The 49,354-nt window shown below is 66.9% G+C and carries 48 protein-coding genes; 20 read left to right on the top strand and 28 right to left on the bottom strand.

The features are described from left to right. The 4 genes from ACQKLX_RS25175 to flaF all read left to right on the top strand — a co-directional run. Positions 1-775, top strand: a 775-nt coding sequence (locus ACQKLX_RS25175) for a flagellin (protein ID WP_427364300.1), incomplete at its 5' end; no start/stop codon positions are given. Positions 776-961: 186 nt separating this feature from the next. After that, positions 962-2,302: a flagellin N-terminal helical domain-containing protein gene (locus ACQKLX_RS25170; RefSeq protein WP_427364299.1), complete on the top strand. Its 1,341-nt coding sequence runs from the start codon at positions 962-964 to the stop codon at positions 2,300-2,302. A 31-nt stretch (positions 2,303-2,333) separates the two neighbouring features. After that, positions 2,334-2,726, top strand: coding sequence for a flagellar biosynthesis repressor FlbT (flbT, locus tag ACQKLX_RS25165; RefSeq protein WP_427364298.1), 393 nt, complete (start codon positions 2,334-2,336; stop codon positions 2,724-2,726). Then, entirely contained in the window at positions 2,710-3,081 is a 372-nt protein-coding gene (flaF, locus tag ACQKLX_RS25160) for a flagellar biosynthesis regulator FlaF (RefSeq protein ID WP_427364297.1), read from the top strand. Before flbT ends, flaF begins: the two co-directional genes overlap by 17 nt. Positions 3,082-3,170: 89 nt before the next feature. Here flaF and ACQKLX_RS25155 read toward each other — a convergent pair whose 3' ends face one another. The 7 genes from ACQKLX_RS25155 to ACQKLX_RS25125 all read right to left on the bottom strand — a co-directional run bounded on the left by ACQKLX_RS25155 (position 3,171) and on the right by ACQKLX_RS25125 (position 12,020). Beyond that, positions 3,171-4,685 carry a flagellar biosynthesis protein FlgL gene (locus tag ACQKLX_RS25155; RefSeq protein ID WP_427364296.1) on the bottom strand — a complete coding sequence of 505 codons (1,515 nt, stop codon included), beginning with the start codon at positions 4,683-4,685 and terminating at the stop codon, positions 3,171-3,173. Between the two features lie 11 nt (positions 4,686-4,696). Beyond that, the gene (flgK, locus tag ACQKLX_RS25150; RefSeq protein ID WP_427364295.1) at positions 4,697-6,565 is read right to left on the bottom strand and encodes a flagellar hook-associated protein FlgK; all 1,869 of its coding nucleotides are present in this window, start codon (positions 6,563-6,565) and stop codon (positions 4,697-4,699) included. A 78-nt stretch (positions 6,566-6,643) separates the two neighbouring features. Further along, positions 6,644-8,056, bottom strand: a complete 1,413-nt coding sequence (locus ACQKLX_RS25145; RefSeq protein WP_427364294.1) for a flagellar hook protein FlgE — start codon at positions 8,054-8,056, stop codon at positions 6,644-6,646. 188 nt (positions 8,057-8,244) lie between these two features. Beyond that, positions 8,245-9,246 carry a YcjF family protein gene (locus tag ACQKLX_RS25140; RefSeq protein WP_427364293.1) on the bottom strand — a complete coding sequence of 334 codons (1,002 nt, stop codon included), beginning with the start codon at positions 9,244-9,246 and terminating at the stop codon, positions 8,245-8,247. A gap of 13 nt (positions 9,247-9,259) precedes the next feature. Continuing rightward, positions 9,260-10,708, bottom strand: coding sequence for a YcjX family GTP-binding protein (locus ACQKLX_RS25135; RefSeq protein WP_427364292.1), 1,449 nt, complete (start codon positions 10,706-10,708; stop codon positions 9,260-9,262). 13 nt (positions 10,709-10,721) lie between these two features. Then, complete coding sequence (locus ACQKLX_RS25130; protein ID WP_427364291.1) at positions 10,722-11,249, bottom strand: SixA phosphatase family protein; 528 nt, start codon at positions 11,247-11,249, stop codon at positions 10,722-10,724. A 9-nt stretch (positions 11,250-11,258) separates the two neighbouring features. Then, positions 11,259-12,020 carry a TetR/AcrR family transcriptional regulator gene (locus ACQKLX_RS25125; protein WP_427364290.1) on the bottom strand — a complete coding sequence of 254 codons (762 nt, stop codon included), beginning with the start codon at positions 12,018-12,020 and terminating at the stop codon, positions 11,259-11,261. Positions 12,021-12,064: 44 nt separating this feature from the next. Between ACQKLX_RS25125 and ACQKLX_RS25120 the strand changes: the two genes are divergently transcribed. Then, positions 12,065-13,327, top strand: a complete 1,263-nt coding sequence (locus ACQKLX_RS25120) for an ABA4-like family protein (RefSeq protein WP_427364289.1) — start codon at positions 12,065-12,067, stop codon at positions 13,325-13,327. A 147-nt stretch (positions 13,328-13,474) separates the two neighbouring features. On the opposite strand, the gene ACQKLX_RS25115 is transcribed toward ACQKLX_RS25120, so the two are convergent. After that, entirely contained in the window at positions 13,475-14,320 is an 846-nt protein-coding gene (locus ACQKLX_RS25115) for an AAA family ATPase (RefSeq protein ID WP_427364288.1), read from the bottom strand. A 181-nt stretch (positions 14,321-14,501) separates the two neighbouring features. Here ACQKLX_RS25115 and ACQKLX_RS25110 point away from each other — a divergent pair, with 181 nt between their 5' ends. After that, a complete protein-coding gene (locus ACQKLX_RS25110) occupies positions 14,502-16,289 on the top strand; it encodes a cation:proton antiporter domain-containing protein (RefSeq protein ID WP_427364287.1) in 1,788 nt (595 codons plus the stop codon). Between the two features lie 22 nt (positions 16,290-16,311). On the opposite strand, the gene ACQKLX_RS25105 is transcribed toward ACQKLX_RS25110, so the two are convergent. Further along, on the bottom strand, positions 16,312-17,412 hold the full coding sequence (locus ACQKLX_RS25105; RefSeq protein WP_427364286.1) for a glycosyltransferase family 4 protein: 1,101 nt from the start codon (positions 17,410-17,412) through the stop codon (positions 16,312-16,314). Continuing rightward, positions 17,412-18,236, bottom strand: a complete 825-nt coding sequence (locus tag ACQKLX_RS25100; RefSeq protein WP_427364285.1) for a UDP-2,3-diacylglucosamine diphosphatase — start codon at positions 18,234-18,236, stop codon at positions 17,412-17,414. The genes ACQKLX_RS25105 and ACQKLX_RS25100 overlap by 1 nt, the downstream gene beginning before the upstream one ends. 125 nt (positions 18,237-18,361) lie before the next feature. On the opposite strand from ACQKLX_RS25100, the gene ACQKLX_RS25095 reads away from it, so the two are divergent. From ACQKLX_RS25095 to ACQKLX_RS25080, 4 genes are all read left to right on the top strand, one after another. After that, entirely contained in the window at positions 18,362-19,141 is a 780-nt protein-coding gene (locus ACQKLX_RS25095; protein ID WP_427364284.1) for an SDR family oxidoreductase, read from the top strand. 66 nt (positions 19,142-19,207) lie between these two features. Continuing rightward, on the top strand, positions 19,208-19,660 hold the full coding sequence (locus tag ACQKLX_RS25090) for a GNAT family N-acetyltransferase (RefSeq protein WP_427364283.1): 453 nt from the start codon (positions 19,208-19,210) through the stop codon (positions 19,658-19,660). 133 nt (positions 19,661-19,793) lie between these two features. Next, positions 19,794-20,723, top strand: coding sequence for a DMT family transporter (locus tag ACQKLX_RS25085; protein ID WP_427364282.1), 930 nt, complete (start codon positions 19,794-19,796; stop codon positions 20,721-20,723). A 104-nt stretch (positions 20,724-20,827) separates the two neighbouring features. Further along, positions 20,828-21,448 (top strand): helix-turn-helix domain-containing protein, encoded by a 621-nt coding sequence (locus ACQKLX_RS25080; RefSeq protein ID WP_427364281.1) that lies wholly within the window; start codon positions 20,828-20,830, stop codon positions 21,446-21,448. 39 nt (positions 21,449-21,487) lie between these two features. On the opposite strand, the gene ACQKLX_RS25075 is transcribed toward ACQKLX_RS25080, so the two are convergent. The 9 genes from ACQKLX_RS25075 to lysM form a co-directional block, all read right to left on the bottom strand. Then, complete coding sequence (locus ACQKLX_RS25075) at positions 21,488-22,423, bottom strand: c-type cytochrome (protein ID WP_427364280.1); 936 nt, start codon at positions 22,421-22,423, stop codon at positions 21,488-21,490. A gap of 155 nt (positions 22,424-22,578) precedes the next feature. Beyond that, positions 22,579-23,010 carry a c-type cytochrome gene (locus ACQKLX_RS25070; protein WP_427364279.1) on the bottom strand — a complete coding sequence of 144 codons (432 nt, stop codon included), beginning with the start codon at positions 23,008-23,010 and terminating at the stop codon, positions 22,579-22,581. Between the two features lie 133 nt (positions 23,011-23,143). Then, positions 23,144-25,453 carry a xanthine dehydrogenase family protein molybdopterin-binding subunit gene (locus ACQKLX_RS25065; RefSeq protein WP_427364278.1) on the bottom strand — a complete coding sequence of 770 codons (2,310 nt, stop codon included), beginning with the start codon at positions 25,451-25,453 and terminating at the stop codon, positions 23,144-23,146. A gap of 119 nt (positions 25,454-25,572) precedes the next feature. Then, positions 25,573-26,529 (bottom strand): YiiG family protein, encoded by a 957-nt coding sequence (locus ACQKLX_RS25060; protein ID WP_427364277.1) that lies wholly within the window; start codon positions 26,527-26,529, stop codon positions 25,573-25,575. 232 nt (positions 26,530-26,761) lie between these two features. Then, on the bottom strand, positions 26,762-27,076 hold the full coding sequence (locus ACQKLX_RS25055) for a rhodanese-like domain-containing protein (protein WP_427364276.1): 315 nt from the start codon (positions 27,074-27,076) through the stop codon (positions 26,762-26,764). Positions 27,077-27,092: 16 nt separating this feature from the next. Continuing rightward, positions 27,093-28,412, bottom strand: a complete 1,320-nt coding sequence (locus ACQKLX_RS25050) for a TRAP transporter large permease (protein ID WP_427364275.1) — start codon at positions 28,410-28,412, stop codon at positions 27,093-27,095. Next, complete coding sequence (locus tag ACQKLX_RS25045; RefSeq protein WP_427364274.1) at positions 28,409-28,915, bottom strand: TRAP transporter small permease; 507 nt, start codon at positions 28,913-28,915, stop codon at positions 28,409-28,411. The genes ACQKLX_RS25050 and ACQKLX_RS25045 overlap by 4 nt, the downstream gene beginning before the upstream one ends. A 2-nt stretch (positions 28,916-28,917) precedes the next feature. Further along, the gene (locus ACQKLX_RS25040) at positions 28,918-29,970 is read right to left on the bottom strand and encodes a TRAP transporter substrate-binding protein (protein WP_427364273.1); all 1,053 of its coding nucleotides are present in this window, start codon (positions 29,968-29,970) and stop codon (positions 28,918-28,920) included. A gap of 330 nt (positions 29,971-30,300) precedes the next feature. Then, entirely contained in the window at positions 30,301-30,744 is a 444-nt protein-coding gene (gene lysM, locus ACQKLX_RS25035) for a peptidoglycan-binding protein LysM (protein WP_427364272.1), read from the bottom strand. Positions 30,745-31,026: 282 nt separating this feature from the next. Here lysM and ACQKLX_RS25030 point away from each other — a divergent pair, with 282 nt between their 5' ends. Continuing rightward, positions 31,027-31,461: a GlcG/HbpS family heme-binding protein gene (locus ACQKLX_RS25030; protein WP_427364271.1), complete on the top strand. Its 435-nt coding sequence runs from the start codon at positions 31,027-31,029 to the stop codon at positions 31,459-31,461. Between the two features lie 128 nt (positions 31,462-31,589). Beyond that, the gene (locus ACQKLX_RS25025) at positions 31,590-32,660 is read left to right on the top strand and encodes an NAD(P)/FAD-dependent oxidoreductase (RefSeq protein WP_427364270.1); all 1,071 of its coding nucleotides are present in this window, start codon (positions 31,590-31,592) and stop codon (positions 32,658-32,660) included. 123 nt (positions 32,661-32,783) lie between these two features. Here ACQKLX_RS25025 and ACQKLX_RS25020 read toward each other — a convergent pair whose 3' ends face one another. Both ACQKLX_RS25020 and ACQKLX_RS25015 read right to left on the bottom strand, forming a co-directional pair. Continuing rightward, positions 32,784-35,258 carry a hypothetical protein gene (locus ACQKLX_RS25020; protein ID WP_427364269.1) on the bottom strand — a complete coding sequence of 825 codons (2,475 nt, stop codon included), beginning with the start codon at positions 35,256-35,258 and terminating at the stop codon, positions 32,784-32,786. Positions 35,259-35,426: 168 nt separating this feature from the next. After that, positions 35,427-36,659: a urate hydroxylase PuuD gene (locus tag ACQKLX_RS25015; RefSeq protein WP_427364351.1), complete on the bottom strand. Its 1,233-nt coding sequence runs from the start codon at positions 36,657-36,659 to the stop codon at positions 35,427-35,429. Positions 36,660-36,826: 167 nt separating this feature from the next. On the opposite strand from ACQKLX_RS25015, the gene uraH reads away from it, so the two are divergent. Both uraH and puuE read left to right on the top strand, forming a co-directional pair. After that, positions 36,827-37,180, top strand: coding sequence for a hydroxyisourate hydrolase (gene uraH / locus ACQKLX_RS25010; protein ID WP_427364268.1), 354 nt, complete (start codon positions 36,827-36,829; stop codon positions 37,178-37,180). Positions 37,181-37,334: 154 nt separating this feature from the next. Further along, positions 37,335-38,756, top strand: a complete 1,422-nt coding sequence (gene puuE, locus ACQKLX_RS25005; protein WP_427364267.1) for an allantoinase PuuE — start codon at positions 37,335-37,337, stop codon at positions 38,754-38,756. On the opposite strand, the gene ACQKLX_RS25000 is transcribed toward puuE, so the two are convergent. Further along, positions 38,753-39,151 carry a VOC family protein gene (locus ACQKLX_RS25000; protein ID WP_427364266.1) on the bottom strand — a complete coding sequence of 133 codons (399 nt, stop codon included), beginning with the start codon at positions 39,149-39,151 and terminating at the stop codon, positions 38,753-38,755. The two genes, puuE and ACQKLX_RS25000, sit on opposite strands and share 4 nt — an antisense overlap. A 16-nt stretch (positions 39,152-39,167) precedes the next feature. Next, entirely contained in the window at positions 39,168-39,929 is a 762-nt protein-coding gene (locus tag ACQKLX_RS24995; protein ID WP_427364265.1) for an SDR family NAD(P)-dependent oxidoreductase, read from the bottom strand. Between the two features lie 126 nt (positions 39,930-40,055). On the opposite strand from ACQKLX_RS24995, the gene ACQKLX_RS24990 reads away from it, so the two are divergent. Beyond that, complete coding sequence (locus ACQKLX_RS24990) at positions 40,056-40,238, top strand: hypothetical protein (protein ID WP_091843359.1); 183 nt, start codon at positions 40,056-40,058, stop codon at positions 40,236-40,238. Positions 40,239-40,351: 113 nt separating this feature from the next. On the opposite strand, the gene ACQKLX_RS24985 is transcribed toward ACQKLX_RS24990, so the two are convergent. Next, positions 40,352-41,797: an SNF2-related protein gene (locus ACQKLX_RS24985; protein ID WP_427364264.1), complete on the bottom strand. Its 1,446-nt coding sequence runs from the start codon at positions 41,795-41,797 to the stop codon at positions 40,352-40,354. After that, complete coding sequence (locus ACQKLX_RS24980; protein ID WP_427364263.1) at positions 41,794-42,744, bottom strand: LysR family transcriptional regulator; 951 nt, start codon at positions 42,742-42,744, stop codon at positions 41,794-41,796. Before ACQKLX_RS24980 ends, ACQKLX_RS24985 begins: the two co-directional genes overlap by 4 nt. 158 nt (positions 42,745-42,902) lie before the next feature. Here ACQKLX_RS24980 and ACQKLX_RS24975 point away from each other — a divergent pair, with 158 nt between their 5' ends. From ACQKLX_RS24975 to ACQKLX_RS24960, 4 genes are all read left to right on the top strand, one after another. After that, a complete protein-coding gene (locus ACQKLX_RS24975; RefSeq protein WP_427364262.1) occupies positions 42,903-44,429 on the top strand; it encodes an ABC transporter substrate-binding protein in 1,527 nt (508 codons plus the stop codon). 142 nt (positions 44,430-44,571) lie between these two features. Continuing rightward, positions 44,572-45,489, top strand: a complete 918-nt coding sequence (locus tag ACQKLX_RS24970) for an ABC transporter permease (RefSeq protein ID WP_427364261.1) — start codon at positions 44,572-44,574, stop codon at positions 45,487-45,489. Between the two features lies 1 nt (position 45,490). Beyond that, positions 45,491-46,387 (top strand): ABC transporter permease, encoded by an 897-nt coding sequence (locus tag ACQKLX_RS24965; RefSeq protein WP_427364260.1) that lies wholly within the window; start codon positions 45,491-45,493, stop codon positions 46,385-46,387. A 21-nt stretch (positions 46,388-46,408) separates the two neighbouring features. Then, entirely contained in the window at positions 46,409-47,800 is a 1,392-nt protein-coding gene (locus tag ACQKLX_RS24960) for a M20 family metallopeptidase (RefSeq protein ID WP_427364259.1), read from the top strand. On the opposite strand, the gene ACQKLX_RS24955 is transcribed toward ACQKLX_RS24960, so the two are convergent. Both ACQKLX_RS24955 and ACQKLX_RS24950 read right to left on the bottom strand, forming a co-directional pair. Continuing rightward, the gene (locus ACQKLX_RS24955) at positions 47,761-48,090 is read right to left on the bottom strand and encodes a hypothetical protein (protein ID WP_427364258.1); all 330 of its coding nucleotides are present in this window, start codon (positions 48,088-48,090) and stop codon (positions 47,761-47,763) included. The genes ACQKLX_RS24960 and ACQKLX_RS24955 overlap by 40 nt on opposite strands. A gap of 11 nt (positions 48,091-48,101) precedes the next feature. Beyond that, a complete protein-coding gene (locus tag ACQKLX_RS24950) occupies positions 48,102-48,365 on the bottom strand; it encodes a hypothetical protein (RefSeq protein ID WP_427364257.1) in 264 nt (87 codons plus the stop codon). A 118-nt stretch (positions 48,366-48,483) separates the two neighbouring features. Between ACQKLX_RS24950 and ACQKLX_RS24945 the strand changes: the two genes are divergently transcribed. Beyond that, positions 48,484-49,113 carry a hypothetical protein gene (locus ACQKLX_RS24945; protein WP_427364256.1) on the top strand — a complete coding sequence of 210 codons (630 nt, stop codon included), beginning with the start codon at positions 48,484-48,486 and terminating at the stop codon, positions 49,111-49,113. A gap of 10 nt (positions 49,114-49,123) precedes the next feature. Here ACQKLX_RS24945 and ACQKLX_RS24940 read toward each other — a convergent pair. Further along, the coding region (locus tag ACQKLX_RS24940; protein ID WP_427364255.1) for a DNA translocase FtsK at positions 49,124-49,354 on the bottom strand (231 nt) is incomplete at its 5' end.

The following is a 49,354-nucleotide window of genomic DNA, read 5'->3' as shown; positions in this document are numbered from 1 at the left end:
GGTCAACGAGATCAACAAGTCGGGCATCGCCACCGCCTTCGTCGACGAGAAGGGCCAGCTCAACGTCAAGGGCACGGGCTCGGAGGATCTCGAATTCGGTATCGGCGCCAACACCAGCGGCGCGCCCACCGGCGCCAACAGCGCCATCGTGGACGCCCAGACCGGTCTGGCCAACGCTTCCTTCGGCTTCCTCGCCGCCGACGCGGTCGCGGCGACCGCGATCAAGGGACCGACCGTCACCTCGGCGGTTCGCTCGAACCTGATCGACCAGTACAACGATCTGCGCGCCAAGATCGACGATCTTGCCAAGGACGCCGGCTTCAACGGCATCAACCTGCTCGCAGGTGACCGTCTCTCTGTCGTCTTCAACGAGAAGACCGGCAAGAACCAGACCAAGCTCGACGTTCAGGGCACGCAGCTGACCTCCGACAACCTCGGCATCACCAAGGCTGGCAACACCCAGCTCGCCGGCAGCACCAACTTCCAGAACGACTCCGATCTGGAAGCGGCGACCAAGTCGCTGACCGGCGCGCTGACCTCGCTGAAGTCGCTCTCCTCGACCTTCGGCGCCAACCTCTCGGTCGTCCAGACCCGCCAGGACTTCACCAAGGACATGGCGAACGTCCTGACCACCGGCGCCGACAGCCTCGTCAACGCCGACCTGAACCAGGAGGCCGCCTCCCTGCTCGCGCTGCAGACCCGTCAGCAGCTCTCGCAGCAGGCGCTCTCCCTCGCCAACCAGGCCGACCAGGGCGTCCTGCGTCTCCTCGGCTGATCTTCGGTCCGCAGGAGCGGATCACCCCGCAGAACGCGGGACGAAGCAAAAGAGCGGCGGAGCTTCGGCTCCGCCGCTTTCGTTTGCGCGAAGCGGTGTGATTAACCGTTTATTAGCCTTAACAAAGGATTGTCGGTCCCAAGCAAGCTGACTTAGCGCCGAATCGCGCTGTCTGAGGGACCTGAAATGGCCAACACCATCCTGTCGAACGGCGTCCGCAACAACCTGCTGACCCTCCAGCAGACCACGGCCCAGCAGGGTGTGATCCAGAACCGCCTGGCCACCGGCCGCAAGGTCAACAGCGCGATCGACAATCCGGTGAACTACTTCACCTCCGTGTCGCTGAACGATCGCTCCAGCCAGCTCACCAATCTGCTCGACGGCATCTCGAACGGCATCCAGACCATTCAGGCCGCCTCCAAGGGCATCGACGGCATCACCAAGCTGGTCCAGTCTCTGCAGTCGACCGTGAAGCAGGCCCAGGCCGACGCGGCCCAGAACCGTCCGACCAAGGCAGGCGGTGCCCTGGCGAACGCCACCGAGACCGCGGTGACCAGCAAGAGCCTGAAGGATGTCGCGCTCGACAAGCTGATCGGGGCGCCCGGCGCGGCTGCTCCGGCTGCGGCGACCGCCACCTCGCCTGGTCATCTCGGCATCAACACGACCACGAACACCAACGCGGCCTTCTCGATCACCGTCGGCTCGGACACTTATGAGGCGAGCTTCGCGCTGACGGCGACGACCACGGTTCGCGACATCGTCAACGAGATCAACAAGTCGGGCCTCGTGACGGCGTTCGTCGACGAGAAGGGTCAGCTCAACGTCAAGGGCAAGGGCTCGGAGACCGTCGAGTTCGGCTTCGGCGTCGGCAACGCCGGCCCCGCCGCCATCACTGCGGCGCAGGTCGCCGGCACCAACAGCAACGCCGCGATCAACTTTGCCGCCGGCGACGCTGATGTGGCCACCTCGACCATCACCTCGTCGAACATCACTTCGGCGGTGCGCTCGAATCTGATCGACCAGTTCAACGACCTGCGCGACAAGATCGACGATCTCGCCAAGGATTCGAGCTATAACGGCATCAACCTGCTCTCGGGCGACCGCCTCTCGATCGTCTTCAACGAGAAGACCGGCCGCAACCAGACCAAGCTCGACATCCAGGGCTCCAACCTTACTTCCGACAATCTGGGCATCCCGCGCGCGATCAACACGCAGCTCGCCGGCTTCATCAACTTCCAGAACGATATGGATCTCGAGAAGGCGACGGCCGCGCTGACGAGCTCGCTGAGCTCGCTGAAGTCGCTGGCCTCCACACTCGGCTCGAACCTCTCGGTCGCCCAGGCCCGCCAGGACTTCACCAAGGAACTCTCCAACGTCTTGATCACCGGCGCGGGCAACCTCGTCCTCGCCGATCCGAACGAGGAAGGCGCCAGCCTGCTGGCGCTCAACACCCGCCAGCAGCTCTCGCAGACCGCCCTCTCGCTCGCCAACCAGGCCGACCAGGGCGTCCTGCGCCTGTTCGGCTGACCCTTTCCTCCAGCCAGAAGGCGGGACAGACATGGCCCTCAAGGTCGAGCTCAAGCCGAACGAGCGCATCATCATCGGCTCGGTCGTCATCCGCAACGACGAGCAGCGCACGCGCTTCTTCATCGAGGGCGAGGCGCCGATCCTGCGCGAGAAGGACATCCTCACCGGCGCGACCGCCGACACGCCGGCCAAGAAGATCTACCTTGCGCTCCAGCTGATGTATCTGGCCGGCGATCCGACGGAGCAGCACGAAGTCTACTTCCAGCTCGTGCGCGATTTCCTGCAGGCGGCGCCGAGCGCTCTGCCGCATATGTCCGAAATCAATAACTGCATCTTAAGCGGTGAGCTCTACAAAGCGCTCAAGGCTGCCAAGAAGCTGATCTCTTACGAGGCGGAACTGCTCGAGCATGCAAAGCGGGTTTAATGCCTACGCCGCGGCGTCGAAGACGGCTCAGAACGTCCAGTCGCCGCGTGAACTCGAAGCCGGCCTGCTGCTCAAGGCGGGCGCCCGTCTGCAGATGATCGTCGATGACTGGGCCAGCCGTTCCGGCGATCTCGACGCAGCCCTGGCCTATAATCGCAAGCTCTGGACCCTTCTGGTGTCGGCGGTGGTAGCCGAGGACAATCCGCTGCCGGTCGAGATCAAGCGCAACATCCTCGGCCTCGCCAACTTCATCTTCAACCGGACCTTCCAGATCGCCGCCGCGCCTGAGCCGGCCGCGATCGGCATCCTCGTCAACATCAATCGCGACATCGCCGCCGGCCTGCGCGGCCGCTGAACGGCACGCAGGCGAGAGGCGAACACAAGAAAACGGCCCGGATCGCTCCGGGCCGTTTTCTTGTGTTCGCGGGCGCCGCCGCGACAGGATTAGAGATAGTTCGTCAGGCGCAGCTGCGACAGCATCGAGGTAGTCTGGTAGCTCGCCTGCAAGGTGGTCTGCAGCGCCAGGATCTGCATCGCCACCTCCTCCTTGCTGATGTCTTCGACCCCTGCCAGCGTCGTGCTCAGATAGTCCTTGGTCGCGGTATGCCGCTCCTTGGCCTGGGCCATCGCGGTCTGGGCCGAGCCGAGCTCGACGATGATTTCCGACGGGTTCTGCGTTCCCGTCGGAAAGCCGATATTGTTCCGAACCCGCTCGGTCATCGCCTCATAGCGCAGCTTCGAGTTCGGGTCGGTGGTCGGAAAAGTCTCCGCCGCCATGATCGCGAACTGCGCCAGGCCAGTGCGGAAGGCCTCCTCGTTGGCGCGGGCGCCGGCCGCCACCTGCTGGCCCTGGTCGACCTGGACGCTCGCCGTCGCCCTCGCCGGGCCGGCTGCATCGTCGCCCTGATACCAGATCACCGTATTGGCGGCGGTTCCGGGCGCCGGCGCGGCCGTTGCGGTGTCGAAGGGCGGCCCAGGCACTCGCAGCGGCGGGTTGCTCGGGCTGCCGGCAAAGAAGTCCTTGGCGGCGATCTGCGCCGAAGCAGCCGACAGCGATGTCTGCGCCTCGCGCGACAGCGCCGCGCCGATCGCAGTACGCAAGTTGGCGGCGGTGGCGTTGGCATCCACTCCGATGAGGAAGCCTTCGGCCGGGTCGCCCGTGGTGCCGGCCGCCCGCGCCGTCAAGGTGATCTCCTCGGTCGAACCGTCGGGGAGCGTCAGCGCGATCTTCAGCGTATCGCCCGGCTGCGGCTGGGTGGCGACGTTGACCGCGATGTCGGCCGGCGGCCCGGCATTGTAGGCCGTCGTCATCGCCGCCGTACTGCTGGAGGCGCCCGTCAGCTTGAAGCCATAGGGCAGCCCGGCCGCCTCCTCGGCGATCGTCGCATTCGTGCCGGCGCCGCCAGTGACGAGCCGGCCCATGCCGCCGGCGCCGATATCGGCCTGCTTGCGCTCGGAGATCAACTGCTTCAGTCCGGCATGGGTGGCGTCGCCATCCATGATCAGCGAATAGCTGACCGTCGGCTCGACATCGGAGGTCCGGCCGGAGAACAGGTAGCGCCCGTTGACCTGCAAGTTGAGCAGATCGAGCGTCTGCTTGAACTTCTCCTCGGCGAGCACCTGCGGCGAGGTGCGCCCGGTCGAGGTCTCGACATAGCTGTCCGGGCGCGCATCGGCGCGCGTCTCGCCGGCGAGCTTGGTGAAGTTCTCGACGGCCTTGGCCATCAGCTTCAGATTGACGTCGGCGCGCTGAATCCCGGTCAGGTAACCGTCGAGCGTCGAGAGCTTGTTGTTGAGATCGAGGCTGACGCCGCGGTCCATGCCGAGGCCGGCATAGGTCTCCGACTTCTTCTGCGTCGCGAGCTGGCGCTGCAGATCGTCGAGCTGGCCGCGCATCGAGACGAACTGGTTCGACTTGGCGAAACGGTAGGCGCCGGTGCCGGTGGCGGTGATGGTCATCGACTATCTCCTCACAGTCTCATCAGCACGTCGAGCAACTCCTTGACGGTGGAGATGACGCGTGCGTTGGCGGCGTAGGCGCTCTGCAGTTCGATCAGCGTCGACATTTCCTCGTCGACATTGACCTTGGTGTCCTCGAGGAAGCGGCTCTGCACCGAGGCGAAGGCGACCTGCTGGCCTTCATCGAGGCGCTTGGCCTGCTCGCTCGCCTGGCCCTGGCCGGCGACCACGCGCTGGACGAGGCTGGAGACCGTGCCGGTCGAGGTTGCGGTCGCGCCATCGAAGCCGGTCGCGTTGGTGAAGCTGCGCTGGCTCGAAGTCAGCCGGTCATAGAGGAATTTCGGCCGGGTCGTGTCGCCTTGCGGCGTCGCCGGGCTGGTATTGTAAACCACCAGACGGGAGCGATCGGCGATCAGGTCAGGATTGACGGCGATGCGCGAGGCGAAGCCGACCGACTGCGCGCCGCCATCGTAGGAGCCGGTATAGGCAGCGTTGTTGCGCCCGCCATCGACGAAGAACGGCAATTCGCCGGTGCCGCCGGTCAGCGAAGTCTGCGTCGGACGCGCGGTCAAGCCGACGACATCGCGCGTCCCGGCCGCGCCGTCATCGACGATGCGCAGCACCGAGCCGGTGTTGGAGACGGTGAAGCCCGTGCCCACGGCTGCCTGGATCTGCGCCGCGACAGAGGCCGGGCCGCCGGAGAAATCGATGCCGATGACGCGGTTGTTGGCATCGCCCTGGGCCGAGGCCGGCAGCGGCAACGACGCCGCCGAGTCGACGCGCACGAAGGTGAAGCGCTGCGTCTGGCCACCAGGTGTGACCTTGTAGTCGAGCGTCACCGAATTGCCGGACTGCAGCCCGGCGAGATCGACGTCGAAACCGGTGGCGGCGCCAGCGGTCGCCGCCGTGCCGGCGATCTCGCGATCGGAGAGCGCGCTGGAGAGCTGGGCGGCGATCTCGTCGAGCTGGGCTTGCGCCTTCACCAGCGTCTTGTCGCGCAGCTCGACCAGCGCCCCGATCTCGCCGGAGCGGAAGGTATTGTTGGCGATGGCGTCGAAGCTGTTGCCGGAAAGGTCGCGCGCGATGATCGTGCCGACGCTCCGCTGGGCGGGGTCGCTGCTCCATTGCGACTGAGGGCCGATATTGGCGCGCGCGTCGAACTCGAACTTGACCGTCGGGCGGCCATCGAAAAGCTGCGTGCCGGAGGCGGTGCTGATGCTGAGCGCGCCGTTAGGCCGTTCGTCGGTGCGGATCTCGACGTATTGCGACAGCTCTGAAACGATCCGATCGCGCTGGTCGCGCAGATCGGCGGTGGCGGAGGTCTGCTGGGCGTTGACGATGCGGGCGTTGACGCTGGTCAGCTGGTCGAGCAACTCGTTGACGCGGGTGACCGCCGAGCCGATGCCGGCCTCGGCCTGGGCGCGCTGCTGCTGGACGCCCTCCGACAGGCCGCGCAACCGGTTGGCGAGCTGGCTCGCCGCGTCGAGCACCGCCGTGCGGTTGGTGTAGGAGGACGGATCGTTCTGCAGCGCCTGCAGCGAACTGGTGAAGGTGCTGTACATCGAGTCCAGCGCGGTTGCGCTGCCGGGGGCACCGTAGAGCTGGTCGAGATTGGCGAAGACCTGGGCGCGGGTCGAGGTATAGGCCGCGCCCGAGCTCTCCTGCAGCAGCTGGTGCTGGACGATGCGATCGAGCAGCCGCTGAACGTTAGGATTGCTGACCCCGACGGTACCGCCACTGATCGAGTCGACGCTCGAGACATTGCGCCGGACATAGCCGGGCGTACCGGCATTGGCGACGTTCTGCGAGACGACGCCGATGCCGATCTGGGCGCTGTTCAGCCCGGAAATGGCGGTGCCGAGCGAAGTACTGAGACCCATCGTCAACTCCTGTCGTGCTGGTCCGGTCCGTTTCGGCCCGGCCCTTCTGGGCCGTCAGGCCGGGCTGCGCTCAGCCGCTCAGCGGATGATGTTGAAGACGTCGCGCAGCATCTCCTGCGCCGTCGAGATCACCTTGGTGTTGGCCGAATAGGCCTGCTGGGTGACGATCATCTTCGAGAACTCGTCGGCGATGTCGGTGTTCGACTGCTCGACATTGCCGCCGATCAGCGCCGAGGTGCCGAGACCGACGATCGGCGCACCGGACTCGATCGTCTCCTCGAAGGCGCCGCCGTCGAGGCGCTTCAGCGCATTGCCTGCATTGAAGCGGGCGACCGCGATCTGCGCCAGCGCCACGACCTGGCCGTTGCTGAAGGTGCCGATCACCTGGCCTTCGTTCGAGATCGAGACCCGGTCGAGCGTGCCGGCGGTGTAGCCGTTCTGGCGGATGCTGCGGGCGTCGATCTGGCCGCTGGTGTCGCCGTTCTGCGTCAGGCTGGTGCCGTTGGTGACGATGCTGATGGGAGCGCTGGCGGGCGATATCGCGGTGCCGCCGATCGTCATCGGCGGAATGGTGATGTTGCCGCTGGCGGGGTTCGTCATCTTGCCGGTGTTGTCGAACGTGATGTCGGTGTTGACGTTGCGGTAGGCGACGGTCGCGCCGGTCGCGCCGGTGTTTTCGGCGATGAACAGGTTCCAGGTGTCGGCCACCGCCGGCGGCCCGGCCGCAGCGTTGGAGACCTTGGCCCAGCGCAGTTCGACGCTCGTCGCCTTGCCGAGAGTGTCGTAGACCGTGACCTGGCCGCCGGGAATCGAGCGGTTGAGGAAGGTGGTCAGGTCGCTGCCGACAACGGTGCCGCTGCCGCCCGATGCTGTCGTGCCCGGGTTCGTGCCGAAGCCGGTGCCGGCGTTGAGCAGCTCGGAGCCCGGCGTCGAGGTGTTGGCGCTGTTCGTCTTCGGATAGGCCGGGATATTGGCGCTGTATTCGATCTGGGTGGTCGCCTTGGCCGGGAACTGGTCCTTGGTGATGCGCAGCACGTCGGGCTGGCTGCCGATCACCTGGCCGGTGACGGGGTCGATCTTCTGGCCCTTGAGATAGTAGCCCGCGCCATTGACGAGATAGCCGTCGGCGTCGAAGTCGAAATCGCCGCGGCGAGTGTAGAGATTGCTGTTGGAAAACAGCGTCGAGGCGCCGACGCCGCTCTGGCGCTGGTCGACCACGAAGAAGCCATCGCCGTTGATCGCAGCGTTGGTGTCGATGCGGGTGGCGTTGAGGTCGCCCTGGATCGTGTTGGTGGCGCGGCTATAGGAGGCGACCGAGCCGGCGATCTGCCGGTTCAGCGCCGAATCCGGCACGAGGTCGGAGAAGCTGGTATCGACCCGCTTGAAGCCGGCGGTGCGCGAGTTCGCGATGTTGCCGGAGATATTCTCGAGGGCATAGGACTGGGCCTGCATGCCCGTCACGGCCGTCGTCAGAGCACTGAAAACACCCATCGCAACCTCACTGGTCGTCAGACCTGGACAGCGCCCCCCATGGGCGGCATGTCGAACCGAGGGTGAGTTTGCACGGCCTGTGCCAGAGGCAGGCTTCAGATATTTCAAGAACTTGGATGGTTTTCGAAACGTTTCCCGACGTTTCCGACCGGGCAGATTCGTCCAGCGCCGGGCAAATTCTGCCGGGTTCAGCCGTCCTTGCCGCCCCAGCCCGAGAGATCGCCGGCGACATCCGACAATCCCGGCGGCGTCTCCTCGACGAAAGGCAGCGGACGGCAGACGGCAATGGCCGCAAGCCCGATCCGGGCGGTCAGCAACCCGTTGAGCACACCCTCGCCGAGCTTGGCCGAAAGGCGCGCCGCCAGCCCCTGGCCGAGCACCTGCTGGATGACGGCATCGCCCGCCGCCACGCCGCCGGTGACGACGAGATGGCCGAGGACCTGCCGCGCCAGCCTGAACAGCCCGAGCCCCCCCGGGCGGCCGGCATAGATGGTGGCGATCGCCCGCAGCAGCCGGGCGCAGGCGACGAGCACGAAGACGACGTCGACCAGTGCTCGCGGACTCACCGCCGTGACGAGCGAGACCCGCCGCGCCGCCTGAGCCACCTGCGCCTGCGCGAGGGCATCGAGCGGCGCGAGCAGGCTGCGCTCGGCGACAGTCAGCAGGTCGCGGGCAGCGAGCAGTTGCGGCGTATGGGCGGTCAGCTCCGCCCTGCCCTTCGCCGTCTCGGGCCGGCCGGCATAGAGCTTGTCGAGATCGGTGGCGACACCGCGTGCCTTGGCGAGATCGCTTTCGGCGAGGGCCGCGACGGCGCGCTCGCGCAGCGCCTCGACCCGCCGCTCGCGCAGGATGTCGCGCAGCACCCGGAGCAACATGACCAGCAGCGCCAGCGCGGCGACGCCGGCGCAAACCAGCGCCGCAACGCCGACGGCCGGATTGAGGGCGAGCAGCCAGCGGATCGTCTGCTCGGCCCATACCGTGACGGAGAGCGCCAGCAGGCCCGACAGCGCCGCGACGAACAGGCTGCCCCAGCTGAAGCGGCGACGCCTCGGCCGTGGAACCGCCACGGCCTCGGGCTCGATCGGCTCGACCTCCGGCACGATGGCGACATCGCCGTGCCCGCCGAAGACGGCGTCGTCGGACGATCCATTCTGCGGATCGAGACGGATGGCGCGCGGTGCCTTGCTCATGCTCGCCCCTCCCTCACGCCAGCCGATCGCCGATCAGGAATTCGAGCGCGCGGTCGAGGCGGATCTGCGGTGGTGGCGCGAGGCGCCCACCTGCATCCGGCTTGACCAACGGTGGCCGGAAGCGCGGCGCCCGGACATGCCAGCGTGGTGCGCTGGAATCGAAGATCGCTTCGGGTCGCTCTGGCAGATCGCCGGGGAAGATCGCCGCCTCCGTCTGCCCGTCGAAGACCTCGCCGTCGACGACCTCGCCTGCCTCAGGCACGCCGGCTATCGCCGGCAGCTCCTCGCGGCCCTCGCGGATGCGGACCTCTCGCGTGGCCCGGATCGCGGCGAAGGCCATAGCTTCGACCTTGGCACCCGCACCTTGCGCCCGCGCCGCGGCACGCGCGACCAGATACGACATCACCCCGGCGAGCCGGTCATGGCTCGTGTGGTGGAGGTGGTCGGCCTTGGTCGCGGCGAACAGCACCTTCTCGATCCGCGGCGCGAACAGGCTCGACAACAGGCTGTTGCGCCCGACGGCGAAGGCCGAAAGCGCCTGGCCAAGCGCGGTTTCGAGATCGGCGAGCGCGGCCGGGCCGGCATCGAGCGCCGCCAGCGCGTCGACCAGCACGATCTGCCGGTCGAGCCTGGCGAAGTGCTCGCGGAAGAACGGCCCAACCACGACGCGCTTATAGGCCTCGAAGCGCTCCGCCATCAGCCCGGCGAGCGTCCCGGCCTGCGGCTGCGCGCCCGGCGGTAGGTCGAGCGGGGCGAAGGTCAGCGCCGGCGAGCCTTCGAGATCGCCCGGCATCAGGAAGCGCCCGGGCGGCGTCACCGCCACCGCCTCGGGATCGGCCCGCAAGGCGGCGAGATAGGCCTTGAAGACGTCGCTGGCAGCCTCGGCCGCCATTTCGTCAGCCGGGCCGGCCGGGTCACGCTGCCCGAGATCGTCGAGCCAGGGCGCGGCGATGGCGAGCCGGTGCGCCTTGCGTGCATCTGCGACCGCCTGTGCCGACCAGCTCGCATAGTCCTGTCCGATCAGGGCGAGATCGAGCAGCCATTCGCCGGGATAGTCGACGATGTCGAGAGTCAGCGTCGCCGGGCCCTTGAACCAGCCTTCGGCGCGCTCGTAATCGATCTCGATCCTGAGTTCCGAGATGCGGCGCGTCGACTCCGGCCAGCGCCGATCCGATCCCGACAGCGCGGTACGATGCGCCTCATAGGGGAAGCGCGGAATCTCGGGATCCGGCTGTGGCACCAGCCTGACGCGGGCGATGCGGCCCTCGGCCGAGGCCTTTAGTACGGGCAATTTGGCGCCCTCGACTAGGTTCTGGATCAGTGCCGTGGTGAAAACCGTCTTGCCCGAACGCGACAGGCCGGTGACGCCGATGCGCAGGCGCGGCCGCGCCAGCCCGAGCAGGCTGTCGCCGAAGGCGAGCGCGGCATTGCGCGCCTCGTCGAGATAGGAACCGGACGCCATCAGGCGATCCGCATCATTCGTCCGGCCCCTCGCCGAGCGAGGCCGGCGTGACGAAGCGGTCGAGCCGGCCGCCCTGCGCCGCGAGGTCGCGCCAGTCCTCGATGGAGAAATCGATCACGGCGAGCCCGCAGGTCGGATATTTCTGCGCCATCCGCGCCGCCGCATAGCGGTCGCCATGGCCGGCGAGCTTGGCGGCGAGTTCCTCGAAGCCGGGATTATGGCCAATCATCAGCAGCGTGCGAACTTCAGGCTCGGTCTCCTGCACGACCTTGAGCAGGCGTTCCCGGCTGGCCTCGTAAATGCGCGGCTCGAACTGGGTCGCCGGCTTCTCGGGCAGCATCGGCTTGACCAGCTCCCAGGTCTCGACCGTGCGCTTGGCCGGCGAGATCAGGACGAGATCAGGCAGCAGCAGCTCTTCGGCGAGATAGCGGCCCATGACCGGGGCGGCTTCCCGCCCGCGCGTGGCGAGCGGCCGGTCGCGGTCGGCGGTGTTGGCAGGCCAGGCCGATTTGGCGTGGCGCAGGAGCATCAGGCGGCGCATGGCCGCCATCTAACCATGGCTGGCGGGATTTGCGAGTGGCACGCCCGCAGAACTCGCCACGGCGGCGAGCAGCATCGCCATCAGCCGGCCGGAATAGAGCGCGATCAGCCGCTCGCGCCCGCCCGGCTGCATCTCCAGCGGCGTGAGCTGGCCGTCGATCAGCATGGTCGAGAAGCCGTGGGTGACCGACCAGACGAAGAGGATTTCGGCGATATCCTCGTCGCCGGCATAGCTCGACGGCAAGCGCGTCAGCACATCGCTGTCGATCTCATGCCCGAGCGCCAGTTTCGTCTCGCGAACCAGGATGCCGAAGGCCCGGATCGCGGCGCGGCGCAGCTCGTCATCGTTGTTCTTCAAGCCGAGGCGCCCGAAGGCGACGCGGAAACGGCCGGGCCGGGCCAGTGCAACGGCAAGGTAAGCCTCGCAGATAGCCGCCAGCCGGTCGCCACCGGACGTCCTGGCCTTCGCGACCGCCGTCTCCATCTCCTGCGAGAGATCGTCGAAGCCGAGCGTCGCGATCGCGGTCAGCAGGCCGACGAGATTGCCGAAATGATGGGCCGGCGCCGCCGGCGAGACACCGGCGCGGCGTGCGCATTCGCGCAGGGTGAAGCCGCCGACGCCCTTCTCCGCAAGCACCGCCTCGGCCGCCTCGATCATCGCCTGGCGCAGGTCGCCATGGTGATAGCCGCCCCGCTTGCCGACCTTGCTGTCCATCGCACGCCCTGCCCGCACGCCGCCGCCATCGAACTTGACGGCGTTAAGATAACGCAATAGGACAAGCCCGCAACTAAACAGCGTCAAGATTGGAGCGCATGATGCCTCTCAGCCTGGACGACGCCTTCGCCCGGGCCGGCCAACTCGCCATGCTCGGCTGGGCCGCGCTGATCCTGCTGCCGCGCTGGCGCGGCATTTCGGCCGCGCTCGCCGGCTGGATCATTCCGGCCCTGCTCTCGCTCGGCTATGCCGTGCTGATCGCCGTGTACTGGCACGACGCCAAGGGCGGCTTCTCCTCGCTCGATTCGGTCGCAGCCCTGTTCGCCTCGAAGCCGTTGTTGCTCGCCGGCTGGGTTCATTACCTCGCCTTCGACCTCTTCCTCGGCAACTGGATCCTGCGCCGCTCGCAAGCGGAGGGAATCCCGCATTGGCTGATGCTGCCGGTGCTGCCTATGGTATTCCTCTTCGGACCGTTCGGCTTCATCACCTATGTGCTGATCGAAGCCTGTTTCCGCCTGGCGCGCGAGGACCGGATCGCGCGCCTGCAAGCTCGCCTCCCGGCCTGGCTGCCCGATCTCGAACTGGAGCCCCGCCTGACGGCCGCAGCCTTCGCCATGCTCGCTCTGGCGGTGCCGACTTTCTTCGCATGGCTGATCGACCCCAGGCAATTCCAAGGGGTCGACACCTGGATCAAGCCGCTGAAATTCGAGCTCTCGGTCGCCTTCTATTTGCTGACTTTGGCGCTGTTCCTGCCGCTCACGAGCGAGCGCTTCCGTGCCTCCTGGCTCGGGCGCTACCTGATCTGGCCCGTGATCGTGCCGATCGTTCTCGAAGTGCTCTATATCGCCTGGCGCGCCTCGCGGCTCGAAGCCTCGCACTATAATCGCGACGACTGGATCGGCATCGCGCTCTACACGCTCATGGGCATCGGTGCAGTGATGTTCACGATCGCGCCCGGTTTCCTCGCCTATGGGCTCGCCCGCCGCGACGCCGCCCCGATGCCGGAGGTCGTGCGCCGGTCGCTGGTCGTCGGCCTCGCGTTAACCTGCGTCTTCGGCCTCGCCACCGGTGCGATCCTCAGCTCCAGCGCCAGCGGGCACTATGTCGGCACCGTGCCCGATGCACACCGGACGATCCCCTTCCTCGGCTGGTCACTGACGATCGGCGACCTGCGAATCGCACATTTCCTCGGCCTGCACGCCCTCCAGATCATCCCGACGATCGGCATCCTGCTCTGGCTGATGACGCGGCAGGGCAAGGCCGGGCTCGTCGCACTCGGCACGGTCTCCACCGTCTACGCCGCGGTCACCATGGCTGCGCTCATCGCGGCGCTGCAGGCGCGCCCGCTCCTGGGACTAGGTTAAACGCTCAGTATCCGTTCGAGACGTCGTCGGGGCGTGGCGAGACCGGGGTTTTCGAGCATCGGAGCGCAGCATACTGCATGTACGCAAGTGCCGAAGCGCAGAAAAACACCAGTCGCAAACCGCCCTGACGACATCTCAAACGGATGCTCAGCGGTTCTCCCGCCGCGCCATGAAGGCGAGCTTCTCGAACAGCGAGACGTCCTGCTCGTTCTTGAGCAGCGCGCCGTGCAGCGGCGGGATCAGCTTGCGCGGATCGCGCTCGCGCAGCACCTCGGGGCCGATATCGTCGGCAACGAGGAGCTTCAGCCAGTCGAGCAGTTCGGAGGTCGAGGGCTTCTTCTTGATGCCGGGCACCTCGCGCACCTCGAAGAACAGGCGCAGCGCCTCCTCCATCAAGCGCTTCTTGATGCCGGGGAAATGGACCTCGACGATTCTCTGCATCGTCTCGGCGTCCGGGAAGCGGATATAGTGGAAGAAGCAGCGCCGCAGGAAGGCATCCGGCAACTCCTTCTCGTTGTTCGAGGTGATGATCATCACCGGCCGCTGCGCCGCTTTGATCGTCTCGCCGGTCTCGTAGACATGGAATTCCATGCGATCGAGCTCGAGCAGCAGGTCGTTCGGGAACTCGATATCGGCCTTGTCGATCTCGTCGATCAGCAGCACCGGGCGCACCGGCGAGACGAAGGCCTCCCAGAGCTTGCCGCGCTTGATGTAGTTGGCGATGTCGGAGACTCTGGAGTCGCCGAGCTGGCTGTCGCGCAGGCGGCTGACCGCGTCGTATTCGTAGAGTCCCTGCTGCGCCTTGGTCGTCGACTTGACATGCCAGGTCAGCAGCGGCGCGCCGAGCGCAGCCGCGATCTCCTCGGCCAGCACCGTCTTGCCGGTTCCGGGCTCGCCCTTGACCAGCAGGGGCCGCTCCAGCCGGATCGCAGCATTGACCGCCACGGTCAGGTCCTCGGTGGCGACGTAGGAGGCGGTGCCGGTAAAGCGCATGCGAAGCCCTTCATATGGCTGGCTCGCGACCGCACTGCCGCCGCGAATGGCATGTGCTTAGAGGCCAGCCGGCGGGGGAGCAAGTTTTCGTCAGCCTGAAGCGAGTTTTGGTTTGTGTTGCAAGGCCCTGGCAAGCAAAGCTGAGAGATCAACAGCTTCGCCTGATTCCCCAGAGGGTGACGTGGCCGGGACGATCGACCCTTCCGCCTATCGCGACGCCGTGGTTGTGCTCGCCACGGCCGGCGTGATCGTGCCCTTCGCCAAGCGCTTCCGCGTCAACTCGGTCGTGGCCTTCATGGCCTGCGGCGCCGTGCTCGGCCCCTATGGCCTCGGCGGCCTGGTCGCCAAGATCCCGATCCTCAGCACGATCACGGTCTCGAGCGCGGAGGCGCTCGCCGGCCCGGCCGAACTCGGCGTCGCCTTCCTGCTCTTCGTGATCGGGCTTGAACTGTCCTATGAACGCCTCAAGACCATGCGCCGGCTGGTCTTCGGGCTCGGCCTCGGTCAGGTCGCCTTCGGCGCCGCCGCGATCGGCGCGGTCGCCATCGCCTACGGCCAGCCGCCGGCGGCGGCGCTGCTGATCGGCACGGCGCTCGCTCTGTCCTCGACCGCGATGGTGGTCGAGTTGCTCTCGGCCCATCGCCGCATCACCTCCTCGGCCGGGCGAGCCAGTTTCGCCATCCTGCTTTGCCAGGACCTCGCGGTGATCCCGCTGCTCTTCCTGGTCAGCGTGCTCGGCACCCAGGAGAACGGCTCGCTGCTCGTTGGCCTGACGCAGGCGCTGCTGCAGGCTGTCGCCGCCATTGCGGCCATCACCGTGATCGGTCGCCTCGCGATGCGCCCGCTCTTTCGCCTGGTCGCCTCGACCGATTCCTCGGAGAGCTTCATGGCGGCGACCCTGCTGGTCGCGCTCGGCACCGGGCTGATCGCGGCGGCGGCGGGCCTCTCCATGGGACTGGGCGCGTTCATCGCCGGGCTGCTGCTGGCCGAAACCGAATATCGCCGCGCCATCGAGGTGACGATCGAGCCGTTCAAGTCGCTGCTGATCGGCGTCTTCTTCCTGACCGTCGGCATGGGCGTGAACCCGGCGGCGCTGGCGGCCCAGCCGGTCGCGATCCTCAGCATCGCCATCGGCCTCTTCCTCGCAAAGGCCGCGATCACCTTCCTGCTCGCCCGCTATTTCAAACTCTCGGTGCCGACCGCGCTCGAGACCGCGATCATGGTCGGCCCGGGCGGCGAATTCGCCTTCGTGCTGCTGACCGCATCTGTCGCCGCCAAGCTGGTGGACCAGAGCGCGGCCTCGCTCGTGCTGGCGGGCGTCTCGCTGACCATGATCTTCCTGCCGCTCGCCGCCCGCGTGGCGCGGACGCTGTCCGCCCGCCTTGCCCCGGCAGTGAAGCTTCCCGACGAAGCGAACATCCTGCCGCCGGACGATCACGCCCCGCGCGCTATCGTCGTTGGCCTCGGCCGTGTCGGCCGCCTGGTCGGCGAGATGCTTTCGCAACACAAGGTGCCCTACATCGCTGTCGACGCCGATCCCACGCTGATCGCGGCGCAGCGCCGCGCAGGGCGCCCGGCCTTCTACGGCAACGCCACCAGACCAGATTTCCTGCGGCTCTGCGGCCTGGAGGAGGCGACCGCGCTGATCGTCACCATCGACAATCCCCGCGCCGTCGACGACATCGTCGCGGCAGCGCGCGGCATGCGCCCGGACCTGGTGATCGTCGCTCGCGCCCGCGACGCCAAGCATGCCCGCCATCTCTACGAGATCGGCGTCAACGACGCCGTGCCGGAGACGATCGAGGCCAGCCTGCAATTGTCGGAAGCGGCGCTGGTCGGCCTCGGCGTGCCGATGGGCCTCGTCATCGCCTCTGTGCACCAGCGCCGCGACGATTTCCGCAGCGAACTCAAGCCAGCGAGCGCACCGCAGCCGGCGCTGCCACGGCATGCGCGGTCGCGGAGGTTGTGACCCCGCGCGCCTGATCGACGCTCTAGGCGAATTCCTTCCGCTCCGCCGGCTCCAGCCGGACCGAGAGCGCTGTCGTCGAGGCCGGCGCCAGCTCGGGCCGTGCTGCCTTGCCCGCCGCAGCGGCCTGCATCGCCCGGCGCATATGGCCGTAGAACTGCTCGGCGCTACTGTGCCAACTATGGCGCTGTGCCAGTTCCAACCCGGCCTCGCGCGGCAGGCGGAGGGCCGAGAGCGCGGCCTGGCGCAGATCCTCGTGCAGCACCGCCGCCTCGCTGCCGGCGAAGACGTCGCTCGGTCCCTGCACCGGGAAGGCTGCCACTGGCAGGCCGCTGGCCGCGGCCTCCAGCAGCACGATGCCGAAGGTGTCGGTCAGGCTCGGGAACACGAAGACATCGGAGGATGCATAAATGGCAGCAAGATCCTCGCCTTCGCGCGCCCCGAGGAAATGCGCCTCCGGGAAGGCGCGCATGAGGTCGGCGCGGGCGGGGCCGTCGCCGACCACGACCTTGCTGCCGGGCAGGCGCAACGACAGGAAGGCCTCGAGGTTCTTCTCGACCGCGACCCGGCCGACGCTGAGGAAGATCGGCCGCGGCAGGTCGAGCACGCTTTCGGCTCGCGGATGGAACAGGGAGAGATCGACGCCTCGCCCCCAGCGCAGGATGCGCTCGAAGCCATGGGCACCGAGCTCCGCCTCGACGGTCGCGGTCGAGACCATCACGCCCGCCGCCGGCCCATGGAAGCGGCGCAGGAATCGGTAGCTCCAGCTCTCCGGTATCGGCCAGCGCGCCGCTACATATTGCGGGAAGCGGGTGTGGTAGCTCGTGGTGAAGGTCCGCTTCTGGGCGAGGCAGACGGCGCGCGTCAGCCAGCCGATCGGCCCTTCGGTCGCGATATGGATATGATCCGGGCCGAACTCGGCGATGCGCCTGGCGACATGGCGGCGCGTCGCAAGCGCAATGCGGATATCGGGATAAGACGGCAAGCCGACCTGCCAGAAGCCTTCCGGCGTCAGCATCTGCGGGGTGACGCCGAATTCCGGCGCCGCCTCGACCATCCGCTCCAGCGAGCGCACCACGCCGTTGATCTGCGGGCGCCAGGCGTCCGTCGCGATCAGGACGCGCATCACGCGGCCTCGACGAGGCTCGGCACTGGAGTCGGGCGAGTCGCAGGAATAGCCGGCTTCTCGCCCTTCAGCCGATGCTGCGGCCAGCGCACGATCTCGAAGCGGCCATCGTCATGCTCGACCACCGCCGTGCAGCTTTCGACCCAGTCGCCGGTGTTGATATAGGTCAGCCCGTCGATGTCCCGTCGGGCGGCGTGGTGGATGTGGCCGCAGATAACGCCGTCGGCCTTGTGCCGGCGCGCTTCGTCGGCGAGGCACTGCTCGAACTCGCCGATATAGTTCACGGCGTTCTTGACCTTGTGCTTGGCCCAGGCCGAGAGCGACCAGTGCGGCAGGCGTAAGGTCCGGCGCACCCGGTTGATGCCATGATTGAGGAAGAGTGCGATCGTGTAGGCCCAGTCCCCCAGCAGCGCGAGCCATTTGGCGTTGCGCACGACGAGGTCGAACAGGTCGCCATGGATGATGAGCATGCGCTTGCCGTCCGCGGTCTCGTGGACGATGTCGTCGACCAGGGTGATGCCGCCGAACTGCAGGCCGGTATAATCGCGCAGGAAGTCGTCGTGGTTGCCGGTGACGTAGATCAGCCTCGAGCCCTTGCGCACCTTGCGCAGCAGCTTCTGCACCACGTCGTTGTGGGACTGAGGGAAGTACCAGCCGCTCTTCAGCCGCCAGCCGTCGATGATGTCGCCGACCAGATAGATCGTCGGCGCATCATAGGCGCGCAGGAACTCCAGCACGAGGTCCGCCTGGGCGCCCCGCGTGCCCAGATGCAGGTCCGAGATGAAGATGCTACGAACCTGCTTGGCGTCGCTGTCGTCGCTCATACCCGCCGACCCATCCTGTTGCGATGCCTGCGGCGTGTGTCTGATTTGCACTACGCTTTGATGACGCGGCGGCGAAAGCATGCTTTGCCTGCCGGCACAGGAACGGACCTTTCCGGGAGACGACCATGGATCTGGGTATCGCCGGCCGCACGGCCATCGTTTGCGCCTCGAGCAAGGGGCTGGGCCGCGGCTGCGCGCAGGCACTGGCCGAGGCGGGCTGCAAGGTCATCGTCAACGGCCGCGACGGCAAGACGCTGGAGGAGACCGCTGCTGCGATCCGCGCCAGCACCGGCGCGACCGTGATCGCTGTCGTCGCCGACGTCGGGACCAAGGCGGGCCAGGACGCGCTGCTCGCGGCGGCACCCAATCCCGACATCCTCGTCAACAACAATGGCGGCCCGCCGCCAAAACCCTTCCGCGAGGTGACGCGCGAGGGGCTGCTCGAAGGCGTCGCCCAGAACATGGCGACACCGCTCGAACTGGTGCAGCGCGTCGTCGACGGCATGATCGAGCGGCGCTTCGGCCGCATCGTCAACATCACCTCGGCGAGCGTGCTGACGCCGCTGACCGGCCTCGACGTCTCCTCCGCCGCCCGCGCCGGCCTCACCGCCTTCCTCGCCGGCGTGGCGCGCGAGATTGCCCATGCCAACGTCACCATCAACAACATCCTGCCCGGCGTGTTCGACACCGACCGGATCAAGACCGCGACCAACAAGGTCGCCGAGATGCAGGGCATCAGCATCGAGGAAGCGACGAAGCGGCGGCTCGCTGCCGTCCCGGCCGGCCGCCTGGGCACGCCCGACGAGTTCGGCAAGCTCTGCGCCTTCATCGCCAGCGCCCATGCCGGCTACATCACCGGCCAGAACTTCCTGATCGACGGCGGTTCGTTCCGGGCGAATTTCTGACATCGAACCGGCCGGGTCGCGTCAGGGCGCGCCCCGGCACTCACGTCCGCAATCCGCTTGAGTCCGATGACCATCGCCTATCGACGAGCCGTCCCCGAAGACACGCCCGCCTGCGTCGTCCTGCGCGGCAGGACACGCGAGAACGCCTTCTCGGTCGAACGGCTCGCGGAGGCGGGCGTCACGCTCGAAAGCTGGCGCGCCGCCGTCGCCGACGGCAGTCTGCCCGGCCAGGTGGCAACGCTCGATGGCGAGATCATCGGCTACTGCTTCGGTGAACGCGAGACCGGCGAGATCGCCGTGGTGGCGCTGCTGCCGGACCATGAGGGACAGGGCGTCGGCAGGACGCTCCTCGCCCTCGTTGTCGCGGAGCTCAAAGGGCTCGGCTTCGACAGGCTGTTCCTGAGCTGCTCGTCCGATCCCGCGGTGCGCTCCTATGGTTTCTATCGCCATCTCGGCTGGCGCTCGACCGGCAGCTTCGACGATCGCGGCGACGAGATCCTCGAATACCGCCTCGCCTGACCTGCGCTGCCAGCGCCTCCCGCATCGCGCCGGTCCGATTTGCAAGATCGACGCTTGGAACGGCCTCGCACCCGTGTTCTAAGGGCTGGACGTCTTGCACAAGACCTCCAGTCCTCGCGCCCGACCTGTTCCCGTGTCACCGCTCCTCGGCATCAGCCTCAAGCTGCTTTCGGCCTTGTCGTTCACGCTGATGTCGGCCGGCATCAAGACGCTGGCCTCGCGCTATCCGACCGGCGAGCTCGTCTTCTTCCGCTCCTTCTTCGCGCTGATCCCGCTGATCATCTGGCTGGCCTGGCGCCATGAATTCCCCGAAGCGCTCAAGACCAGCAATCTGCGCGGCCATCTCAAGCGCGGCGTCATCGGCTCGACCGGCATGTTCCTCGGCTTCGCCGCGCTGCATCTGCTGCCGCTCTCGGACGCCGTCGCGATCGGCTATGCCGCGCCATTGATCGTCGTCGTGCTGGCGGCGCTGATCCTCAAGGAACGGGTCCGCATTTATCGCTGGACCGCCGTCGCTGTCGGCTTCCTCGGCGTGCTCCTGATGCTCTCCCCGCACATGGGTGCGCAGGCCTTTGGCCACGGGCTCTCGGGCGGACCTGCCATCGGCGCCCTGCTCGCGCTCGCCGGCGCCTTCTGCTCGGCCTTCGCCTCGGTCGAGGTCCGGCTTCTGACCCACACCGAGAAGACCGGCGCCATCGTCTTCTACTTCATGTCGCTGACCTCGCTGCTCGGCCTGCTGACCCTCGCGCTCGGCTGGACCGTGCCCGACCTCGAGGACTTCGTCCTGCTCGTCACCATCGGCGTGCTCGGCGGCCTCGGCCAGATGCTGCTGGTCCAGGCCTATCGCTATGGCGACGCCTCGCTGATCGCGCCCTTCGAATATTCGACGATGATCTGGGCGACGGCGCTGGGCTGGTTCGTCTTCGGCGAATGGCCGGTGATGGCCGTGCTCCTGGGCTCGCTGATCGTGATCGCCTCCGGCATCTACGTCATCCTGCGCGAGCAGCAGCTCGGTCTCCTCAAGAAGGAGACCCGCGAGGTCGGCCCGTCCCGTTCTGTCTGAAGCCGCTCGACTTGCCGCATGCAGCGATCCGAGGCATTGTCCGCTAGGACAAACAATCGTTCTCTATCCCAAACGGATTGGGGGAGACGGCAGGCAAGAGCGCAATGGGCATCGAAACCAGGGAACGTGGCGGGCGCGAGCTGGAATCCGGCGCGCAGGTGATCTCGGGCCAGCTCGGCAAGACGATCCAGCGGCTGCGCAAGGCCTATAACCTCTCCCTCTCGGAGCTGGCCGAGCAGTCCGGCGTCGCCAAGTCGATCATCAGCCAGATCGAGCGCAACGAGACCAATCCGACGCTGGCGACGATCTGGCGGCTGTCACAGGCGCTCGACGTCTCGATCGAGCGCGTGCTCTCGACCAATGAGGAAGAGGCCTTCATCGAGAAGATCGCCCGGCCCGACACGCCGATCCTGGTCTCCGAGGACGGCAAGCTGCGCCTCGCCATCATCGGCTGGATCAAGACGGTCGAATGGCTGCAATGGTACGAAGTCAGCGCCGAGCCCGGCGGCGAGCTCGACTCGGAAGGGCATCAGCGCGGCTCGATCGAATCGCTCTCGGTCAGCGCCGGCGAGTTCGAGGTCGAGGTCGGCGGCATCACGCAGCGCGCCAAGGCCGGCGAGACCCTGCGCTATCGCTGCGACCGCCAGCACGTCGTCCGCTGCATCGGCGACCAGCCCGGCACCGCGCTGATGGTCTGCATCCTCAAGGCGGCCGTGATGGACTGAAGGGCTCGCCCGCGAGCACTTATCTGTTTCCTAGCAGGACTAGCCGCCAGCCGCCTTCTGCGGCCGCGGCGGCCCCTGCACCGCCGGCAGCGACTTCAGATACTCCGCCATCGCGAGCCGGTCGGCATCCGGCAACTGCGCCATGTTGCGCACCACCGCCGCCATCGAGCCGCCGACATTGTCGAAGCCCGGCGTGAAGCCGGTCTTGAGCAATTCGGCGATCTCGGCCTTCGACCACTTGCCGAGCCCGTCATCGGCCTGGGTGATGTTCGGAACCCAGCCCTTGCCTTCCGGATCGGGACCGCCGGCGAAGCGCGTCGCCTGGACGATGGCGCCGAGCTGGTTGCGACTGGAATGGCACTCGGCGCAGTGCCCCGGTCCGTTCACCAGATAGGCGCCGCGATTCCATTCTTCGCTCTTGCCCGGATCGGCCTTGAACGGCGCTCCGTCGAAGAAGAGCAGCTTCCAGCCGCCGACGGCGCGGCGGATGTTGAAGGGAAAGCCGAGCTCATGGCCGGGCGCCTTGCCCTCGACCGAGGGCAGCGTGCGGATATAGGCGAGGAGATCGGCGACAGCCTTCGCCGGCATCAGCCGGTAGGAGGTATAGGGAAAGGCCGGGTAATAATGCTGGCCCGCGGGCGAGACTCCGGCGGTCATCGCCTGGATGAAGTCGGCCGTGCCCCAATTGCCGATGCCGTCGCGGGTATGCGGCGAGATGTTCGGGACGTGGAACTTGCCGAAGGGCGAGTCCAGCACCAGCCCGCCTCCGAGCCTCGTCTTGTCGTCCTGGCCGGGCGTCGCATGGCAGGAGGCGCAGCCGCCGGCGGCGAACAGCAGCTTGCCGTTCTCGACATCGGGCGCCGGCAGCGTGCCGACCTCCGGCCCCGGCGAAACCACGCGTGGATCGGTGAGGACGAAGAAGCCGGCGATGCCGAGCGCGATGAAGACCAGAAGCGTGATCAGCAGGCGGCGCATCGGTTCCTCATTCGGTTATCCCGGGCAAACAACGCTCGTATCGCGACAGGGTTCGAACCGGATGCCACCGACGAATGGAGCGGGCCTCCACAAGGAAGCCCGCTCCTTCGATCAGGTCAAATCTGCAGGTAAATCTGATGGCGGCAGGCCGCCCGTCACTTCTTGATGCGGTAGGTCTCGTGACAGCCGCCGCAATTCTTGGTGGCGTCGCCGAAGGCGGTGCGGAAGCCCGCGAGATCGGTCACGGCCGCGCCCTTGCCAGCGTCGGCCTCGAACTTGGCGAAGGCAGCCTTGAAGCCGGCCTGGTCCTCCCAGATTTTCGGAGCCGCAGTGGTCTCGCCGCCGGTCTTAGCGGTATCCGGATAGAGACCCGGCATCTTCTTGGCGGCATCGCCATAGGCCTTGAACACCGCCTGCGCCTTGGCAGCGTCGAACGGCGCCTCGCCCTTGGCCATCGCCGCGCCCTCGCGCGTCGCGGCGCCGACAGCCTTCATCGTGTCGCGCCGCTCGGAGATCGGGTTGGCCTGGGCCAGAACGGCGGAGACGCCGACAGCAAGACCGAGGACGACGAAAACAGAACGAAGCATGCGCAAGATTCCTCCGGAAGGCAGCGCCGGGCTCCGACGCTGTTTTGAATTCTTCCAGATCAACGCAGGCGCACGACAGCGCCAAGTCGCATTCTCGTGAAATTGATTGCAAAAAAGCAATCAACCCCTTGCGTCAGAGCCGATATCCCGCGCCTTTCAGCGTCGCGAACACCTTGGCCGGTGTCGCCGGCATGTCGATCGCCGTGACGCCGGCAGCGCGGTTGAGCGCGTCGACCATGGCGTTCATCACCGCCGGGCAGGCGCCGATCGCGCCGGCCTCGCCCGCGCCCTTCACACCGATCGCGTTGGTGACGCAAGGCACGTTGCGCGTCTCGAAATGGAAGTTGGGGACGTCGATCGCGCGCGGCAGGGCATAGTCCATGAAGGTCGCGGTCAGCATCTGGCCGGAGTCGTCGAAGCGAATCTCCTCCATCAACGCCTGGCCAATGCCCTGGGCCGCACCGCCATGGACCTGGCCCTGCAGCATGATCGGGTTCAGCGTCACGCCGAAATCGTCGACCACGACGTAGTTCTGGATCTCGGTGCCGCCCGTCGCCGGATCCACCTCCAGCTCCACCACATGGGTACCGTTCGGATAGGTCGCCTCCGGCGGCGTCCAGCTCTGATGCACGCTGAGCTGCTCGGCCTTGGCGCCGGGCAGGTTGGCGATCGCCTTGAGGTCGAGCTTCTTGTCGGTGCCGACGATGCGGACAGTGCCGTCAACGATCTCGAGGTCGCCGGGAGCCGCTTCGAGCGCGTCCGAGGCGAGGCTCTTCAGATTGTCGGCGAGAATGCCGGTCGCAGCATTCAGCGCCGCGCCGCCGACGGGGATCGAGCGCGAGCCGCCGGTGCCGGAGCCGGTCGCGACCCGGTCGGTGTCACCCTGGACGACCTTGATGCGGTCGAGCGGAATGTCGAGATGCTGGGCGACGAGCTGCGAATAGGCGGTCTCGTGCCCCTGCCCGTTCGACTGGGTGCCGATCAGCACGGTGACCGTGCCGTCCTTCTCCAGGATCACGGTCGAGCTCTCCGGCCCACCGCCGCCGCAGGCCTCGATATAGCAGGCGAGCCCGATGCCGCGGATCTTGCCGGCCTTCTGCGAGGCTTTCAGGCGGCTCTTGAAGCCCTTCCAGTCCGCCACCTCCATGGCGCGGCGCATATGGCCCTCGAACTCGCCGGAATCGTAGACCGGCCCGGTCTGCGTCCTGTGCGGCATCTCGCTCGGCTTGACGAAATTGAGCGCGCGCACCGCGTCCGGCGTCTTGCCGGTCTCGCGCGCGATCGCATCGACCAGCCGCTCGATCAGATAGGCCGCCTCGGGCCGCCCGGCGCCGCGATAGGCATCGACCGGCGTCGTATGGGTGAAGACGCCGCGGAAGCGGACATGCACCGCCGGGATATTGTAGCAGCCCGGCGTCATCGTCGTGCCGACCCAGGGGATGAAGGGCCCATACTGCGAGAGATAGGCGCCCATATCGGCAGCGAGATCGACCTTGAGGCCGATGAACTTGCCGCGCTTGTCCAGGGCCATCGTCGCCGTCGTCAGGTTGGCGCGGCCATGGGTATCGGCAAGGAAGTGCTCGGTACGGTCGGCAACCCAGCGCACCGGCCGCTTCAGCTTCTCGGCCGCGACCATGGTCAGGGGGTATTCGCGGTACATGAAGATCTTGGTGCCGAAGCCGCCGCCGACATCAGGCGTGATCACCCGGATGCGGGAGGGATCGACCTTGAGGATGTAGCTGGCGAGGATGTCGCGCGTGCCATGGCTGCCCTGGCTGCCGAGCGTCAGGGTCCAGCGCTTGTCCGCCTTGTCGTATTCGGCGATGCAGGCGCGCGTCTCCATGTAGTTGGAGGCGAGGCGGTTGTTGACGATGGTGACCGAGATCGTCCGGTCGGCCTTGGCGAAGGCCTTCTCGGTCCTCTCGCGATTGCCCTGCTCCGCCTCGAAGGCGACGTTGCCGTCACGGTCGGGCCAGACCTGTGGCGCTCCGTTCTCGAGCGCCTCGGCAATGCCGGTGATCGAGGGCAGCGTCTCGAACTCGATCTCGATCGCCTCGGCAGCGTCGCGCGCCTGGTCGAGCGTCTCGGCGACGATGAAGGCGATGGCTTCGCCGACATGGCGCACCGTGTCGAGCGGCAGCACCGGCACCGAATTCGGCTTCACGTTCTCGCCCGAGATCTCCTTGATCAGTCCCTTGCAGGGGATGTCGCCGAGATGGGCGACATCCTCGCCGGTCAGGATCAGCTTGACACCTTTGCGCTTCAGCGCGGTCTGCTTGTCGACGATCTTGAAGGTCGCGTGCGCATGCGGCGAGCGCAGCACATAGGCGTGCAGCGCGCCCTCGACCGCGGTGTCGTCGGTATAGCGGCCGGTGCCGGTGGTCAGACGCTGATCCTCGACCCGCCGCACCGGCTGGCCCACCCCGAACTTCATCGGACGCATCGGCAAACTTCCTTCGGATCACTCGAATGAGAAAGACTGGCGCAGGATCGCCGCCGCGTCACCCCGGCCCACGCGCGGGGGCCGGGATGCACACAGTGCAAGCAGAGAGGTCTTGAAACTCAGCGGATCATGCGCGCGGCACTGTCGGACATGCTCACCATCATATTGTAGCTGGAGACGATCCGGTTGGCATCGTTGGCCGCGCCCTTGCGGACATCGCCCTTCGACTTGCCGAGCTTCTCGCGGAAATCGCGCAGCGAGCCGAGCCAGGAGCTCGCCGAGGAATCGATCATCGGCACGCCGGACGGGTTGCTGTCCTTGAAGCGGTCCATCTCCTTGATCGCCCCGGAATAGCCGGCCAGCGCCGTATCGAAGGCGGCGAGGTCGACGATCGGGCTCTCATTGCTCGGCATCACGTCCATCACGGCGCGGGCATTGATCATGATGTTGCGCAGCTGCCAGCGGGCAAGGCGGCCCTCGCTCGCCTCGATCGCGGCGAGCTCGCGGGCATCGATGCCCTTCTTGTAGCCGTTGAGCTGAACGCCGAAGGCGGTCCGCTCGCGCAGGAACGCCTCCGCCGCCGGCACCATCTTGGCATGCAGCTCACGGCCCTCGGCAGCGTTGTCGTCGCGATAATCCTTGCGCTCGTAATAGCGCTCGGCCCGGGTGATCAGCGGCGCCAGCTCCTGATAGGCGGCGATATAGCGCTTCACCGCGCCGTCGAGCTCGGGCTGCGCCGGCGGCTGGCCGGCGGCCGCCTCGGCCTTGGCGATCTCGTCCTTCACGTCATAGAGGCTGTAGAGCCCATAGGAGATATAGCGCTCCTTGCCGGTCGGGCCCTTCTTCATGTCGACCCAGCTCTTGTAGCGATCCCAGGATTCGATCGCCCGGATCGTCCTGTTCGAGAGCGAGGTATAGGCATTCGACTTGGCGATCGCCGCCTGCAGCTCAGGGTCCTGCGCCGGCCGCTTGGTTCCGGCCTGCGGGGCAGCCTGCTGCGCGACGGCGAACGGAGCTGCGGAAACAGAGCAGAGCAGAGCTGCGAGGGAGAGGCTCAGCAGGCGGGAAGCCTTCATCAGGGCACCTTTGGTCGACCACGGCCGGATCTGGGGCCGCGCCACTTTATCGGCGCTGGCGTCGCGAACCGCAACCGAAAGGCGATGCCCCTGTATCCGTTCGAGACGTCCTCAGGGCGTGGCGAGACCGGTGTTTTTCGAGCATCGGAGCGGAGCGTACTCAAAGTACGTGAGCACCGAAGCGCAGATAAACGCCAGTCGCATACCGCCATCACGACGTCTCGAACGGATACTAGCGCTCGACCGGCTCGCCGCGCATGGCCCAGTCCTTGAAGCCGCCGATATAGTGGCTGTCGATATCGAGCCCGGCTGCCTGCGCGAATTCCAGCGCCCGCAGCGAGCGCACGCCGGCGGCGCAGGAGAGCACCACGCGCTTGCCGGGCTCGTTCGGCAGGTCGGCCGGATCGAACTGCGACAGCGGCCGCGACAGCGAGCCGGGGATATGCCCGGCTGCGAACTCATGCGGCTCGCGCACGTCGACGAGCAGGATCGAGCCGTCGGCGAGACCTGCCTTGACGGCGTCGATGTCGAGGTCGTGTACGATCATGCTGCTCTCGGGTCGCTCAGTTCAGGAGCTTCACCAGATAGAGGCTTAGCGCCGGAAATGCCACGCAGATGGCGAGCCTGATCACGTCGGCGACGACGAAGGGCAGCACGCCGCGATAGATTCGTGTCACCGGCACGTCGCGCGCCAGCGAGGCGACGACGAAGACATTGAGCCCGATCGGCGGGCAGGTCATGCCGATGCCGACCACGACCAGAACGAGGATGCCGAACCAGATCGCGATGTCGTCGGTCGGCATGCCGAAATCGAGCGCTGTCACGATCGGGAAGAACACCGGCAGCGTCAGCAGGATCATGGCGAGCTCGTCCATCACGCCGCCGAGCACGATGTAGAACAGCAGCAGGCCGACGAGCACCGTATAAGGCGCCCAGCCCGAGGCCGCGATCATCTCGGCGGCCGCGGTCGGCACCTGCGTCAGCGCCAGGAAGGCGTTGAACACCTCGGCGCCGAGTAGGATGGCGAAGATCATCGCCGAGGTCTCGGCCGTCTGCAGGATCGCCTGCTTGATCTCGGAAAGGCCGAGCGTGCGCCGGAACAGACCGATCGCCAGCATGATGAAGGCGCCGACGGACGCGCCTTCGGTCGGCGTGAACACGCCGCCATAGATGCCGCCGACCACGATCACCGCCACCGTCAGCGCCGGGACGACGCCGAGCAGCAGCGGCCAGCGCTCGCGCCAGGGCGTGCGCTCATGGGCGGGGGCGAGCGTCCCGTCGAGGCGCGACATGATCCAGATGGTGATGCAATAGAACGTCGCCGCCATCAGGCCGGGGATCAGCGCCGCCTGGAACAGCTTGGCGATGTTCTGCTCGGTCGAGATCGCATAGACGACGAGGATCACCGAAGGCGGGATCAGGATGCCGAGCGTGCCGCCGACCGCGGTGACGCCGCAGGCGAAGCCGGGATCGTAGCGATAGCTGCGCAGTTGCGGCAGCGCGGCGCGGGCGAAGGTCGCGGTGGTCGCGACCGAGGAGCCGCAGATCGCGCCGAAGCCGGTGCAGGCGCCGATCATCGCCATGCCGAGGCCGCCGCGGCGATGGCCGACGAAGGCGGATGCCGCCTTGAACAGGTCTCCCGCCAGCCCGGAACGCTCGGCGAAGGCGCCCATCAGCACGAAGAGCGGAATCACCGACAGCGTGTAGTTGGCGAAGATCTGGTAGGGCGTGGTGCGGATATAGTTGAGGAAGGGCTCGAGCCCGTTGAGCTGGATATAGCCGGCGCTGCCTACGGCCAGCATGGCGAGGCCGATCGGCAGGCGTAGCGCCATCAGCGCCAGCATGACGGCAAAGCCGGTGATCGCGAGAGACGCGCCGCTCATCGGGGCTGCCTCATGAGGCGGCAGGCGCTGACGAAGGCGGCGAGCGCGACGAAGCCGGCAAGCGCAGCGCAGAGCGCGATCGGGAGATAGCTCGGCAGTTGCAGAACCATGGTGTTCTCGCCGCTGGCGAACGCCGAGCGCGCGCCGACGCCGAGCCGCCAGGCGATCAGCGCCATGGCGAGGCCGTAGACCATGTCCCAGAGCGCGTCGATCCCGTCGCGCCAGCGCTGCGGCAGCTTCAGGGTGAAGGTATCCACGAAGATGTTGCCGCGCTTCAGTTGGCAGAGCGGCAGGAAGCAGAAGGCGGCGACCGCAGTCGCCATCTGCACCAGCTCGAAATCGCCGGGCACGCCCGCCGCGCCGACGAGATCGCTGCGCAAGGTCACGCTGACCACGACCATGGTCGCGACCGCGATCAAGAGTACGCCGCCGATGAGCGCGACCGCCTCCGCCACCGCGTCGATGCGCGATGGCGGCCTGTCTTCCCCTGCCCTGCCGGTCATGCTCAGGCGGCGTTCTGGTGCTTGGTCAGGGCGGCGCGGGCGGCGGCGAGCAGCTTCTCGCCGTCGAGGCCCTTGTCCTTGGCCGTCTTGAGCCAGCCTTCGATCACCGGCGCCGTCGCCTTGTGCCAGCGCTCGGCCTCGGCCTGCTCGAGCGTGACGATGTTGTTGCCGCGCTTCTTGACCATCTCCGAGACGACGACGGCCTGCTCGTCCCAGACCTTCCCGGCCATGGCCGCCGCCGCCGCGCCCGAGTTCTTGTCGATGATCGCCTTCAGGTCGGGCGCAAGGCCCTCATACTTGGCCTTGTTCATGGCGAGCACGAAGGTCGCGACATAGAAGGTCGGCGAGCCCGGGATCTCGGTGTGGTTCTTGACCAATTCCTGCACCTTGATCGAGGGCACGACCTCCCAGGGCACGACGCAGCCGTCGATGACGCGCTGGGCCAGCGATTCCGGCACCTGCGGGATCGGCATGCCGATGGCGTTGGCACCGAGCGCGCGCAGGGCCTCGCCGGCGAGTCGGGTCGGGAAGCGCAGCTTCAGGCCCTTCAGGTCCTCCATCGTCTTGACCGGCTTGTTGGCGTGGATCAGCCCGTGATCATGCGCCCAGAAGCAGATCGGATGGATGTCCTTGAACTCGTCCTTGAGGTGCTCGCTGGCATAGTCGGTCAGCGCCAGCGAGTTCACCAGCGCCCGCTTGTTCGGCACGAAGGGCAGCTCGAACGCCTCGATGCCGGTGAAGCGGCCGGGCGTGTTGCCGGGCAGCGTCCAGACGATGTCGACGACCCCGTCACGGGCCTGATCGTAGAGCTGCGGCGGGGTGCCGCCAAGCTGCATCGACGGGAAGATGTCGATCTTGATCCGGCCGTTCGATTCGGCGCCGACCTTGTCGGCCCAGGGCTTCAGGAACTTGGCGTGTCCGTTCGCCACCGGCGGCAGGAAGTGATGCATGCGCAGCGTCACTTCCTGGGCATTGGCGCGCGTGGCGCGCAGTACGGCCGGCGCGGCCACGGCCGAGCCGGCGAGAGCCAGGAATCTGCGGCGGTCGAAAGTCATGATCGTCCCCTCCCCGGGAATTCTGGATTGTTTCGTTCACCCCTGCCGCATTTTTTCGAGCGGCTAAGATCGCCTAGTGCATCGCACCAAAAAGTGGAATTCACTTTTCGGTTCGATGCTTGGACAAAAAGACGAGCCCCCAAATCTCGCATTTCAGCCGGCACACCGTGATCAGGTTCATCGCAACGCCGCAAGATCGAGGATGAAGCCAGCCGTGATACGAACGCGGGCGCCACAAAGATGGCGCCCGGATCACAATAGTTTCATTCGCAACTAATTGGCAAGTGCCGGCGGCAGGGCCGTTCACCCCGCCGCCAGGCCGGTGCCATTTCAGGCCAGCGGCGGAATGCGCAGCACCCAGCCAGGCTGGATCAGGTCGGGATCCTTCACCGGCGGCGTGTTGGCCTTGACGATCTCGGTATACTTGGCGCCCTTGCCCTTGCCGTAGTGCTCTTCGGCGATCTTCCAGAGCGAGTCACCCTTCTTCACCGTATAGAATACGGCAGCGGCAGCCTCCTTGTTGACGATCAGCTCCGACTCGACCGAGCCGACGCCCGCGGTGTTGCCGATGGCCAGGATGATCTTCTCGGCTTCCTCGGTTGTCATCGCCTTGCCGGAGACCTTCACCTTGTCGCCGGAGACGTCGATCTTGACGTCGGAGGGCAGGCCATGGCCCGCCAGTTCCTTCTGCAACTGATCGGCCGTCGCCGCATTGGCAGAGCTCGACCCGAAGATCTTGGCGCCGGCTTCCTTGATGAAACTGAACAGACCCATAGCATGTTCTCCTAACGCGCCCGCCGCCCGCCAGGATCGGCCGGACGATCGGACTTCGCGCCACTCGACTGCCTTGGAGCATGTTCTGGTCGCAAACATGGCGCTCACCTTGCGGAACATGCCCCGAAGACGGGCGACCCATGAAGCCCGCTCGGAGCGACAACTGCAAGACGAAACCTGTGCGAGATGAAACGCGACGACTGCACTTCCCTCACGTTGCCCGCACTGGCAGAACGGAGCCGAGCCAAGAACGTCCGTCATCGATACTGTGAAAGGCCCGCCATGACCGCTCTCTCCCTCGAACAGGCCAGCGTCATCGTCGACGGCGCACTGAAATATGCCCGCGAGAACGGGCTGAAGCCGCTCGCCATCGCCGTGCTCGACGCGCGCGGTGCGCAGAAGTTCTTCCTGGCCCAGGACGGCACCAGCCTGAAGCGTGGCGAGATCGCGCTCGGCAAGGCCAATGGCGCGATCGCCCTCGGCGTCGGTCCGCGCACCCTCAACAAGATGGCGCTGGAGCGCCCACACTTCATCAACGGCGTCGCCCTCTCCGTCGGCGGCCCTGTCGTACCGGTCCCCGGCGGCGCGCTGATCCGCGGTACCGACGGCAACCTCATCGGCGTCGTCGGCATCTCCGGCGATACCTCGGACAATGACGAGGCGGCCGCCATCGCCGGCATCGCCGCGGCCGGGCTCACCGCAGAAACCGGCGGCTGAGGCTGGCGTCCACTCGCATGCGGCCCGGCTCGCCCGGCCTTGCGCCATGTCGCATTGCAAGGCCGGCAGATTTCCGGCAACGGGAAGCCACCGGCGGCCCTTGAAGCCGTCTCGAGGAACCGTGACCCATGACTATCGTCGCCGCCATCGAGGGCGAGACCTTTGAGACCGACGCGCTGATCATCGGCGCCGGCCCGTGCGGCCTGTTCGCCGTGTTCGAGCTCGGCCTGCTCGACATCAAGGCCCATCTCGTCGACATCCTGCCCAAGGTCGGCGGCCAGTGCGCCGAGCTCTATCCGGAGAAGCCGATCTACGACATTCCCGGCTTCCCGCTCGTCACCGGCCAGGGGCTGGTCGACAATCTGATGGAGCAGATCAAGCCCTTCGGCGCGACCTTCCATCTCAACCAGATGATCGAGCAGATCGAGGTGCTCGGAACGTCCGAGGCGCCGCGCTTCCGCCTGCGCACCGATGCCGGCACCATGTTCGAGTCCAAGACGATCCTGATCGCCGCCGGCGGCGGCTCGTTCCTGCCGAAGAAGCCGCCGATCCCCGGCATCGAGGCCTATGAAGGCCGCAGCGACGGCGGCGGCGTGCACTATGCCGTGCGCAGGATGGAGGCCTTCCGTGACCGCGAGATCCTGATCGTCGGTGGCGGCGATTCGGCCCTCGACTGGACGCTGAACCTGCAGCCGATCGCCAAGCGGGTAACACTGATGCATCGGCGCGACGATTTCCGCGCCGCCCCGCATTCGGTCGAGCAGATGCGCGCCCTCGTCGCCTCCGGCGCGATGGACCTCCGGCTCGGGCAAGTGATGGGTCTCAGGGGCGAAGGCAACGAGCTGCACGGCGCAATCTGCCGCGACAATGCCGGTGCCGAGTTCGAGATCGCCTGCAACACCATGCTGCCCTTCTTCGGGCTGACGATGAAGCTCGGGCCGATCGCCGATTGGGGCCTGAACCTGCACGAGAACCTGATCCCGGTCGACACCGAGAAGTTCGAGACCAATGTGCCGGGCATCTTCGCAGTCGGCGACATCAACACCTATCCCGGCAAGCTGAAGCTGATCCTTTCGGGCTTCCACGAGGCGGCGCTCGCCGCCCAGAAGGTCCACCGCTACGTCTATCCGGAGAAGCGGCTGACCTTCCAGTACACGACCTCGTCGAGCGCGTTGCAGAAGAAGCTCGGGGTGGTTTGAGGCCTTGGCGTCATTCTCGGGCGAAGCGAAGCGCAGACCCGAGAATCTCGTGATGGGAAAGGCGCGGCCGGCGCCTCCTCCGGCCTGAGATGCTCGGGTCAAGCCCGAGCATGACGCCGCAGCTTACCGCAGCACCGACATCGCCGACGAGGGGGGGAGCATGTCGTGCGCGGCCATGTCGTGCGCCGGCCGCGAGACCGGCTCGGCCGGGACCGGCTGGATCCGCGTCGCCGGCGAGCCGGACGGACCGCTATGCGTCGGCGCCTCGGCGACCACGCCCACCTCCTCCGGCTCGCTGACGCGATCGCGCAATTCAGCGATCGCGCCCTCGAGAGGGTGGAAGCTGAAGCGGACCTTGTGCGTGCCGGCCGGAACCTGCACTGCCCGGAACAGGACGTTGGCCTTGAGGATATCGACTTCCTGGCTGTCGACCTCGGCCTTCCACCAGGGATGCCAGATGTCGTTCAGCACGACGAAGCCGGGCTGGGCGCTGGTGACCTCGATCTCGACCACCGTGTTGCGGTAGCGCTTCAGCTTGATCTCGGCATTGGTCGCGACCGGTCCATCCGGCACGCCGGGCTCCGGCTCCTGGTCGAGCAGGACGACGCGCTGCGGATCGATCTCGGGCCATTTGCCGGCCGACTTCATCCCCTCGAAATCGGCGAGCTGCCAGCCGCCGACGAACATCACGCGCGGCAGCGCCCGCGGATTCTCGTAGATGTAGCCGTCCTTGGTGTAGGCGACGAGCTTGAGGTCGCCGGCGCGCAGCGCGCTATCGACCTGGCCGATCGGCACCCGCGTCGCGATGTAGCGCAGGCCGAGGAAGTCGGCGAGACGGCAGCGATAGGACGGGAACAGCGGCGTGAATACGCGCTCACCTGGCGCCGCGATCGAATCGCGCGTGCCGACCGCGTCCGAGAAGTCGGCGAGCCGCAGCGGGTTGTAGCCCAGCGTGTGATCGAAACCGTGGATCATGCCGGCATTGGGCCATTCGAAGCCCATGCCGAGCAGCTCGACTCGGTCGCGCCGGGCTGAATCCGGCGGCTGCGCGGTGAGCTTCTTCAAGACGGCGACGGTCTCGTTCTTGGTCTCCGGCCGCAGCACGTCATAGATCTCGGGCGCCAGCGCCGTGGCTTCGTTCGGGCCGTTATTGGCGGCGAGGTCGGCGGCGACGACGCCAGTCACGATCAGGCTCGCGGCGAGCGGGGCCGCGGCGCCTCGCCAGCGCGTCAGCACGACGAGGAGAACAAGCGCGCTCGCGAACCAGGCAGCGGCGGTAGCGCTCGGCAGCCAGGCCTGGCCGAGATGGCCGGCCTGACGCGCGACCAGCAGGGCAAGCCCGATCAGCAGAGCGATCGCGCCGGCGCCGATGCTAAGGTCGCGCCAGAGCGCGCCCGGCTTCTCTTCGCGCAGAATGCGATGCAGCAGATAGCCCGACAGCACGGCGCCGAGCCCGCCGATCAGGAAGGTCGCGTCGGCCGGCCGCCGGAATACCTTGACGCCCGGCAGATAGTCATAGGCCAGATGGAAGAACGGCGTATAGCGGCCGAGCGCGAACAGCACCATCAGCACGAACAGGATGGTGAAGGGCCGGATCGCCCTGTCCCAGAGCCAACCACGCGTCAGCCCCGGCACGATCAGGAGCAGGAAGGGCAGCGCCCCCAGATAGACCTGCCCCATGTTCTTGGAGAGGAAAAGCTCCTTGGCGTTCCAGTCAGGGGCATAAGGTCCCCAGAACTCGACCGATGGATCGCGCACGCCGAACAGGTCGCCGACAAAGGCGGTCAGCAGCGAGGCCGGATGCAGCGAGCCCCTCCCCGCCTCGACGAGATCGATCGCCGGCCGCGTCGTCGCCTCGGCGAAGAGCCAGGTCCAGAGCAGGGGCACGGCGATGGTGACGATGCCGGCGAAGCAGGCGGCCGCGATCGGCGCGAGGCTCTCGCGAAAACCGGCCCAGCCTTCCGAAAGCCAGTAGGCCACGACCATGCCGATCAGGATATAGGCGCCGAGCAGCGCCACCTGGTCGGGTTCCAGAACCATCATGCCGGCCGCGAAGCCGGCAAGCAGCCCATAGCGCAGCGAGGCGCGCTGCAGCATCCGCGCCGTCAGCCAGAAAGCCAGGCCGAAGAAGGCGAAGCTGGCGATCTGCCCGACATGCTGGACCCGCCAGGCCGCCGAGGCGCCGAAAGCGAAGACCAGCGCCGCCAGCAGCGCGCCGGCCGGGTGCCAGTCGCGGTCGCGGAAGAACATCAGCATGGCGAGCCCGCCGACGAGAAGATGCGCCAGCACATAGGCATCGACCGCGCGGAAGCTCGGCGAGGGATTGAACAGCGCCAGCAGGATGGCAGGCGAGAAGATCAGCGATTGCGGATCGGCGACCTGGGGCGAGCCGGCGAAGACATTGTGCGTCCAGAACGGCGACTGCCCGGAATGCAGCGCCTGCGCCAGAAACTGGATCTGCGCCTGGAAATGCGCCTTGGCGTCAAACGGAATCGTCACCGCCCCCGACAGCCAGGGCCAGCACAGCGCCACCCAGGCGCAACAGAACAGCGCAGCCGCCAGCCAGTAGCTGGAGCCCGATCTCCAAACCGCTTTCAACTGGACCCCCAAGGCCCCGGCACACCCGGCACGCGCGATCGCGCGCCGATCACGCCGATGTGATCACGGTCGACGATGAAGGTTCCGCGATGAACCGAAACTGAACGCTGTGGATCAGCCGTCCAACCTTGGCCTGGCAGCGTCAACTTGCCACGCCGGCCGCCAGCCTCAGCGCTTCTGCGCCACCCAGGCGGCGAGCACCCGCCGCTCGTCCGCGGTCATGCCGGAGAGGTTGTTCGGCGGCATGGCATGGGTCAGCACCGCCTGCACGCCGATGGCGCGGCGCTGGCGGGCGATCAGCTCGGGCTCGTGCAGATAGACGCCCTTGGGCGCGATGCCGATGCCCGGCCAGGACGGCTCGGGCGCATGACACATCGCGCAGCGCCCGGTGACGATGTTGGCGACCTCGGGCGACGGCGCCACGAGACCGGCGAGCATCACCGGCTTCACCGGGTCGAGTGGCTTCAGGCCAAGCCGCTCGCGCCCGCCGGGCGAGGACGCCATCGCCACCCAGAAGGCCAGCCAGAGCGCCAGCGCCGCCACCGCCCAGGTCCACCAGGGCGACTTGGCATGGTCGGCATGGCGGACATTGTAGAAGTGCCTGATCAGCGCGCCGGCGACGATGACCAGCGCGACGAGGGCCGGGATCACCGCCGAATTGGCGTAGGTCACCGGGTAGTGGTTTGCCAGCATCAGGAACAGCACCGGCAGGGTGATGTAGTTGTTGTGCAGCGAGCGCTGCTTGGCCTGCTTGCCGTATTTCGGATCAGGCACCTCGCCGGCGACCATCGCGGCGATGGTCTTGCGCTGGCCCGGCATGATCACGAAGAAGACGTTGGCCGACATGATCGTCGCCATCAGCGCACCGGTATGGATCAGCGCGCCGCGTCCGGAGAAGACCGAGGCGAAGGCCCAGCTCGCCGCGACGACATAGCCAAAGCCGAGCAGGCCGAGCACGACGTCGTTCTTGCCCAGCGGCGACTTGCAGAGCAGGTCGTAGAACAGCCAGCCGCCGGCGAGCGCCGCGATACCGATCGCGCCCGCTGCGAAGGGTGAGAGAGCCATCACCGCCGGGTCGATCAGGTAGAGCTCGGACTGGGCGTAATAGACCCAGACCAGCAGGAAGAAGCCGGAGATCCAGGTCCAGTACGCCTGCCATTTGTGCCAGGTCAGCTCCTTCGGCAGCACCTCCGGCGCGACCAGATATTTGCGCATCGCATAGAAGCCGCCGCCATGGACCTGCCAGGCAAGGAATTGCGTCGGCTGGCCGGATTCGGTCCTCGGCGCATCGGGCGCGGCCCTGAGCGAAGCGTCGAGATGGATGAAGAAGAAGGACGAGCCGATCCAGGCGATCGCCGCGATCACATGCAGCCAGCGCAGGAGCTGGCTGCCCCACTCCATCAGATAGGCCTCAAGCACGGGCGGGCTCCATGGAGAGCCACATGCTCGCGAATTGACAGGGCGGAATCCGGGAGGGAATTTGCATCGGGTTCCAGACTAGGTTCGCAGCCTTGGAAGGCAAGCGGCATTCCGCCCGGCGAACGCAGCAAACGGGGAAAGGATCAGGCATGGGGCGTCTGTCGACGCATGTGCTCGACACGGTTAACGGCAAGCCGGCCGCGGGCGTCGAAATCGCACTCGATGCGCTGTTGCCCGATGGCAGCCGCAGCCGCATCGCCGATGCCGTGACCAACGCCGACGGCCGCACCGATTCGCCCCTGCTCAGCGGCACTTTGCCGGTCGGCAGCTATGAGCTGACCTTCGCGATCGGCGACTATTTCCGCCATCTCGGCACGAAGCTGCCCGAGCCCGCCTTCCTCGACCTGGTGCCGATCCGCTTCGCCATCGCCGAGCCGGATGGGCACTACCATGTGCCCTTGCTCGTCTCACCCTGGAGCTATTCGACCTATCGCGGCAGCTGAGGCGTTTTCGGAAAAGGAGCATCTCCGAAAAGAGAGGCTCCCACGCCTTCGACCGAACCCGACTTCGCGGTAAACCGGATCGCGAAAAACAGCTCTCGTTCCAGCCGCTTGCCGATCGTTCCTGAATCACCGCCACATGGACTTGAAACACCTCATGAGCACGACCTACCCGCGCGATCTCGTCGGCTATGGCCGCAGCGCCCCGCACCCGCACTGGCCGGGCGAAGCGCGGATCGCGGTGCAGTTCGTGGTCAATTACGAGGAAGGCGGCGAGAACAACATCCTGCATGGCGATGCCGCCTCGGAAGCCTTCCTCTCCGAGATCGTGGGCGCCGCGCCCTGGCCCGGCCAGCGCCATATGAACATGGAATCGATCTACGAATACGGCTCGCGCGCCGGCTACTGGCGGCTCTGGCGCATGTTCACGCAGCGCAACATGCCGGTCACGGTCTTCGCGGTCGCCTCGGCGCTGCAGCGTTATCCGCAGATCGTATCGTCGATGCAGGAGGCCGGCTGGGAGATCGCGACGCACGGCCTGAAATGGATCGACTACCGCGACGCCCCCGCCGAGCTGGAGCGCGAGCACATCCTGGAGGCGATCCGCATCCAGACCGAGCTCGCAGGGGAACGCCCGCTCGGCTGCTATCAGGGCCGCACCTCGGTCAACACCATCCCCCTGACGATGGAGGAAGGTGGCTTCCTCTACACCGCCGACGTCTATGCCGACGAACTGCCCTACTGGCTGAAGGGCCCGCACGGCCCGCAGCTCGCCGTGCCCTACACCCTCGACGCCAACGACATGCGCTTTGCAACGCCGCAGGGCTTCAGCAGCGGCGACCAGTTCTTCGCCTACCTCAAGGACTCGTTCGACACGCTCTATGCCGAGGGCGGAACGGCGCCGAAGATGATGTCGATCGGCCTGCATTGCCGCCTCGTCGGCCGGCCCGGCCGTGCCGCTGCACTCGCCCGCTTCCTCGACTATGTCCAGAGCCATGATCGCGTCTGGGTCGCGACTAGGCTCGACATCGCCCGCCATTGGGTGCGGACGCATCCGCCGGAGGGCGGCTATCGTCCCTCGCGGCTGCCGCAGGCGCTGTTCACCGAGGTCTATGGCCGGGTCTGGGAGCACTCGCCCTGGATTGCCGAGCAGACCCATGCCGCGGGCCTCTCATCAACGCAGGACACTGCCGAGGGCCTGCATGAAGCGATGGTCGCGGTGATGCGCAAGGCCCCGCGCGAGCGGCAAAAGGCCCTGCTCGACGCCCATCCCGACCTCGCCGGCAAGATCGCCGCTGCGGGTGAACTGACGCCGGAATCGGCGAGCGAGCAGGGCTCGGCCGGGCTCGACCGGCTGACTTCGGACGAGCGCGCCCGCTTCACCGCCCTGAACGAGGCCTACAAAGCCCGCTTCGGCATCCCCTTCATCCTCGCGGTCAAGGGACTGACCAAGGCGGACATCCTCGCCTCCTTCGAGGAGCGGCTGAAGAGCACGCCGGAACAGGAATTCACCACCGCGCTTACCCAGGTCGAGAAGATCGCCCTGATCCGGTTGAAAGAGCTCCTGCCCGCGGGCTAGAGCGCGTTCGTCTTCGTCCGCCCCGCCGGGTCGACCATGCGCGCCAGCCACCAGCTCGTCCCGGTCGGGTCCTTGATCCCGCCGCGGCGATCGCCGTCGCCCTTTTCTTCGGGCGCCTGGATCAGCGTGCCGCCTGCCGCGACCGCCTTCGCGATCAGCGCGTCGGGATCTTCGACATAGACATGGACATGGCATTCCGGCCCGCCGGGCGCTTCGCCCAGCATCACGATCGAATCGTCGATCCTGAACTCGGCATGCATGATCCCGCCATCCTTGCGCCGGGCGACGAAGCTGGGATCGGCCCCGAATACCGCCTTGGCGAAGGCGAGCGCCTTCTCCGCATCGGCGACAAGGAGATAGGGCGAGACGGCGTTGTGCCCTTGGGGCTTGTGCATGACGTCCTCCTGTTACCTAGAGCCCGCTGACCAGATGCCCGCCATCGACCGCGACCACCGCGCCGGTCATGTAGCGCCCGGCGTCGGATGAGAGCAGCAACAGCGGCCCATCGAGATCGTCGAGTTCGCCGGCCCGGCGCATCGGGATACGCTTCTTCAGCGCTTCCCCGGCATCGCCGGCGAAGAACTCGCGGTTGATGTCGGTGACGATATAGCCCGGCGCCAGCGCGTTGACCCTGATCGCATGCCGAGCCCATTCCAGCGCCAGCGCCTTGGTCATCTGGATCAGCCCGGCCTTGGAGATCGCATAGGGAGCGACCCGGCCGGCGACGCGCTCGCCAAGGATCGAGGCGATGTTGACGATCGCCCCGCCGCCGTTCTGCTCGGCCATGATCCTCGCCGCCGCCTGCGCCGCGAAGAAGCAGCCCTTCAGGTTGACGTCGAGCTGGGCATCCCACTGCGCCTCGCTGACCGAGAGCGCCGCTTCCGTCTCGCCGACCCCGGCATTGTTGACGAGCACATCGAGCCCGCCGAGCAGCCTGGCGGCCGCGGCAACGCTTGCCTCGATCGTCGTGACCGAACTCACATCGAGCGCGAGCGGCAGGACCTTGCCTGGCAGGCCCTCGCACTCGCGCGCGAGTTCCTGAAGCCGCTCGGTGCGCCGCGCCGCGGCAGCGACCAGCACTCCCCTGCCCGCGAGCAGCCGGGCGAAATGCGCGCCGAGCCCGGAAGAAGCGCCGGTCACCAGAATCCGCTTGCCGTTGAGATCGTCGAACATCCGGTGCCTGCCTCCCTGCCGGCGGCAGGGGACAATGCCGCGCGGCGGCGGTCAACCTCGCCGCGCCGGAACCCCGCCGCCACCCGAGCGTTCCCTGCCGAAGACCAATTCGGACGGGGGATACCCATGTTTCGCATTCTCTTGGTGATCGCGGTCATCGCGATCGGCTACGACGCCATCGTCCATCAGGGCGCCTATACGCGCGACCTCTGGTACAAGGCCGTCGGCGCGACCGAGCGCGTCGTCGACGAGGCCAAGCGTGTCGGCGAGCGAGCGCCGGACGAGCCTCCGCGCTCGCAGATGAATTGAGTTTAGCCGTCATGCTCGCCCTTGTGGCGAGCATCCACGTCTTGAACATCGCACTCAAGAAACGAAGACGTGGATAGGCGGGACAAGCTCGACCATGACGGGTGGAGTTGCGTCTAGGCCGCCTCGCGCGCCAGCGCGGCCCGCTCGACCTCCCCGGCGATCGCGTCGAGCAGCGCCGTCTCGTCGCCGGCGAGGCCCTCCATCGCCGCCATGCGGGCGAGGACGGTCGCGGCGACCTTCTCCTCGACCGTATCCTCGGCATAGGCGTAGAAGATCGTGGCGTGCTGGCCGTCGCGATGGCAGCGACCCTCGATCTGCTGCAGCTGGATCGCGCTGTGGCGCAGATCATGGACGACCAGCGCCCGCTCGCGCTCGCCGCCAGGCATCTCGGCCCTGTGCAGCGAGATCGACTCGGTCACGGTGAAGACGACGGCGTCGAGCTTGCCGGTCTGGAAGGCGATGCGCGTCACCTCGTTGGCCTCGCCGGAATATTCCCCGGTGATCGAGCCGACGCGCCAGCCCTTGCCGGTGAGCTTCTCGGCCAGCATCGCGCCGGTTTCGAGGAACGCAACGGATATCGCGACCTGCTCGTCATTCTCAAGCAGGTCTTGGCAGAACTCGGCCGTGCCGGCGGTGCGCAGCAGGCTGGCCTTCTGGCGAAAGCGCAGATCGGCGGCCCAGCCGGCTGGCTTGCGGGTCGATCCCCCTGCGAGGCCGAGTTCGCGCCGGAATTCGCGCCAGGTCGCGTCATAGAGCTTGCGCTCGGCACTATCGAGCGCGACCGGAGCGAGCTCGCGCTGCACCTCCGGCCAGCCGGCGATTTCCTCCGGCCGGCGGCGCAGGCCGATGGCATTCTTGCCGCGATAGAGCAGGTCCGCCATCACCTTGCGGTCGCTCTCGTTCGGCTCCCAGCTCCAGTTCTTCCAGCGCCCCTTGGCCTTGCCGATCTTCAGCCGCTTCATCAGCGCCCGGAAGCCGTCGAGATCGCCGCCGGGCGCACCCGTCGCTTCGCTGAGCAGCCGCGCCAGATAGGACAACTCGTGCGGGGCCTGCCCGGCCGTCGCGCTCATATAGATCGTGAACTCTGCCGCCGCAGCCATCTGCCGGCAGACCAGTCCCTGCTGCGAGTTCGGGTTGCGGATGCGATGGGCCTCGTCGATCACCACCAGCGGCCAGACCCGCTTCGGCGTGCCGAGCTTGGCGAGCTCGTTGTTCTTGGCCCGGGTCGAGCGCTTGTTGCTGGCCGGCGGCGGAGCAAGCAGCGACTTGGTCCGCTCGAAATTCATCAAGGTGAGCTTCTTCGCCGGCAGGCCGGCATGGGCGATGGTGCGCCGCCATTGCGGGATCGCGCCCTTCGGGCAGATCACCAGCACCTCCTGCTCCGGCATGGCGGAGATGGCGAGCCAGGCCGAGAGCGTCTTGCCGAGCCCGGTCAGGTCGCCGAGCAGGAAGCCCGGCTTGCCCGCCGCTCGCGCCGCCAGGATCGCGTCACGCGCGACGAGCTGATGCGGATGCGGCACCATGATCTCGGGCGCATCGCCCTTCATCGGAACGCTCATGCCTGCCGGGCCTCGGGGGCCGGAGCCCGCTCGGTCGCCATCGCTGCCAGCACATCGGCGTGCTGCAGCTCCTCGATCAGCACGCCCATGAAATTGGTCACCACCTTGGGCAGTGCCCGGCCCGACATGGTCTGGATCTGCAGGCTGCGCGGCGGCAGGTCGCCATCCCGGAGCGGCAGCGCCACCACCGAGCCGTCGCGGATCGAGGCGCCGAAGGTGATCGAACTTGCGAACATCACCGCGCCGCCCAGTTTGCAGAAATGGCGCAGGCTCGCGACATTGGTCGAGGTCAGCACGGCATCGACGGTGAGCCCGCGCGCCGAGAAATAGATATCGACGATCTTGCGCACCGTCGCCTCGCTGTCGAGCACGGCGACCGGATGGACGAAGATGTCCTCGACCTTGACCGCGTCCTGGCCTGCCAGTGGGTGGTGCGGCGCGACGAAGGCATAGGTCCGCGCCGCGCATTGCCAGTTGATGGTGACGCCGCGCTCCTGCTGCAGCACGAAGGTCAGGCCGAGATCGATCGTGCCGGTGCGGACATGCTCGGTGACGACCTGCGGCGACATCACCTTGACGTCGAAGGCGACGTCTGGGTGCTGCTGGCGGAAGGCGAAGATCACCTCGGGGATGAAGCTGACGGCGAAGCCCTCGGTAACGCCGAGCCTGATCAGGCCCTTGCTGGCGCCGCGCAACTCGCGGATTTCGCTAACGACCTGCTCGCTCTCCAGTTCGAGCCGCTGGGCATAGGCCGCGAGCGTCTGGCCGGCCTGGGTCAGGATCATGCCATGCGAGCGCCGCTCGAACAGGGCCGCGTCCAGTTCCTTTTCGAGATTGGCGATCTGGCGGCTGACGGCCGAGCCGGCGACGCGCAGCCGCTGCGCCGCGGCGCTGATCGAGCCGGTCCGAACCACCGCCAGGAAATACCGCAAGGCCGGAGTCTGCATAGGCCTGCACTAACCGCCCCTTGCCGTCTCGGCAACGATCCTTTCGATTCATTCTTATGGCGGCAAGCACGAAGCTGTGCAGAGTTTGTGTCGCCGGCGTGACGGCGGCCCAAGGCTGCCCGCCGAACAAGACAAGCAACAAGCTGCGAGGGGAAAACATGCGCTTTTTCGACAAGGCCACCACGGCCCTGGCTGCAACCATTTTGGCCGCGACCGCCTTTACGACGCCCGTCCTGGCCCAGAAGGCCGCCAACACCGTCCGCTTCGCCTATGACCAAGCGCCGGAAAGCGTCGATCCGTTCTTCAACAATGTCCGCATCGGCGTGATCATCGGCGCCAATGTCTGGGACACCCTGATCTACCGCGACCCCGCGACCAACGAGTACAAGGGCCAGCTCGCCAAGAGCTGGAAGCAGGTCGATGACAAGACCATCGAGTTCGAGCTGCGCCAGGGCGTGAAGTTCCACAATGGCGAGGAGTTCGACGCCGACGACGTCGTCTACACGCTGAACTTCATCTCCAAGCCCGAGAACAAGGTCGTCACCCAGGGCAACGTCAACTGGATCGCCAAGGCCGAGAAGCTCGACAAGTACAAGGTCCGGCTGACCACCAAGGAGATCTTCCCGGCCGCGATCGAGTATCTCGCCGGCCCGGTCGTGATCCACCCGAACGAGTATTACGAGAAGGTCGGCCCCAAGGGCCAGAACGAGAAGCCGGTAGGCTCGGGCCCCTACAAGGTCTCGAACTACGTGCCGGGCAAGTCGATCACGCTCGAGCTCAACAAGGACTATTTCAAGGATTCGCCGAAGCCGCAGCCCAAGATCGGCAAGTTCGAGATCCGCTTCATCCCGGATCGCCAGACCCAGATGGCCGAGATGCTCTCGGGCGGCGCCGACCTGATCATGCACGTGCCGAAGGACCAGGCCGACCACCTCCAGACAGTCCCGACGCTGCAGGTCGTCTCCGGCGAGACGATGCGCATCGTCTTCATGCAGATGAACATCCTGGACGGCACGCCCGCCCCCGCCCTCAAGGACGAGCGCGTGCGCAAGGCGATCATCCACGCCATCGACCGCGAGGCGATGGTCAAGAACATCGTCGGCTCCGGCTCGCGCGTCATCAACACGATCTGCTTCCCCTCGCAGTTCGGCTGCACCGACGAGGGCGCGGCGCGCTATCCCTATGATCCGGCCAAGGCCAAGGCGCTGCTGGCGGAAGCCGGCCATCCCAGCCTGACCATGGACATCGTCGCCTATCGCGAGCGCAACCAGACCGAGGCGCTGATCGGCTATCTCCAGGCCGTCGGCATCAAGACCAATCTGCGCTTCCTGCAATACGCCGCGATGCGCGAGCAGATCGCCACCAACAAGGCGATGCTGACGCACCAGACCTGGGGCTCGTTCTCGGTCAACGACGTCTCGGCGGCGACGCCGAACTACTTCGCCTTCCGCAGCGAGGACATCACCCGCGATGCGGCTGTCCGCGACCTGCTGGAGAAGGGCAACAACTCGGTCGATCCGGCGGTGCGCAAGGAAGCCTACAAGGCCGGCCTGAAGATCATCGCCGACAAGGCCTATGCCGTGCCGCTCTATTCGCTGCCGGTCTACTACGTCGCCAACAAGGACCTGAACTTCAAGGCCTATCCGGACGAGCTCGTCCGCTTCTGGGAGATGGGCTGGAAGTGACGCGCAAGCGTCATTCTCGGGCGTAGCGAAGCGCAGACCCGAGAATCTCCTGAAAGAGATGGTCGGCTCAAGGCCGACCATGACGCGCCGGGCCTTTTCGTAGGACTGGCGCGGACATCACCTTCACAATTGGAAGCAAGCCATGCTCGGCTTCATCGTCAAACGGCTCGGCCTGGCGCTGCTCGTCGCGCTCGCGGTCTCGGCCATCGCCTTCTTCCTGCTGCGCCTCTCCGGCGACATCGCGGTCGCGATCGCCGGCGAGGGCGCGCAGCAGGCCGATCTCGACGTTATCCGCAAGACCTACGGGCTCGATCGGCCGCTCGTCGTCCAGTATCTCGACTGGCTGTTCAAGACGCTCTCGGGCGATTTCGGCACCTCGATCTATTTCAAGACCGACGTCTCCTCGCTGGTCTTCGCCAAGCTGCCGGTGACGCTGATCCTCGGCCTCTCCTCGCTCGCCTTCGCGCTCGCGATCTCGATCCCGCTCGGCGTGCTCGCCGCGATCTACGCCAATAGCTGGATCGACCGGCTGGCTCTCGCCATCGCCGTCTTCGGCCAGGCAATGCCGAACTTCTTCTTCGCACTGATCCTGGTGATGCTGTTCTCGATCACGCTGCGCTGGCTGCCGGTCTCCGGCTCGGGGACCTGGCTGCACTATGTCATGCCGACGATCGCACTCGGCTACTACACCGCGCCGGCCTTCATGCGCCTGATCCGCGCCGGCATGATCGAGGTGCTTTCGGCCGATTACATCCGGACCGCGCGCGCCAAGGGCCTCTCCTCCCACGCCGTCATCATCACCCATGCGCTGCGCAATGCCGCCGTTCCGGTCGTGGCGCTGACGGCGGTGCAGCTCGGCTTCCTGCTCGGCGGCTCGGTGGTGATCGAGACGATCTTCGCGCTCGATGGGCTCGGCTATCTCGCCTATCAGAGCATCACCTACAAGGATTTCCCGGTCATGCAGGTCATCGTCCTGCTGCTCTCGGTCGTCTACGTCCTGCTGACGCTGCTGGCCGACATCGCCAATGCCTGGCTCGATCCTCGTATCCGGGTGTCCTGAGATGAGCGACGCGACCTCCCTCCCCCTCGCTGCCAGCGACGTCACCGGCGGGCGCCGCCTGCTGCGCCGGGCGCTGGCCCAGAAATCCTTCCTGTTCGGCTTCGGACTGCTGGTGCTGTTCATCGTGCTGGCGCTGCTCGCCCCGGTGCTGGCGCCGCACGACCCCTATCTGCAGAACCTGACGGCGCGGAACGTCCCGCCGTTCTGGTATGACAAGGGCAACTGGGTCCATCCGCTCGGCACCGATCCGCTCGGGCGCGACTATCTCTCGCGCTTGCTCTACGGCGCCCGCATCTCGCTGATCATCGGCATCAGCGTCGTCGCCATCGCCGGGCTGATCGGCACGACCATGGGCCTGCTCGCCGGCTATTTCGGCGGCCGCATCGACATGGCCGTGACCTTCATGGTCACCACCCGCCTCGCCATGCCGGTGATCCTGGTGGCGCTCGCCGTCGTCGCGATCATCGGCTCCTCGCTCTGGATCGTCATCCTGGTGCTCGGCCTGCTGAAATGGGACCGTTTCGCCGTGGTGATGCGCAGCGCGACGCAGCAGGTCCGCTCGCTCGACTACATCACGGCGGCACAGGCCTCCGGGGCGAGCACGACCCGCATCATCCTGCGCGAGGTCCTGCCCAACATCGCCCCGCACCTGATCGTGGTGGCGACGCTGGAAGCGGCGAGCGCCATCCTGCTCGAAGCCGCGCTCTCCTTCCTCGGCCTCGGCGTGCAGCCGCCGCTGCCCTCCTGGGGCCTGATGGTCTCCGAAGCCAAGGCCTACATGTTCTTCTCGTTCTGGCTGATCGCCCTGCCCGGCACGGCGCTCGCTCTGCTGATCTTCGCGATCAACCTCGCGGGCGACGGCCTGCGCGACGTGATCTCGCCCGAAAAGCGCAACTGACTATCCGACGGAGTGACCATCATGACCCGCGCCAAGGCGATCGCCCATGCGCTCGACTATTTCGACTCCGGCAGCTTCAAGAGCGACCTGTCGCGCCTGATCGCCATGCCGACCGAGAGCCAGAACCCGGATCGGGCGCCGGTCCTTGCCGAATATCTCGACAAGGAGATGCAGCCTCTGCTGGAGAGCCTCGGCTTCACCTGCACGATCCTCAATCATCCCAAGGCCAAGGGCCCCTTCCTCTTCGCGCAGCGCATCGAGGCCGAAGGCCTGCCGACCATCTTCGGCTACGGCCATGGCGACGTGATCCGCGGCCTCGACGCACAATGGGCCGAGGGCCTCTCGCCCTGGACCCTCACCGAGCGCGGCGACCGCTGGTATGGCCGCGGCGTCGTCGACAACAAGGGCCAGCACCTGATCAACATCAGCGCGCTGAAGTCGGTGCTCGAGACGCGCGGCGGCACGCTCGGCTTCAACGTCAAATACCTGATCGAGATGGGCGAGGAATGCGGCTCGCCCGGCCTGCGCGAGCTCTGCACCGAGCAGAAGGAGCTGTTCAAGTCGGACGTGCTGATCGCCTCCGACGGGCCGCGCCTTAACGCCGAGCGCCCGACCATCTTTTTGGGCGCCCGCGGCGGCGTCACCTTCGACCTCACCATCAACGCCCGCGAAGGCGGCCACCATTCCGGCAACTGGGGCGGCATCCTTTCCGACCCGGCGATCCAGCTCGCCCACGCCATCGCCTCGATCACCTCGCCGACCGGCCAGATCCGCATCCATGAATGGGTGCCGAAGGAATTGCCGGCAGCGGTGCGCAAGGCCCTCGCCGATTGCGAGATCGACGGCGGCCCCGACGGCCCGACCATCGATCCCGAATGGGGCGAGCCCGGCCTGTCGCCGGCCGAGCAGGTCTTCGGCTGGTGCTCCTTCGACGTGCTGGCGATGAAGTCGGGCGTGCCGGAGACCCCGGTCAATGCGGTGCCGCCGAGTGCCTGGGCCCGCTGCGCGCTCCGCTTCGTCGTCGGCATCGACCCGGACGACGTCATCCCGGCGCTGCAGCGCCACCTGAAGCGCCATGGCTTCGACATGGTCGAGGTCACCAAGGCGCGCGATGCGGTCTTCAACGCGACGCGGCTCGATCCCGACGATCCGTGGGTGGAATGGGCGCTGGCCTCGCTGCAGAAGAGCACCAACAAGAAGCCGGCTCTGCTGCCCAATCTCGGCGGCGGCCTGCCCAACGACATCTTCGCCGATATCGTCGGCATGCGCACGATCTGGGTGCCGCATTCCTATCCCGGCTGCTCGCAGCACGCCCCGAACGAGCACGTCCCCATCGCGATCCCGCGCGAGGCGCTCGGCCTGATGGCTGGGCTCTATTGGGACCTCGGCGAGAGCGACCGCCCGGCACTCTGAGGCGCGGCAGCCTGCGGGCCGCCTTCGCCATACTCCCGATCAAGGACGGCAGCGTCCGGACGCTGCCGTTCCAGGCTCTCGCGATAGCGCAGGCAGCCACGCAGGAATTTCGGCCAGGGCGGCACCGCGATCTCCGGAGAAATCTGCTCCGGCAGCAGCCCCCAGAGCTGGGGATGGTGCCAGCAGAGATCGTGCCCGGATGAATCGCGATGTTCGCGGATGCCCGCACGCAGGCGTTTGACCTCCGCGACCAGCTGCTCCGGCGTCATGCCGCTGAGATCGTCATCCATGATGCGCTCTCCTACTGACCACGCTCCTGCGGCTCACGCGGATCGCGCGCCGGCGGCAGGTCGATCGGCGTCGCCGGCGGCCCTTCGGGCGGCGCGTTCGGCGGCAATTCCGGCGGCGGATCGTTCGGAATGCCGTTCGGCTCGTTGTCCGGCGGATTCTCGATCGGCGGCGCCGGGGAGACCTCGCCCGGGTTCATCGGCGGCAGCTCCGGGGGCGGCGTCGGGCTGGTCGGGACACCGCCCGGCGGTCCCCCGGCCTGGTGAGTGGCTGTCATCGCGTCATCCTCTTAATCTCCGAGGAAACGCCTGCGCCCTGGAAAGGTTCGGTCCGGCCTCAGAACTCCGCAAGAGCTGAGGCAGGTCACCGCCAACGTCAGCAGATCGGAGACGTCGATGCAGATCAGCGCTTCAATGGCCGGGTTCGCGGCTCTTGCACTTATCGCCGCGGCGAGCCCGGTTCAGGCACAGGCGCCCGATCTTCTCGCCTGCTCCGGCCCCTTCGCCCGCGACGCCGACGAGGCGGCCCTGATCAAGGCCTTCGGTCCCGGAAACGTCCAGCGCGCCCGGATCGAGATCGGCGAAGGCGAGAAGGCCGCCGGCGCCATCCTCTTTCCAAAGGACAAAAAGCGCCGGCTCGAACTGATCTGGCGCGACGGCAAGAAGCGCCGCGGGCCAGGAACGATCTATGTCCGCGAGGGCTCCGCCTGGGCGGTGACCGGGCCGGCCGGAGAGCGCCTCGCCATCGGTAGCGCCCTCGCCGCGGTTGAGGCCGCCAATGGCAAGCCCTTCAGCATCCTCGGCTTCGACTGGGACTATTCCGGCACCGCCGCCGACTGGCAGGGCGGCAAGCTCGCCAAGGCCTTCGGCGGCTGCAAGCTGACGATCCGCTTCGGTTATCCCAAGGGTGCGGACGCCAAGGCGCTCGACCGGCTCTCCGGCGACAAGGAATTCTCCTCGTCGAACCCGGACATGCGCCTCGTCAAGCCGACAGCCTATGAGGTCATGCTATCCTGGTCGGACTGAGCCCTAGGGCTCAGTCCTCGTCTTCCCTGGCTCTACCGGTCTCGACGAGGATCTCGCGTTTGCCGGCGTGGTTGGCGGGGCCGACGATGCCCTCGTTCTCCATCCGCTCCATGATCGAGGCGGCGCGGTTGTAGCCGATCTGCAAACGGCGCTGGATGTAGGAGGTCGAGGCCTTCTTGTCGCGCAAGACCACCGCCACCGCCTGCTCGTAAGGGTCCTCGCTCTCCGACTGGCCCATGCC

Origin of the sequence: Allobosea sp. NPDC003192 (assembly GCF_050275675.1) — a bacterium.
In the GTDB taxonomy this organism is placed as follows: domain Bacteria; phylum Pseudomonadota; class Alphaproteobacteria; order Rhizobiales; family Beijerinckiaceae; genus Allobosea.
This window is presented reverse-complemented; position numbering and strand designations above follow the sequence as displayed.

What these genes read in the sequence shown, in the direction of transcription:
- ACQKLX_RS25075 (WP_427364280.1), bottom strand. Translation starts at nt 22,423, where the DNA reads ATGCGCCGCCTGCTGATCACGCTTCTGGTCTTCATCGCGCTCGGCATC.
- ACQKLX_RS25135 (WP_427364292.1), bottom strand. Translation starts at nt 10,708, where the DNA reads ATGGCGTCCGGTTCCTATCTCGACGAGGCGCGCAATGCCGCGCTCGCC.
- ACQKLX_RS25070 (WP_427364279.1), bottom strand. Translation starts at nt 23,010, where the DNA reads ATGCTTCGTTCTGTTTTCGTCGTCCTCGGTCTTGCTGTCGGCGTCTCC.
- ACQKLX_RS24965 (WP_427364260.1), top strand. Translation starts at nt 45,491, where the DNA reads ATGAGCGACGCGACCTCCCTCCCCCTCGCTGCCAGCGACGTCACCGGC.
- ACQKLX_RS24985 (WP_427364264.1), bottom strand. Translation starts at nt 41,797, where the DNA reads ATGAGCGTTCCGATGAAGGGCGATGCGCCCGAGATCATGGTGCCGCAT.
- ACQKLX_RS25055 (WP_427364276.1), bottom strand. Translation starts at nt 27,076, where the DNA reads ATGATCGTACACGACCTCGACATCGACGCCGTCAAGGCAGGTCTCGCC.
- ACQKLX_RS25000 (WP_427364266.1), bottom strand. Translation starts at nt 39,151, where the DNA reads ATGCACAAGCCCCAAGGGCACAACGCCGTCTCGCCCTATCTCCTTGTC.
- ACQKLX_RS24995 (WP_427364265.1), bottom strand. Translation starts at nt 39,929, where the DNA reads ATGTTCGACGATCTCAACGGCAAGCGGATTCTGGTGACCGGCGCTTCT.
- ACQKLX_RS24960 (WP_427364259.1), top strand. Translation starts at nt 46,409, where the DNA reads ATGACCCGCGCCAAGGCGATCGCCCATGCGCTCGACTATTTCGACTCC.
- ACQKLX_RS25050 (WP_427364275.1), bottom strand. Translation starts at nt 28,412, where the DNA reads ATGAGCGGCGCGTCTCTCGCGATCACCGGCTTTGCCGTCATGCTGGCG.
- ACQKLX_RS24990 (WP_091843359.1), top strand. Translation starts at nt 40,056, where the DNA reads ATGTTTCGCATTCTCTTGGTGATCGCGGTCATCGCGATCGGCTACGAC.
- ACQKLX_RS25120 (WP_427364289.1), top strand. Translation starts at nt 12,065, where the DNA reads ATGCCTCTCAGCCTGGACGACGCCTTCGCCCGGGCCGGCCAACTCGCC.
- ACQKLX_RS25090 (WP_427364283.1), top strand. Translation starts at nt 19,208, where the DNA reads ATGACCATCGCCTATCGACGAGCCGTCCCCGAAGACACGCCCGCCTGC.
- ACQKLX_RS25025 (WP_427364270.1), top strand. Translation starts at nt 31,590, where the DNA reads ATGACTATCGTCGCCGCCATCGAGGGCGAGACCTTTGAGACCGACGCG.
- flgK (WP_427364295.1), bottom strand. Translation starts at nt 6,565, where the DNA reads ATGGGTCTCAGTACTTCGCTCGGCACCGCCATTTCCGGGCTGAACAGC.
- ACQKLX_RS24970 (WP_427364261.1), top strand. Translation starts at nt 44,572, where the DNA reads ATGCTCGGCTTCATCGTCAAACGGCTCGGCCTGGCGCTGCTCGTCGCG.
- lysM (WP_427364272.1), bottom strand. Translation starts at nt 30,744, where the DNA reads ATGGGTCTGTTCAGTTTCATCAAGGAAGCCGGCGCCAAGATCTTCGGG.
- ACQKLX_RS25130 (WP_427364291.1), bottom strand. Translation starts at nt 11,249, where the DNA reads ATGCGCCGCCTGATGCTCCTGCGCCACGCCAAATCGGCCTGGCCTGCC.
- ACQKLX_RS24950 (WP_427364257.1), bottom strand. Translation starts at nt 48,365, where the DNA reads ATGACAGCCACTCACCAGGCCGGGGGACCGCCGGGCGGTGTCCCGACC.
- ACQKLX_RS25115 (WP_427364288.1), bottom strand. Translation starts at nt 14,320, where the DNA reads ATGCGCTTTACCGGCACCGCCTCCTACGTCGCCACCGAGGACCTGACC.
- ACQKLX_RS25030 (WP_427364271.1), top strand. Translation starts at nt 31,027, where the DNA reads ATGACCGCTCTCTCCCTCGAACAGGCCAGCGTCATCGTCGACGGCGCA.
- ACQKLX_RS25015 (WP_427364351.1), bottom strand. Translation starts at nt 36,659, where the DNA reads ATGGAGTGGGGCAGCCAGCTCCTGCGCTGGCTGCATGTGATCGCGGCG.
- ACQKLX_RS24980 (WP_427364263.1), bottom strand. Translation starts at nt 42,744, where the DNA reads ATGCAGACTCCGGCCTTGCGGTATTTCCTGGCGGTGGTTCGGACCGGC.
- ACQKLX_RS25140 (WP_427364293.1), bottom strand. Translation starts at nt 9,246, where the DNA reads ATGAGCAAGGCACCGCGCGCCATCCGTCTCGATCCGCAGAATGGATCG.
- flbT (WP_427364298.1), top strand. Translation starts at nt 2,334, where the DNA reads ATGGCCCTCAAGGTCGAGCTCAAGCCGAACGAGCGCATCATCATCGGC.
- ACQKLX_RS25105 (WP_427364286.1), bottom strand. Translation starts at nt 17,412, where the DNA reads ATGCGCGTCCTGATCGCGACGGACGCCTGGCGCCCGCAGATCAACGGC.
- ACQKLX_RS25095 (WP_427364284.1), top strand. Translation starts at nt 18,362, where the DNA reads ATGGATCTGGGTATCGCCGGCCGCACGGCCATCGTTTGCGCCTCGAGC.
- ACQKLX_RS25060 (WP_427364277.1), bottom strand. Translation starts at nt 26,529, where the DNA reads ATGAAGGCTTCCCGCCTGCTGAGCCTCTCCCTCGCAGCTCTGCTCTGC.
- ACQKLX_RS25040 (WP_427364273.1), bottom strand. Translation starts at nt 29,970, where the DNA reads ATGACTTTCGACCGCCGCAGATTCCTGGCTCTCGCCGGCTCGGCCGTG.
- ACQKLX_RS25170 (WP_427364299.1), top strand. Translation starts at nt 962, where the DNA reads ATGGCCAACACCATCCTGTCGAACGGCGTCCGCAACAACCTGCTGACC.
- ACQKLX_RS25145 (WP_427364294.1), bottom strand. Translation starts at nt 8,056, where the DNA reads ATGGGTGTTTTCAGTGCTCTGACGACGGCCGTGACGGGCATGCAGGCC.
- ACQKLX_RS25045 (WP_427364274.1), bottom strand. Translation starts at nt 28,915, where the DNA reads ATGACCGGCAGGGCAGGGGAAGACAGGCCGCCATCGCGCATCGACGCG.
- ACQKLX_RS25155 (WP_427364296.1), bottom strand. Translation starts at nt 4,685, where the DNA reads ATGACCATCACCGCCACCGGCACCGGCGCCTACCGTTTCGCCAAGTCG.
- flaF (WP_427364297.1), top strand. Translation starts at nt 2,710, where the DNA reads ATGCAAAGCGGGTTTAATGCCTACGCCGCGGCGTCGAAGACGGCTCAG.
- puuE (WP_427364267.1), top strand. Translation starts at nt 37,335, where the DNA reads ATGAGCACGACCTACCCGCGCGATCTCGTCGGCTATGGCCGCAGCGCC.
- ACQKLX_RS25080 (WP_427364281.1), top strand. Translation starts at nt 20,828, where the DNA reads ATGGGCATCGAAACCAGGGAACGTGGCGGGCGCGAGCTGGAATCCGGC.
- ACQKLX_RS25100 (WP_427364285.1), bottom strand. Translation starts at nt 18,236, where the DNA reads ATGAGCGACGACAGCGACGCCAAGCAGGTTCGTAGCATCTTCATCTCG.
- ACQKLX_RS24945 (WP_427364256.1), top strand. Translation starts at nt 48,484, where the DNA reads ATGCAGATCAGCGCTTCAATGGCCGGGTTCGCGGCTCTTGCACTTATC.
- uraH (WP_427364268.1), top strand. Translation starts at nt 36,827, where the DNA reads ATGGGGCGTCTGTCGACGCATGTGCTCGACACGGTTAACGGCAAGCCG.
- ACQKLX_RS24955 (WP_427364258.1), bottom strand. Translation starts at nt 48,090, where the DNA reads ATGGATGACGATCTCAGCGGCATGACGCCGGAGCAGCTGGTCGCGGAG.
- ACQKLX_RS25065 (WP_427364278.1), bottom strand. Translation starts at nt 25,453, where the DNA reads ATGCGTCCGATGAAGTTCGGGGTGGGCCAGCCGGTGCGGCGGGTCGAG.
- ACQKLX_RS24975 (WP_427364262.1), top strand. Translation starts at nt 42,903, where the DNA reads ATGCGCTTTTTCGACAAGGCCACCACGGCCCTGGCTGCAACCATTTTG.